Source organism: Umezawaea sp., assembly GCF_036375055.1.
Lineage (GTDB): Bacteria > Actinomycetota > Actinomycetes > Mycobacteriales > Pseudonocardiaceae > Umezawaea.
Genome location: NZ_DASUSQ010000084.1, coordinates 56,299 through 112,257, shown reverse-complemented (window position 1 = coordinate 112,257; position 55,959 = coordinate 56,299). Strand labels below are relative to the sequence as shown.

At 72.0% G+C, this 55,959-nt stretch carries 56 protein-coding genes (2 of these 56 cut by a window edge); 35 read left to right on the top strand and 21 right to left on the bottom strand.

The window, feature by feature from the left end:
* From VFZ92_RS23720 to VFZ92_RS23710, 3 genes are all read right to left on the bottom strand, one after another.
* Positions 1 to 126: the beginning of a carboxypeptidase regulatory-like domain-containing protein gene (locus tag VFZ92_RS23720; RefSeq protein ID WP_414719990.1), read on the bottom strand. 297 nt of this gene lie to the left of the window's left edge; only the first 126 of its 423 coding nucleotides appear in the window; it begins with the start codon at positions 124 to 126; the stop codon falls past the left edge of the window.
* A 59-nt stretch (positions 127 to 185) separates the two neighbouring features.
* Positions 186 to 791: a sigma-70 family RNA polymerase sigma factor gene (locus tag VFZ92_RS23715; protein ID WP_330878211.1), complete on the bottom strand. Its 606-nt coding sequence runs from the start codon at positions 789 to 791 to the stop codon at positions 186 to 188.
* Between the two features lie 160 nt (positions 792 to 951).
* Positions 952 to 1,077: a hypothetical protein gene (locus VFZ92_RS23710; RefSeq protein WP_330878210.1), complete on the bottom strand. Its 126-nt coding sequence runs from the start codon at positions 1,075 to 1,077 to the stop codon at positions 952 to 954.
* Between the two features lie 220 nt (positions 1,078 to 1,297).
* Here VFZ92_RS23710 and VFZ92_RS23705 point away from each other — a divergent pair, with 220 nt between their 5' ends.
* From VFZ92_RS23705 to VFZ92_RS23685, 5 genes are all read left to right on the top strand, one after another.
* Positions 1,298 to 1,957 (top strand): copper homeostasis protein CutC, encoded by a 660-nt coding sequence (locus tag VFZ92_RS23705; protein ID WP_330878209.1) that lies wholly within the window; start codon positions 1,298 to 1,300, stop codon positions 1,955 to 1,957.
* 106 nt (positions 1,958 to 2,063) lie between these two features.
* Positions 2,064 to 3,347, top strand: coding sequence for an extracellular solute-binding protein (locus VFZ92_RS23700; RefSeq protein ID WP_330878208.1), 1,284 nt, complete (start codon positions 2,064 to 2,066; stop codon positions 3,345 to 3,347).
* 8 nt (positions 3,348 to 3,355) lie between these two features.
* A complete protein-coding gene (locus VFZ92_RS23695) occupies positions 3,356 to 4,237 on the top strand; it encodes a sugar ABC transporter permease (RefSeq protein WP_330878251.1) in 882 nt (293 codons plus the stop codon).
* Positions 4,234 to 5,076, top strand: a complete 843-nt coding sequence (locus VFZ92_RS23690) for a carbohydrate ABC transporter permease (RefSeq protein ID WP_330878207.1) — start codon at positions 4,234 to 4,236, stop codon at positions 5,074 to 5,076. The genes VFZ92_RS23695 and VFZ92_RS23690 overlap by 4 nt, the downstream gene beginning before the upstream one ends.
* The gene (locus VFZ92_RS23685) at positions 5,073 to 6,461 is read left to right on the top strand and encodes a beta-N-acetylhexosaminidase (protein ID WP_330878206.1); all 1,389 of its coding nucleotides are present in this window, start codon (positions 5,073 to 5,075) and stop codon (positions 6,459 to 6,461) included. The genes VFZ92_RS23690 and VFZ92_RS23685 overlap by 4 nt, the downstream gene beginning before the upstream one ends.
* Here VFZ92_RS23685 and VFZ92_RS23680 read toward each other — a convergent pair whose 3' ends face one another.
* Positions 6,462 to 6,728, bottom strand: a complete 267-nt coding sequence (locus tag VFZ92_RS23680) for a PspC domain-containing protein (protein ID WP_330878205.1) — start codon at positions 6,726 to 6,728, stop codon at positions 6,462 to 6,464. It abuts the gene before it with no gap.
* A 91-nt stretch (positions 6,729 to 6,819) separates the two neighbouring features.
* Between VFZ92_RS23680 and VFZ92_RS23675 the strand changes: the two genes are divergently transcribed.
* The 11 genes from VFZ92_RS23675 to VFZ92_RS23625 all read left to right on the top strand — a co-directional run bounded on the left by VFZ92_RS23675 (position 6,820) and on the right by VFZ92_RS23625 (position 18,316).
* Positions 6,820 to 7,677, top strand: coding sequence for a MoxR family ATPase (locus VFZ92_RS23675; protein ID WP_330878204.1), 858 nt, complete (start codon positions 6,820 to 6,822; stop codon positions 7,675 to 7,677).
* 48 nt (positions 7,678 to 7,725) lie between these two features.
* Positions 7,726 to 7,980 (top strand): DUF1778 domain-containing protein, encoded by a 255-nt coding sequence (locus VFZ92_RS23670; RefSeq protein ID WP_330878203.1) that lies wholly within the window; start codon positions 7,726 to 7,728, stop codon positions 7,978 to 7,980.
* Positions 7,981 to 8,205: 225 nt separating this feature from the next.
* Positions 8,206 to 9,282, top strand: a complete 1,077-nt coding sequence (locus tag VFZ92_RS23665; protein WP_330878202.1) for a vWA domain-containing protein — start codon at positions 8,206 to 8,208, stop codon at positions 9,280 to 9,282.
* The gene (locus VFZ92_RS23660; protein WP_330878201.1) at positions 9,275 to 10,387 is read left to right on the top strand and encodes an XdhC/CoxI family protein; all 1,113 of its coding nucleotides are present in this window, start codon (positions 9,275 to 9,277) and stop codon (positions 10,385 to 10,387) included. The genes VFZ92_RS23665 and VFZ92_RS23660 overlap by 8 nt, the downstream gene beginning before the upstream one ends.
* A gap of 52 nt (positions 10,388 to 10,439) precedes the next feature.
* Positions 10,440 to 10,973, top strand: a complete 534-nt coding sequence (locus VFZ92_RS23655; RefSeq protein WP_330878200.1) for a (2Fe-2S)-binding protein — start codon at positions 10,440 to 10,442, stop codon at positions 10,971 to 10,973.
* Positions 10,970 to 13,405, top strand: a complete 2,436-nt coding sequence (locus VFZ92_RS23650; RefSeq protein WP_330878199.1) for a xanthine dehydrogenase family protein molybdopterin-binding subunit — start codon at positions 10,970 to 10,972, stop codon at positions 13,403 to 13,405. Before VFZ92_RS23655 ends, VFZ92_RS23650 begins: the two co-directional genes overlap by 4 nt.
* Complete coding sequence (locus tag VFZ92_RS23645; protein ID WP_330878198.1) at positions 13,402 to 14,256, top strand: xanthine dehydrogenase family protein subunit M; 855 nt, start codon at positions 13,402 to 13,404, stop codon at positions 14,254 to 14,256. Before VFZ92_RS23650 ends, VFZ92_RS23645 begins: the two co-directional genes overlap by 4 nt.
* The gene (locus VFZ92_RS23640; protein ID WP_330878197.1) at positions 14,253 to 14,912 is read left to right on the top strand and encodes an SRPBCC family protein; all 660 of its coding nucleotides are present in this window, start codon (positions 14,253 to 14,255) and stop codon (positions 14,910 to 14,912) included. The genes VFZ92_RS23645 and VFZ92_RS23640 overlap by 4 nt, the downstream gene beginning before the upstream one ends.
* Positions 14,913 to 14,941: 29 nt before the next feature.
* Positions 14,942 to 16,045 carry a CapA family protein gene (locus VFZ92_RS23635; RefSeq protein WP_330878196.1) on the top strand — a complete coding sequence of 368 codons (1,104 nt, stop codon included), beginning with the start codon at positions 14,942 to 14,944 and terminating at the stop codon, positions 16,043 to 16,045.
* A 113-nt stretch (positions 16,046 to 16,158) separates the two neighbouring features.
* Positions 16,159 to 17,805, top strand: a complete 1,647-nt coding sequence (locus VFZ92_RS23630; RefSeq protein ID WP_330878195.1) for a hypothetical protein — start codon at positions 16,159 to 16,161, stop codon at positions 17,803 to 17,805.
* Between the two features lie 25 nt (positions 17,806 to 17,830).
* Positions 17,831 to 18,316: a GNAT family N-acetyltransferase gene (locus tag VFZ92_RS23625; RefSeq protein WP_330878194.1), complete on the top strand. Its 486-nt coding sequence runs from the start codon at positions 17,831 to 17,833 to the stop codon at positions 18,314 to 18,316.
* Here VFZ92_RS23625 and VFZ92_RS23620 read toward each other — a convergent pair.
* Entirely contained in the window at positions 18,300 to 19,235 is a 936-nt protein-coding gene (locus tag VFZ92_RS23620; protein ID WP_330878250.1) for an o-succinylbenzoate synthase, read from the bottom strand. The two genes, VFZ92_RS23625 and VFZ92_RS23620, sit on opposite strands and share 17 nt — an antisense overlap.
* 73 nt (positions 19,236 to 19,308) lie before the next feature.
* A complete protein-coding gene (locus VFZ92_RS23615) occupies positions 19,309 to 20,970 on the bottom strand; it encodes a DNA repair helicase XPB (RefSeq protein ID WP_330878193.1) in 1,662 nt (553 codons plus the stop codon).
* 197 nt (positions 20,971 to 21,167) lie between these two features.
* Here VFZ92_RS23615 and VFZ92_RS23610 point away from each other — a divergent pair, with 197 nt between their 5' ends.
* The 3 genes from VFZ92_RS23610 to VFZ92_RS23600 all read left to right on the top strand — a co-directional run bounded on the left by VFZ92_RS23610 (position 21,168) and on the right by VFZ92_RS23600 (position 24,468).
* Positions 21,168 to 22,970: an LppU/SCO3897 family protein gene (locus tag VFZ92_RS23610; protein WP_330878192.1), complete on the top strand. Its 1,803-nt coding sequence runs from the start codon at positions 21,168 to 21,170 to the stop codon at positions 22,968 to 22,970.
* Positions 22,971 to 23,097: 127 nt separating this feature from the next.
* A complete protein-coding gene (locus tag VFZ92_RS23605) occupies positions 23,098 to 23,571 on the top strand; it encodes an LppU/SCO3897 family protein (RefSeq protein WP_330878191.1) in 474 nt (157 codons plus the stop codon).
* 78 nt (positions 23,572 to 23,649) lie between these two features.
* Positions 23,650 to 24,468, top strand: coding sequence for an LppU/SCO3897 family protein (locus tag VFZ92_RS23600; RefSeq protein WP_330878190.1), 819 nt, complete (start codon positions 23,650 to 23,652; stop codon positions 24,466 to 24,468).
* A 211-nt stretch (positions 24,469 to 24,679) separates the two neighbouring features.
* Here VFZ92_RS23600 and VFZ92_RS23595 read toward each other — a convergent pair whose 3' ends face one another.
* The gene (locus VFZ92_RS23595; protein WP_330878189.1) at positions 24,680 to 25,669 is read right to left on the bottom strand and encodes an ABC transporter substrate-binding protein; all 990 of its coding nucleotides are present in this window, start codon (positions 25,667 to 25,669) and stop codon (positions 24,680 to 24,682) included.
* Positions 25,670 to 26,187: 518 nt separating this feature from the next.
* On the opposite strand from VFZ92_RS23595, the gene VFZ92_RS23590 reads away from it, so the two are divergent.
* The 4 genes from VFZ92_RS23590 to VFZ92_RS23575 are packed head-to-tail and all read left to right on the top strand — an operon-like array spanning position 26,188 to position 31,262.
* Positions 26,188 to 29,448, top strand: coding sequence for a nitrate- and nitrite sensing domain-containing protein (locus VFZ92_RS23590; protein ID WP_330878188.1), 3,261 nt, complete (start codon positions 26,188 to 26,190; stop codon positions 29,446 to 29,448).
* Positions 29,445 to 29,864, top strand: a complete 420-nt coding sequence (locus VFZ92_RS23585; RefSeq protein WP_106185427.1) for a roadblock/LC7 domain-containing protein — start codon at positions 29,445 to 29,447, stop codon at positions 29,862 to 29,864. The genes VFZ92_RS23590 and VFZ92_RS23585 overlap by 4 nt, the downstream gene beginning before the upstream one ends.
* A gap of 29 nt (positions 29,865 to 29,893) precedes the next feature.
* Complete coding sequence (locus VFZ92_RS23580; protein ID WP_259624405.1) at positions 29,894 to 30,676, top strand: DUF742 domain-containing protein; 783 nt, start codon at positions 29,894 to 29,896, stop codon at positions 30,674 to 30,676.
* A complete protein-coding gene (locus VFZ92_RS23575) occupies positions 30,657 to 31,262 on the top strand; it encodes a GTP-binding protein (RefSeq protein ID WP_106185428.1) in 606 nt (201 codons plus the stop codon). Before VFZ92_RS23580 ends, VFZ92_RS23575 begins: the two co-directional genes overlap by 20 nt.
* 108 nt (positions 31,263 to 31,370) lie before the next feature.
* On the opposite strand, the gene VFZ92_RS23570 is transcribed toward VFZ92_RS23575, so the two are convergent.
* Positions 31,371 to 31,604, bottom strand: a complete 234-nt coding sequence (locus tag VFZ92_RS23570) for a hypothetical protein (protein WP_330878187.1) — start codon at positions 31,602 to 31,604, stop codon at positions 31,371 to 31,373.
* Positions 31,605 to 31,733: 129 nt separating this feature from the next.
* Positions 31,734 to 33,989 (bottom strand): helicase-associated domain-containing protein, encoded by a 2,256-nt coding sequence (locus VFZ92_RS23565; protein WP_330878186.1) that lies wholly within the window; start codon positions 33,987 to 33,989, stop codon positions 31,734 to 31,736.
* 72 nt (positions 33,990 to 34,061) lie between these two features.
* Here VFZ92_RS23565 and VFZ92_RS23560 point away from each other — a divergent pair, with 72 nt between their 5' ends.
* The 4 genes from VFZ92_RS23560 (at position 34,062) to VFZ92_RS23545 (ending at position 37,180) form a co-directional block, all read left to right on the top strand.
* Positions 34,062 to 34,247, top strand: a complete 186-nt coding sequence (locus VFZ92_RS23560) for a hypothetical protein (protein WP_330878185.1) — start codon at positions 34,062 to 34,064, stop codon at positions 34,245 to 34,247.
* 119 nt (positions 34,248 to 34,366) lie between these two features.
* Positions 34,367 to 35,758, top strand: coding sequence for an NAD-dependent malic enzyme (locus tag VFZ92_RS23555; RefSeq protein WP_330878184.1), 1,392 nt, complete (start codon positions 34,367 to 34,369; stop codon positions 35,756 to 35,758).
* Positions 35,759 to 35,774: 16 nt separating this feature from the next.
* Positions 35,775 to 36,257: a cyclic pyranopterin monophosphate synthase MoaC gene (gene moaC / locus VFZ92_RS23550; RefSeq protein WP_330878183.1), complete on the top strand. Its 483-nt coding sequence runs from the start codon at positions 35,775 to 35,777 to the stop codon at positions 36,255 to 36,257.
* Positions 36,254 to 37,180 carry a molybdenum cofactor biosynthesis protein MoaE gene (locus VFZ92_RS23545; protein WP_330878182.1) on the top strand — a complete coding sequence of 309 codons (927 nt, stop codon included), beginning with the start codon at positions 36,254 to 36,256 and terminating at the stop codon, positions 37,178 to 37,180. Before moaC ends, VFZ92_RS23545 begins: the two co-directional genes overlap by 4 nt.
* Before the next feature lie 649 nt (positions 37,181 to 37,829).
* Here the strand turns inward: VFZ92_RS23545 and VFZ92_RS23540 are convergent.
* Positions 37,830 to 38,498, bottom strand: coding sequence for a transglycosylase family protein (locus VFZ92_RS23540; protein WP_330878249.1), 669 nt, complete (start codon positions 38,496 to 38,498; stop codon positions 37,830 to 37,832).
* Positions 38,499 to 38,913: 415 nt separating this feature from the next.
* Between VFZ92_RS23540 and VFZ92_RS23535 the strand changes: the two genes are divergently transcribed.
* The gene (locus VFZ92_RS23535; protein ID WP_330878181.1) at positions 38,914 to 41,787 is read left to right on the top strand and encodes an ATP-binding protein; all 2,874 of its coding nucleotides are present in this window, start codon (positions 38,914 to 38,916) and stop codon (positions 41,785 to 41,787) included.
* Between the two features lie 15 nt (positions 41,788 to 41,802).
* On the opposite strand, the gene VFZ92_RS23530 is transcribed toward VFZ92_RS23535, so the two are convergent.
* Positions 41,803 to 42,057, bottom strand: a complete 255-nt coding sequence (locus tag VFZ92_RS23530) for a MoaD/ThiS family protein (protein ID WP_330878180.1) — start codon at positions 42,055 to 42,057, stop codon at positions 41,803 to 41,805.
* Between the two features lies 1 nt (position 42,058).
* Complete coding sequence (gene moaA / locus VFZ92_RS23525; RefSeq protein WP_330878179.1) at positions 42,059 to 43,117, bottom strand: GTP 3',8-cyclase MoaA; 1,059 nt, start codon at positions 43,115 to 43,117, stop codon at positions 42,059 to 42,061.
* Between the two features lie 146 nt (positions 43,118 to 43,263).
* Here moaA and VFZ92_RS23520 point away from each other — a divergent pair, with 146 nt between their 5' ends.
* From VFZ92_RS23520 to VFZ92_RS23510, 3 genes are all read left to right on the top strand, one after another.
* Entirely contained in the window at positions 43,264 to 43,719 is a 456-nt protein-coding gene (locus VFZ92_RS23520) for a MarR family transcriptional regulator (protein ID WP_330878178.1), read from the top strand.
* Between the two features lie 37 nt (positions 43,720 to 43,756).
* Positions 43,757 to 44,539: an HAD-IIA family hydrolase gene (locus VFZ92_RS23515; RefSeq protein WP_330878177.1), complete on the top strand. Its 783-nt coding sequence runs from the start codon at positions 43,757 to 43,759 to the stop codon at positions 44,537 to 44,539.
* A 90-nt stretch (positions 44,540 to 44,629) separates the two neighbouring features.
* Positions 44,630 to 45,430 carry a metallophosphoesterase family protein gene (locus VFZ92_RS23510; RefSeq protein WP_330878176.1) on the top strand — a complete coding sequence of 267 codons (801 nt, stop codon included), beginning with the start codon at positions 44,630 to 44,632 and terminating at the stop codon, positions 45,428 to 45,430.
* Positions 45,431 to 45,434: 4 nt separating this feature from the next.
* On the opposite strand, the gene VFZ92_RS23505 is transcribed toward VFZ92_RS23510, so the two are convergent.
* The 3 genes from VFZ92_RS23505 to VFZ92_RS23495 are packed head-to-tail and all read right to left on the bottom strand — an operon-like array spanning position 45,435 to position 47,379.
* Positions 45,435 to 46,145: a hypothetical protein gene (locus VFZ92_RS23505; RefSeq protein ID WP_330878175.1), complete on the bottom strand. Its 711-nt coding sequence runs from the start codon at positions 46,143 to 46,145 to the stop codon at positions 45,435 to 45,437.
* A complete protein-coding gene (locus VFZ92_RS23500; protein WP_330878174.1) occupies positions 46,142 to 47,020 on the bottom strand; it encodes an ABC transporter ATP-binding protein in 879 nt (292 codons plus the stop codon). The genes VFZ92_RS23505 and VFZ92_RS23500 overlap by 4 nt, the downstream gene beginning before the upstream one ends.
* The gene (locus VFZ92_RS23495) at positions 47,017 to 47,379 is read right to left on the bottom strand and encodes a GntR family transcriptional regulator (protein ID WP_330878173.1); all 363 of its coding nucleotides are present in this window, start codon (positions 47,377 to 47,379) and stop codon (positions 47,017 to 47,019) included. Before VFZ92_RS23495 ends, VFZ92_RS23500 begins: the two co-directional genes overlap by 4 nt.
* A 115-nt stretch (positions 47,380 to 47,494) precedes the next feature.
* Between VFZ92_RS23495 and VFZ92_RS23490 the strand changes: the two genes are divergently transcribed.
* On the top strand, positions 47,495 to 49,096 hold the full coding sequence (locus VFZ92_RS23490; RefSeq protein ID WP_330878172.1) for an AMP-binding protein: 1,602 nt from the start codon (positions 47,495 to 47,497) through the stop codon (positions 49,094 to 49,096).
* 58 nt (positions 49,097 to 49,154) lie between these two features.
* Here VFZ92_RS23490 and VFZ92_RS23485 read toward each other — a convergent pair whose 3' ends face one another.
* Positions 49,155 to 49,529: a YccF domain-containing protein gene (locus VFZ92_RS23485; protein WP_330878171.1), complete on the bottom strand. Its 375-nt coding sequence runs from the start codon at positions 49,527 to 49,529 to the stop codon at positions 49,155 to 49,157.
* A gap of 32 nt (positions 49,530 to 49,561) precedes the next feature.
* Here VFZ92_RS23485 and VFZ92_RS23480 point away from each other — a divergent pair, with 32 nt between their 5' ends.
* Complete coding sequence (locus tag VFZ92_RS23480) at positions 49,562 to 50,533, top strand: Gfo/Idh/MocA family oxidoreductase (RefSeq protein WP_330878170.1); 972 nt, start codon at positions 49,562 to 49,564, stop codon at positions 50,531 to 50,533.
* Here VFZ92_RS23480 and VFZ92_RS23475 read toward each other — a convergent pair.
* Positions 50,515 to 51,744, bottom strand: a complete 1,230-nt coding sequence (locus VFZ92_RS23475) for an Nramp family divalent metal transporter (RefSeq protein WP_330878169.1) — start codon at positions 51,742 to 51,744, stop codon at positions 50,515 to 50,517. The genes VFZ92_RS23480 and VFZ92_RS23475 overlap by 19 nt on opposite strands.
* 49 nt (positions 51,745 to 51,793) lie before the next feature.
* The gene (locus tag VFZ92_RS23470; protein WP_330878168.1) at positions 51,794 to 52,360 is read right to left on the bottom strand and encodes a TetR family transcriptional regulator; all 567 of its coding nucleotides are present in this window, start codon (positions 52,358 to 52,360) and stop codon (positions 51,794 to 51,796) included.
* A gap of 82 nt (positions 52,361 to 52,442) precedes the next feature.
* On the opposite strand from VFZ92_RS23470, the gene VFZ92_RS23465 reads away from it, so the two are divergent.
* On the top strand, positions 52,443 to 53,066 hold the full coding sequence (locus VFZ92_RS23465; RefSeq protein ID WP_330878167.1) for an HAD family hydrolase: 624 nt from the start codon (positions 52,443 to 52,445) through the stop codon (positions 53,064 to 53,066).
* On the opposite strand, the gene VFZ92_RS23460 is transcribed toward VFZ92_RS23465, so the two are convergent.
* Entirely contained in the window at positions 53,053 to 53,256 is a 204-nt protein-coding gene (locus tag VFZ92_RS23460; RefSeq protein WP_330878166.1) for a hypothetical protein, read from the bottom strand. The two genes, VFZ92_RS23465 and VFZ92_RS23460, sit on opposite strands and share 14 nt — an antisense overlap.
* A 123-nt stretch (positions 53,257 to 53,379) precedes the next feature.
* Between VFZ92_RS23460 and VFZ92_RS23455 the strand changes: the two genes are divergently transcribed.
* Complete coding sequence (locus tag VFZ92_RS23455) at positions 53,380 to 53,766, top strand: cold-shock protein (protein ID WP_330878165.1); 387 nt, start codon at positions 53,380 to 53,382, stop codon at positions 53,764 to 53,766.
* Positions 53,767 to 54,041: 275 nt separating this feature from the next.
* Here VFZ92_RS23455 and VFZ92_RS23450 read toward each other — a convergent pair whose 3' ends face one another.
* Positions 54,042 to 54,527 (bottom strand): DUF2771 family protein, encoded by a 486-nt coding sequence (locus VFZ92_RS23450; RefSeq protein WP_330878164.1) that lies wholly within the window; start codon positions 54,525 to 54,527, stop codon positions 54,042 to 54,044.
* 21 nt (positions 54,528 to 54,548) lie between these two features.
* Positions 54,549 to 55,959: the 3' portion of an MFS transporter gene (locus VFZ92_RS23445; RefSeq protein WP_414719984.1), read on the bottom strand. 332 nt of this gene lie beyond the right edge of the window; 1,411 of the gene's 1,743 nt are visible here — the last part of the coding sequence; its start codon lies beyond the right edge, outside the window — the gene reads right to left on this strand; the stop codon is at positions 54,549 to 54,551.

The window sequence follows — 55,959 nt, the reverse complement described above, 5'->3', positions numbered from 1 at the left end:
CGCGAGCGAGCCCGCACGCTCCCACCTGGCCACCTCGACGTCGAGGTCCTCCAAGGCGATGGCGAACTGGACGCGCTCCACGAGATCCGCGGGCGGCGGGTCGAGCTCGTAGACCAGTCGGGTCAGCTCCGAGAGGACGGCGGTGTCCTCGAAGCCCCTGGGGTCATCGCGCGGGTCGATGTCGTTCACCGCGATCCTCCTTCCGCATCGAGATGTGTGCGCAGCGTCGTCAGGCACCGCCCCCTGGTGGGGCCGATGCTGCCGCGCGGGATGGCCAGCGCCTCGGCGACCGTGCGGTACTCGGCCCGTCCCGCCAGGACGGTGAGCCGCAGCAGCTCCTGGCACCTTTGCGACAAACGCCCGAACGCCCGCCACAACCGGATGTCCCGGTCGTCGACGAGCGCGGCGTCCTCAGGCAGCCCGTGGGTGCTCTCCAGGTGGTCGGCGAGCTCGTCGGTGAGCCCGGTCTCCCGCTTGGCGGGCGTCCACGTGCGCCGCGCCTCCCGGCGGGTGGCGACGACGAGCCACCCCACCAGTGCGCGCGGTTCGTGCAGGCGGTCGATGTGGCGCAGGAACGCCAGCCACACCGTCTGCACCACGTCCTCGGCCGTCGCGCGGTCGAGTCCGTGCCCCCTGGCGACGTGCCACACCAGCGGGGTGAGCTCGGCGACGAGGACGTCCAGCGCCCTCCGATCGCCCGTGCGGGCGGCGATCACGCAGGCGGCGTGTCTGTCCGTGCCCGCCAAACCTTCCCACGGCGGGTGTTCGCCGGTCGTGCGCAGCTCACCCACGTCCTCACCTCCCGGTGTAGTCGGTCTACCCGCTCCGATGATCGCCGAAGCGGCCCGCGGCGCCTCCCCCGAAACGCCGCGGGCCGCTCCTCTGCGGCGGTCTCCCCGATCGACACCCCTCGAAGTCGACCGACTCACCACCCGTTCCCCCCGTGGTTCGTCAGTCGGTCGGCACCGGGTCGTCGTGCGTCTGGTGCTGGCCGTTCGGGTTCACCGGCGTCGAGGGGGCCGGTGACAACTGGTTCTCGGGCTTCTCGGGCGTGTCGCCAGGCGGATTGGCGGTCATCCGAGTCCTCCTCGCTCAGGTCGTTGAGGGTCTGTCACCAGCACAAGAGCGTGGTCGGCCTGAGTAGATACACCCATCCGGAATTGATTTGGCTCACTCCCCGCACCGAATCGGTTCCGCTGCGCACACGGCCGACGGTCGGTGCCGCCGGGCGGGTGACGGGCCGGAGCGCACGGGTGATCGAGGTGGGAAGGGGCTTCGAGGCCTTATGGTCCAGACCATGCTGGAAGTCATCGCTCTGGACGCGGCGGACGCCGAAGCCGCGCAAGCCGGTGGAGCACACCGGTTGGAACTGGTAGCCGACATGGCATCGGACGGGCTCACCCCACCCCCGTCGGTGCTCACGAGCGTGCTCGCCGCGACGGACCTGCCGGTCCGGGTCATGCTCCGCGACGCAGGGGGCTTCGGGCCCGGCAGCGTCGACGGGCTGCGCCGGGACGCGGCGGCGCTGCGGGAACTGGGTGCGACCGAGTTCGTGCTCGGGTTCCTCACCGACGCGGGGGAGGTCGACGTGCGGACGTGCGAGGCCGTGCTCGCGGAGCTGGACGGGTGCCGGTGGACGTTCCACCGCGCCCTGGACAACTCGGCCGACCCGCTGGCCGCGTGGTCGGTCGTCGCCGGGCTCGGCTGCGACACCGTGCTCGCGAGCGGCAGCCCCGAGGGCGTCGAGGACGGCCTGCCGGTGCTGCACGAGCTGATCGCGCGGCAGGGGACCGGCGGGCCGCGGGTGCTGGTGGGCGGTGGTCTGCGGGCCGAGCAGGTGGCGCCGCTCAAGGCGGCGGGGGCCACCGGGTTCCACGTCGGCAGCGCCGTCCGGCCGTCCGGCTGGGGCGGTCCGGTGTCGGCCGAGGCGGTGCGCACCTGGGCGGATCTGGTCTAGACCCTTGCCGAAACGGACACGCCGCTCCTAACATCGCCGAATCGCGTTGCTCACCGCGAAATGATCGTTGCACATGGTGCAATAAGTCTCGCTGAGGGGATCTGAGATGCGGTTCGTGTTGTTGGCTGCGGCGTGTTCCGTGGTGCTGGCCGGGTGCGCGCCGGTGACGTCGTCGGGACCGACCACCCAGAGCGGTGACCAGCAGACCGGCCAGCTCCGGGTGTGGCTGTTCGACGAGGTGAACCGCGGCCCCAAGGAGGAGGTCGTGAAGCAGGCGGTCAGCGAGTTCCAGGCCGCCAACTCCGGCGTCACCGTGGACGTGCAGTACATCCAGGTGTCCACCCGCGCCGAGCGCTTCAAGGCCGCCTTCAGCGACCCGAAGAGCGCGCCGGACGTCGCCGAGTTCGGCAACACCGACCTCGCGGGCTACGTCGCCTCCGGCGGGTTCGCCGACATCAGCGCTGAGATGTCGGCCTGGGCTGACGGCAAGGACTTCCTGCCCGCCGTCCTCGACACCGCCAAGGTCGAGGGCAAGACCTACGGGCTGCCCTGGTACGTCGGCGTCCGCGCCCTCTACTACCGCACGGACGTGTTCACCGAGCTGGGGATCCAGCCGCCGAAGACCCTCGACGAGATCGCGCCCCTGGCCCGCAGGATCCGCGCCGCCAAGCCCGACATGCTCGGCATCTCCGCGGGCGGCAAGTACACGTTCGGGATGCTGCCCTTCGTCTGGGCCAACGGGGGCGACATCGCCACCGTGAACGGCGCCAAGTACACGGCGAAGATCGACAGCGCCGAGGCGAAGAAGGGCGTCGCCAAGTACACCGAGCTGCTCGCCGACGACATCTGCCCGCCGTCGCAGTGCGCGGCCAACGGCGGCGACGCGAGCGTCGAGGCGTTCCGGGCAGGCAAGGCCGCGATGGTCATCGGCGGTGACTTCAACCGCAAGTCCGTCGACGCCAGCACCGCCGCGGGCAAGTACGCGGTCGTCCCGCTGCCCGGCACCACCGAGGGCTCCATCGCCCCCGCGTTCGCGGGCGGCAACCTGCTCGGCGTCATGAAGGGCACCGAGCGCAGGACCCTCGCGACCAAGTTCCTCCAGCTCCTCGGCGGCAAGCAGTACCAGCAGAAGATGTTCCAGGCCATGGGCAACCTGCCCACGTTCGCCGACGTGCAGGCCGAGGTCGCGAAGAACGACGCCTTCGAGCAGCCGTTCATCAAGACCCTCGAAGCGGGCACCAGGTTCGTGCCGGTCACGCCGACGTGGGCCAAGATCGACGCGCAGGCCGTCCTGCCGACGATGCTCCAGCAGATCGCGGCCGAGGGCCAGGACGTCGACACCGCCACCAAGACGGCCGCCGAGTCCATGAACGCGGCCTTCACCTCGTGACGCAGCGCATGGCCAGGGGTGACGGGCGGACCGCGTTCGCCTACCTCACCCCGGCACTGCTGGTCCTCGGCGGCCTGATGGCCTACCCGATCTACCAGCTGGTGCTCATCTCGCTGTTCGACTACGGCCAGGAGCAGGTCAGCGGCGGCGCGCCGCTGGAGTTCCTCGGGCTCGGCAACTACACGAGGCTGCTGGGGGACCAGCAGTTCTGGACCGTGCTGTGGCAGACCGTCGGCTTCGCCGCGACCTGCGTCATCGGCACCCTGGTGGTCGGGGCGGCGCTCGCCGTCCTGGCCACCAGGGTCCGGCCGTGGGCCAGGATGCTGCTGTTCCTCGCCGCGCTCGGCGCCTGGGCGACCCCGGCCGTCGCGGGCTCGACGATCTGGCTGTTCCTGTTCGACGCCAACTTCGGCCTGGTCAACGAGGTGCTGGGCAGCACCGGCTTCTCGTGGACGTTCGACCGCTGGATCGCCTTCGGCCTCGTCGCCGCCCAGGTGGTCTGGTGCTCGTTCCCGTTCGTCATGGTGACCCTCTACGCGGGCATCAAGGCCATCCCGCAGGAGGTCATCGAGGCCGCGGCGCTCGACGGCGCGTCCACCGCCCGCACCGCGCGCAGCGTCATGCTGCCCCTGCTGCGCCCGCTGATCCTCGTCGTCACGATCCAGTCGATCATCTGGGACTTCAAGGTGTTCACCCAGATCTACGTGATGACCGGGGGCGGCGGCATCGCGGGCCGCAACCTCGTGCTCAACGTCTACGCCTACCAGCAGGCGTTCGCCGCGTCCGAGTACGGCCTCGGCGCCACCATCGGCGTCGTCATGACCGCCCTGCTCCTGCTGATCACCATCGGCTACCTGCGGGCGCTGCGGAAGTCGGGAGAAGAGCTGTGAAACACCCCGGCCGCCTGGTCGCCGAACTCGCCACCGTCGTCATCGCCGCGGTGGTCGCGTTCCCGCTGTACTGGATGGTCCTCACCGCGCTGAAGCCCGCCGACGAGGTCATCTCGGCCGACCCCCGGCCGTGGACCCTCGCTCCCACGCTGGACAACTTCACCCGCGCGCTGACCGTGCAGAGCTTCGGCCGGTACTTCGTGAACAGCCTGGTCGTCGCGCTGGTCGTGGTGGTGCTGAGCCTGCTGATGTCGTTCCTCGCCGCGACGGCGCTGACGCGCTTCCGGTTCCGGGGCCGCACGACGATGCTGGTCATGCTGCTGGTGGTGCAGATGGTGCCGGTGGAGGCGCTGACCGTGCCGCTGTTCTTCATGATGCGCTCGCTCGGCGACACGGTGCCCGCGTTCGGGTTGAACCACCTCGGGTCGCTGGTGCTGGTGCACCTCGCGTTCAGCATGCCGTTCGCCATCTGGATGCTGCGCGGGTTCGTCGCCGCCGTGCCGGTGGAGCTGGAGGAGGCCGCGACGCTGGACGGCGCCAGCCGGTTCCGGTTCCTGTGGCAGGTGCTGTTCCCGCTGGTGGCGCCCGGTCTGGTGGCGACGAGCGTGCTCGCGTTCATCCACGCCTGGAACGACTTCCTGTTCGCCAAGACGTTCATCATCTCGGCCGCGGAGAACCAGACGCTGCCGCTGGCGCTCCAGGTGTTCATCAAACCCGACCAGAACGACTGGGGAGCGATCATGGCCGGTTCGACGCTGATGACCATTCCGGTGCTGGTGTTCTTCGTGCTGGTGCAGCGCAGGCTCGTGTCCGGTCTCGCCGGGGCGGTGAAGGGGTGACGCTCCTGCCTCGCCCGGTCCGGGTCACGCCCGGCACCGGCACCACCCAGCGCGTCGTGCCCGTGGTGTCGTTCGTCGACGGGCCACCGGAGTCCTACCGGATCGCGATCACCACCGAGGGCGTCGCGGTCGAGGCGGCGGACGCGGCAGGCGCGTTCTACGCGTCGCAGACCCTCCGCCAGCTCCTCGGGCCGGAGGCGTTCCGGGCCGCCCGGATCCACGACGACCCGCCGGTGCTGCCGGTGTGCGTGGTGGAGGACCGGCCCCGGTTCCCGTGGCGCGGCTGCATGATCGACGTGGCCCGGCACTTCCTGCCGAAGCACGACCTGCTGCGGTACGTGGACCTGATCGCGGCGCACAAGCTGAACGTGCTGCACCTGCACCTGACCGACGACCAGGGCTGGCGCTTCGAGGTGAAGCGGTACCCGAGGCTGACCGAGGTGGGGTCGTGGCGGCCGGAGTCGCGCTACGGCGACCGGCGGGCGAAGCTGTCGACGGGCAGGCCGCACGGCGGCTTCTACACCCAGGACGACCTGCGCGAGGTCGTGGCGTACGCGGCGGAGCGGCACGTGACCGTGGTGCCGGAGGTCGACGTGCCCGGTCACAGCCAGGCGGCCGTCGCGGCGTACCCGGAGCTGGGCGTCGGCCCGGTGCCTGGCGTGTGGACGGACTGGGGGATCAACGAGAACGTGCTGAACCTGGAGGAGTCCACCGCGGACTTCTACCGGGGGGTGTTCGACGAGCTGGTGGACGTCTTCCCCAGCGAGGTGATCGGGCTGGGCGGCGACGAGGTGCCGGGCGCGACGCGGGCGCACGGCGGGTTCATCCGGGCCATCGCCGAGCACCTGGCGACGCACGGGCGGCGCGCGTTCGGCTGGGACGAGATCGCCGAGGTCGGGCCGCTGCCGGACGGCGCGGTGCTGGCGTCGTGGCGCGGCGAGGACGCGGGCGTGGCCGCGGTGCGCGGTGGCCACGACGTGGTGATGTGCCCCGAGCGGCACGTGTACCTGGACTACCGGCAGTCCGACTCGCCGGACGAGCCGATCCCGGTCGGCACGGTGCTGTCGCTGGAGGACGTGTACCGGTACGAGCCGGTGCCGTCGGTGCTCACCGGCGAGGAGCCCGGCCGGGTCCTGGGCGCGCAGGCGAACCTGTGGACCGAGCACCTGGACTCGTCCCGGCGGCTGGACTACGCGGCCTTCCCGAGGCTGGCCGCGTTCGCCGAGGTCGTGTGGAGCGGGGGCGAGCGCGACGAGGCGGAGTTCCTCGACCGGCTCGCCACCCACCACCTGCCCCGGCTGGACGCGCTGGGGGTGGAGTACCGGCCCCTGTCCGGTCCCCACCCGTGGCAGACGATGCCGGGCGTCCCTGGCTTCCCACGGTGATCAGAAGGTCTGCGGGGTGTCCTGCGGCTGGTAGAGGTCGGGGGTACTGGTCTCCTCCGGGATGAGCACCCAGCAGGCGACGTAGAGGACGGCCCCGGTGCCGAAGCCGAGGAGGGTGGCGGCGACGAGGCCGATGCGCAGCAGGGCCGCGTCGACGCCGAGCGCCTTCGCCGCGCCGCCGCACACCCCGCCGAGCATCCTGTCGCCGCGGCTGCGGCGGAGCTTCTTGACCCGGTCGGTGGTCCCGTTGAGCACGTTGTTCGTCATGGGAACCACGATGCCGCCCCGGAGCTGCGGAAACATCGGGGGCGGACCCTGACGTCCCCCGGATCCCGACCCCCGGCCTTACCCTCAGGCGATGACGCCCGAGGAGCTCGCCGCCGACCTGGACCGCGTCGGCTACCTGCCGGACGCGGGGGTGGCGACGGCCGCGTTCCTCGCGCTGCGGATGCACCGGCCGCTGTTCTGCGAGGGCGAGCCGGGCACCGGGAAGACGTCGTTGGCCCTCGCGCTCGCCCAGGCCCTGTCGCTGCCGCTGATCAGGCTCCAGTGCCACGAGGGCATCGACGCGTCGCAGGCGCTCTACGACTGGGACTTCCCCCGGCAGCTGCTCCACCTGCGCGCGCTGGAGGCGGCGTCCGACGGCGCCCTCGACCCCGACGCCGCCGAGGCCTCGCTGTACACCCGCCGGTTCCTGCTGGCCAGGCCCCTGCTGCGGGCGTTGGAGGAGGCTCCGTGCGTGCTGCTGGTCGACGAGGTCGACCGCGCCGACGACGAGTTCGAGGCCTTCCTGCTGGAGGTGCTCGACACCAGCGCCGTCACCATCCCCGAGCTGGGCGAGATCCGCGCCCTCGTGCCGCCGCTCGTCGTCCTCACGTCCAACCGCACCCGCGAGGTCCACGACGCGCTCAAGCGCCGCTGCCTCTACCACTGGGTCGAACACCCCGACCTGGCCCGCGAGGTGGCGATCATCCGGCGCCGCCTGCCGGGGGTGTCCGAGCGGCTGGCCGAACAGGTCGCCGCGGCCGTCGGGAAGCTGCGCGAGCTGGACCTGCTCAAGCCGCCGGGGGTCGCCGAGTCGCTGGACTGGGCACGGGCGTTGCAGGCGCTGGGCCGGACCGAACTGGACGCCGAGACGGCCGCCGTGACGCTCGGCGCGGTGCTCAAGTACCGCGAGGACGCGACCCGCGCGGTGGCGTCGGGGGTGCTGGGCTGATCCGCTCCGTACGAACACCGTGCGACGGGCGATGTGTCCGTGGTGGTGATGAGCGGGGGTGGCACGTCGACCGAGGAAGCACGCCTCGACTTCAGGCTCGACCCGGAGGTCAAGGCCCGCATCGAGCGGGCGGCCAAGCTGTCCGGCGAGTCCGTCAGCACGTTCGTCGTGCACGCGGCCACCGCCGCGGCGGACGGCGTCCTGGCGCGCGCGGAAGCCACCGTGATGCCCGCCGAGCAGTTCGACGCACTCAGGACCTGCACGGCCAGGGCGTCGGTGGAGACCTGCCCCGCGACGCCCTGACCAGGCTGGTCCAAGCGGCCGAAGTCGCGTCCGGCGGGCTGATCGTCGTCGACGCGATCGACGACACGGTCGCGAAGTTCGACCGGAGGTACGACTTCCAGCCGGTGAGGGACAACCCGCGCACGCTGGTGATCGAGGTCGCGACGGTGCGGGCCGCCCTCGGCTGACCGGCCAGTTGAGATTCTTCGGATGATCCTCCGACCGCCGGAGGCGCACAATCGAAGGATGACGGTGCTCACCGGGTACGTCGGGTTCGCCCGTGCGTTGCGGCAAGCGGGCGTGGCCTGCGGCCCGGAGCGCGTGCGGGCGTACGTGGCGGCGGTCGAGCACCTGGACCCCGGTAGCCGGGACGACCTGTACTGGGCCGGGCGGTTGACGTTGTGCGGGGAGCCCGACGACCTGCCGCGGTACGACGCGGCGTTCGGCGCGTGGTTCGGTGGCGAGCCGCCTCGCCGGGCCCAGCGGCGGAAGCCGCGGGCGACCCAGTTGGCCTCGCTCAGCGGCGGTGCGGAGCAGGACGGCAGGGGTGGCAGGCTCGCGACCGCCGCCAGTGACGCCGAAGTCCTGCGGCACAAGGACATCGCGGGCCTCACGCCCGCGGAGAAGGCGCACCTGCGTGAGCTGATCGCGACCCTCAAGCCCGTGCCGCCGCGACGACGGGCGGTGCGGGCCAAGAGGGCCCGAACCGGTCGGCTCGACCCGAGCCGGACGCTGCGGGCGATGCTCGCGTCCGGCGGGGAACCGGTGAGGCCGAAGCACCGGCGCAAGGGGACCCGGCCGCGCCGGGTCGTGCTCCTGGTCGACGTGTCCGGGTCGATGTCGCCGTACGCCGACGCGCTGCTGCGGTTCGCGCACGTCGTCGCGCGGGCGATGCCGACCGAGGTGTGCACGCTCGGCACCCGGCTGACCAGGATCAGCCGTCAGCTCGGGCACCGCGACGCCGAGGTGGCGCTCACCAGCGCGACCCGCGCCGTCCCCGACTACGAGGGCGGCACCCGGCTCGGCGAGGTGCTCAAGGTCTTCCTGGACCGCTGGGGGCAGCGCGGCGTCGCGAGGCGCGCCGTCGTCGTGCTCTTCTCCGACGGCTGGGAACGCGGTGACCCGGCCCTGCTGGGCGAGCAGCTCGCACGGCTGCGGCGGCTCGCGCACGCGGTCGTCTGGGTCAACCCGCACGCCGGCAAGGCCGGGTACGCCCCGACCCAGTCCGGCATCATCGCGGCCCTGCCGCACGTGGACCGCCTGCTGGCGGGCCACAGCCTCGACGCCCTGCGCCACCTGCTCAAGGAGATCAACCGTGCGTGATGTGCTCGACGAACTGGCCCGCCGCGTGGCCGACGGGGAGACCGTGGGGGTCGGCACGGTCGTCGCCACCTTCAGCTCCGCGCCGCGGTCGCCGGGTGCGGCGATGCTGGTCGGCCCGGACGGCGAGGTCACCGGCAGCGTGTCCGGCGGCTGCGTCGAAGGGGCGGTGTACGACCTCGCCCAGCAGGTCGTCGCCGAGGACCTGCCGGTGCTCCAGCGCTACGGCGTGAGCGACGACGACGCGTTCGCGGTGGGTCTGACCTGCGGCGGGATCATCGACGTGTACGTGGAGCCGATCAGCGCCGAGACGTTCCCGGAGCTGGCGGAGATCCACGAGGCCGTGCGCGCCGAGGTGCCGGTGGCCATCGCGACGGTCATCGAGCACCCCGACGCCGACCGGCTGGGCCGTCGCGTGGTGATCTGGCCGGACCGCGTGTCCGGCACGCTCGGGTCGTCGCGCGCGACGGACGCGGTCGTGGACGACGCGCGGGGGATGCTGGCGACCGGCCGCAGCGGGTCGCTGCACTACGGGCCGGACGGCCAGCGGCGCGGCGAGGGCATGACGGTGTTCGTGAACTCGTTCGAGCCGCCGCCGCGGATGCTGGTGTTCGGCGCGATCGACTTCGCCTCCGCGATGGCCAGGCTCGGCTCGTTCCTCGGCTACCGGGTCACGGTGTGCGACGCGCGGCCGGTGTTCGCGACCGCGAGCCGGTTCCCGGAGGCCGACGAGGTCGTCGTGGACTGGCCCCACCGGTACCTCGTGGCGCAGGCCGAGGCCGGGCGGGTGGACGAGCGGACCGTGGTCGCGGTGCTGACGCACGACCCGAAGTTCGACGTGCCGCTGCTGGAGGTCGCGCTGAGGCTGAAGCTCGCCTACGTCGGAGCGATGGGGTCGCGGCGCACCCACGACGACCGGGTGCGGCGGCTGCGGGAGGCGGGCATGACCGAGGGCGAGCTGGCCGGGATGGCGTCGCCGATCGGGCTCGACCTGGGCGCGCGCACGCCGGAGGAGACCGCGGTGTCGATCGCGGCCGAGATCATCGCGCTGCGGTGGGGCGGCCGGGGGGAGAGGTTGACGATTCTCGACGGCGCGATCCACAGGTAGCGGCGTTAGGGTGATGTGACAACGGTCACCCACCACTGACCTGGAGGGTTTCATGCGCATCACCGTCAACGTCGACGGCGTGAGCTACACCGACGAGGTGGAGCCGCGAACGCTGCTGGTCCACCACCTCCGAGAACGACTGGGCAAAACCGGAACCGTCGTCGGCTGCGACACGAGCAACTGCGGCGCCTGCACCGTCCACCTCGACGGCCACAGCGTGAAGTCGTGCTCCGTGCTCGCGGTGCAGGCGAACGGCCGCGAGGTCACCACCATCGAGGGCCTGGCGCGGGACGGGCGGCTGCACCCCGTGCAGCGGGCGTTCCACGAGAACCACGCGCTCCAGTGCGGGTTCTGCACGCCCGGCATGATCATGCAGTCGCTCGACCTGCTCGCGGACCACCCCGACCCGGACGAGGAGGCGGTCCGCAAGGGGCTGGAGGGCAACCTCTGCCGGTGCACCGGCTACCAGAACATCGTGAAGGCCGTGCGGGACGCGGCCCACCACATGCGTCCGGGCGCGGGCCCGGAGGCCGAGCAGGTCACCGAGGAGACCCGGTCGCCGTCGCACGCCGGAGGCGGGGAATGACCGCGACCGCCGAACCGGAGATCGGGAGGGCCAGGCTGCGCAAGGAGGACGCGCGGCTGATCACCGGCGACACCCGCTGGACCGACAACATCCAGATGGCCGGGATGCTGCACATGGCCGTGCTCCGCAGCCCCATGGCCCACGCGAAGATCACCAGCATCGACGTCAGCGCCGCCGCGGCGATGCCCGGTGTGCTGCTGGTGCTGACCGGCGACGACGTGGCCGAGGAGCAGGGCAGCCTGCCGTGCGCGTGGCCCATCACCGAGGACATGCTGGCCCCGCCTGCCCCGTCGCTGGCCGTGGGCGAGGTCAACTTCGCCGGTGAGGGCGTCGCCGTCGTCATCGCCCGCAGCGACCACGAGGCGCACGACGCGCTGGCCGCGATCGACGTCGAGTACGACGAGCTGCCGGTGGTGCTGGACATGAAGGCCGCCCTCGCCGACGGCGCGGACCTCGTGCACCCGGACCTCGGCACCAACAAGAGCGCGACGTGGGTGTTCGACTCCGCCGAGGCGGGGACGGGCTCCGACGTCGACCGGGCCATCGCCGACGCGGAGGTGGTGGTCACCAGGACGTTCCGCCAGCAGCGGCTCATCCCCGCGTTCATGGAACCCCGGTCGGTCGTGGTCGACCCCGGCGGCGGGTCCATCACCATGTGGTCGGCGACCCAGGTCCCGCACATCCTGCGGTGGATGCTCTCCGCCGTGCTCGGCATCCCCGAGCACAAGGTGCGGGTCATCGCCCCGGACGTCGGCGGCGGGTTCGGCGGCAAGCTCCAGGTCACGCCCGAGGAGGTGCTGACCCTGCTCGTCGCCCGCCGCCTCGGCAAGCCGGTCAAGTGGACCGAGTCGCGCACCGAGTCGATGCTGTCCGCCCACCACGGCCGCGACCAGGTGCAGGAGCTGACGATCACCGCGCGCCGCGACGGCACGGTCACCGGCCTCAAGGTCGACCTGCTCGCCGACATGGGCGCGTACCTGCGGCTGGTCACGCCGGGCGTGCCGATCCTGGGCGCGTTCATGTTCAACGCCATCTACAAGTTCCCGGCGTACCGGTTCACCTGCGTCAACGTGTTCACCAACAAGGTCCCGACGGACGCCTACCGCGGCGCCGGGAGGCCAGAGGCCACGTTCGCGATCGAGCGGATGATGGACGAGCTTGCCGTCGAACTGGGCATGGAACCGATGGAGCTGCGTCGGAAGAACTGGATCGAGCACGAGGAGTTCCCGTTCACCACGGTCTGCGGGCTCACCTACGACTCGGGCAACTACGAGGCCGCGACCGACCGGGCGATGGAGCTGTTCGGGTACGACGAGCTGCGGCGCGAGCAGGCCGCCCGCCGCGAGAGCGGTGACCCGGTGCAGCTCGGCATCGGCATCTCGACGTTCACCGAGATGTGCGGCCTCGCGCCGTCGCGGGTGCTCGGCTCGCTGCGCTACGGCGCGGGCGGCTGGGAGCACGCTGCGATCCGGATGCTGCCCACCGGCAAGGTCGAGCTGATCACCGGCACCTCGCCGCACGGGCAGGGCCACGAGACGGCGTGGAGCCAGATCGTCGCCGACCGGCTCGGCGTGCCGTTCGAGGACGTCGAGGTGCTGCACGGCGACACGCAGTCCTCGCACAAGGGCATGGACAGCTACGGCTCGCGGTCGCTGGCCGTCGGCGGCACGGCGATCGTGCTGGCGGCGGACAAGGTGCTCGCCAAGGCCCGCACGCTGGCCGCGCACCTGATGGAGTGCTCGGAGTCCGATGTGGACTTCTCGTCCGGGCGGTTCTCGGTGCGGGGCACGGGAACCAGCACCGCGCTGACCGACGTCGTGCTCGCGGCGCACGTGGCGCACAACCTGCCGGACGGCATGGAGCCGGGGATGGACGCCGAGTCCACCTTCGACCCGACGAACTTCTCGTTCCCGCACGGCACCCACCTGTGCGCGACGGAGGTCGACACCGAGACCGGTGCCGTGAAGATCCGCTCGTACGTCTGCGTCGACGACATCGGCGAGGTGGTGAACCCGCTGATCGTCGAGGGCCAGGTGCACGGCGGGCTGGCGCAGGGCATCGCGCAGGCGCTGTTCGAGGAGGCCGTGCACGACGAGTCGGGCACCCTCACGACGGCGACGCTGGCCGACTACCTGGTGCCGACGGCGGCCGACCTGCCGCACTTCACCACCGACCGGACCGTGACGCCCGCTGACTCGAACCCGTTGGGGGTCAAGGGGGTCGGTGAGGCGGGCACGATCGCGTCGACCCCGGCCGTGGTGAACGCGGTGATCGACGCCGTGCGCCACCTGGGCGTCGAGGACATCGAGATGCCGTGCACGCCGATGCGCGTGTGGAAAGCGGTGCACCGGGGCAGGGAACGGGGAGTGCCGACGACACCGGTCGCCGCGGGCGGCCTCGGCTCCATCGACGCGCAGGGAGGTGCGGAGTGATCCCCGCGGAGTTCGAGTACGTGGCGCCGACCAGCGTGGAGGAGGCCGTCAGGGCGCTCACCGAGGCCGGTGAGGACGCCAAGGTCCTGGCGGGCGGCCAGAGCCTGATCCCGGTGCTGCGCATGAGGTTGGCCGCGCCGAACGTGGTCGTGGACCTGTCCAACCTGAGCGAGCTGACCGGCGTCCGCGACGACGGCGACTCGCTGCTCATCGGGGCGATGACCACGCACTACGAGGTCCAGCGCGACCACCTGGTGCACGACCACGCCCGGCTGCTCGCGCTGGCGACCGACGAGGTCGCGGACCCGCAGGTGCGGCACCGCGGCACGTTCGGCGGCGCGCTGGCGCACGCGGACCCGGCGGGCGACCTGCCCGCCCCCGCGCTGGCGATGGACGCGACGATGGTCATCGTCGGGCCGGGCGGCCGTCGGGAGGTGCCGGCGTCGGAGTTCTTCGTCGACTACTTCACCACCGTGCTGGAGCCGAACGACGTCCTCGTCGACATCCGCGTGCCGAAGCTGACCGGCTGGAGCGCGCACTACGAGAAGTTCAACCGGGTCGCGCAGGCGTGGTCGATCGTGGCCGTGGCCGCGGCGGTCCGGGTGGTCGACGGGACCATCGCCGAGGCCAGGGTGGCGCTCACCAACATGGGGCCGACCCCGGTGCGCGCCCACGGCGTGGAGGAGGCCCTGGTCGGGCAGCCCGCCACCGCCGGGTCGATCACCGCGGCGGCCGCCCGCGCGGCGGAGGGCACGAACCCGACGACCGACGGCAACGCCGACGCCGAGTTCCGCTCGCACCTCGCGCGGGTGCTGACCGGACGGGCCCTCACCACCGCGGTGGGCGCATGAGGCTGGAGCACGAGTTCGCGGTCCCGGCCCCGGTCGAGACCGTGTGGGCCGCGCTCCTCGACCCGGAGAGGGTGGCGCCGTGCATGCCCGGCGCCACCCTGACCGAGGTCGACGGGCCGGGGTTCACCGGCACCGTGAAGGTGAAACTGGGCCCGATCACCCTGATGTACAAGGGATCGGGCGAATTCCTGGAGACCGACGAGGAGACCCGCACGGCCGTGATCAAGGCGTCCGGCAAGGACGTCCGGGGCAACGGCACGGCGGCGGCCGCGGTCACGGCGACGCTGGTCGAGGCCGATGGCGGCACGCGGGCGCACGTCGTGACGGACCTCAGCATCACCGGCAGGCCCGCGCAGTTCGGCAGGGGCCTGATCGCCGAGGTCGGCGGCAAGATCATCGACCAGTTCGCGACTTGCCTGGCGAGTAGGCTCGGATCGGAGGAGGCTGGCGGGGACGACACCCCCACCACCGACGCCCCCGAGGGACCCGCCGTGACCCAGCAGCACCTCAGAGCCGTTCCTGACCAGGCCGAGGAAGCAGAGGCGATCGACCTGATCGGCACCGCGGGCGTACCCGTGGTCAAGCGGGTCCTCCCGCTGGCGCTCGGGCTCGCCGTGCTCGTCCTGGTGATCTCCCGGCTCCGGCGGCACCGCTGAGGAACCGGCCGGGGAGGGCACCGGCGGCGGTGGCCGCCCTCGCCGTCCTGGCCGCGGTCACCGCCTGCACGGCCACCGGGGGCGACCCGGTGGCCGTGCGGGCGCCCGCCCCGACCACCGGGTCCTCCGCCGCACGGCCTGCCCCCACCCCGCCGCCGCGGTCGTTCACGCTGGCCGCGGGCGGCGACATCCTCATCCACCCCGCGCTCACCGACCAGGCCAGGGCCGACGGCGGCGGCACCCCCGACTTCCGGCCGCTGCTGGAGGGGATGCGCGAGGCCGTGGCCGCCGACCTGTCGATCTGCCACCTCGAAACGCCGCTGTCCGCGCCGGGAGCCCCGACGTTCGGCTACCCGGCGTTCAGCGCACCCCCGGAGATCGCGGCGGCGCTGGTGGACCTCGGGTACGACAGCTGCTCGACCGCGTCCAACCACACGCTGGACCGCGACGTGCCGGGCGTGCGGACCACGCTGGACGTCCTGGACTCGGTCGGCCTCAAGCACACCGGGTCGGCGCGCAGCCCCGAGGAGGCCGCGACCCCGCTGATCCTGGACGCGAACGGCGTGAAGGTCGCCCAGGTGTCCTTCACCTACGGCTACAACGGGATCCCGCTCCCCGAGCCGTGGATCGCGAACACGCTCGACCCGCGGCGGGTCGTCGACGCCGCCCGCGCCGCGAAGGCCGCGGGCGCCGAGGTCGTGGTCGCCAGCCTGCACTGGGGAGCCGAGTACGAGGCCGACCCGACGCCGGAGCAGCGCGCGGCGGCCACGACGATCCTGGCCGACCCGGCGGTCGACCTGATCATCGGCACGCACGTGCACACCGTGCAGCCGATCGAGCGGATCGGCGAGAAGTGGGTCGTGTACGGCATGGGCAACGAGGTCGCGAAGCACGAGGAGCCCCGCGGCACCACGGAGGAGGGCCTGATCGCCCGCTTCCGGTTCGTCGAGGGGCCGCAGGGCTGGCGGGTCGACGAGGCGAGGTACCGCCCCACCCTGGTCGAGCTGGGACCGCCGATCCGGGTCGTCGACCTGTCGTCGGCCCCGCCGTCACCCCGCCGCGCGGAGGCCCTGGCGCGCACCGACGAGGTCGTCGGCCGCCTCGGTGCCGCCGCCGCGGGGCTCGGCAGGTAGTTCCCCCGCCGTTGAAGGGGCTCGGGAGGTAGTTCCCCCGCCGTTGAACCGGAACGGCCGCGCGTCCGTGCCCCTGCTGCACACCGGAACCACGCACCGGAGGTCGGCCGCTCATGACCGGGAACGACGCGAACCTCTTCGCCGCCAGGACGACGCTGCTCCGCCTGCCGTCGCGGAGCACGACCGCGGGCGGTGTGCCCGTCGTGGGCTCCACGCCGGAGCGGGCCCTCGCCGCCGTCATGCCGCTGCCCCGGCGGTCCTCCGACCGCCCGCTGCGCGTGGACGTCGTCGGCGGCGGCCCGGTCGGTCTCACGTTCGCGTGCACGCTGCGCGCGATGATGGGCGACCAGGTCGTGATCCGCGTCCACGACCCCCGCTGGCGCACCCGCAACGGCCGCGTCCTGTGGCGCGAGCGCGCGGAGGGCAACACCCGCCGCGAGCAGGTCGTGACGCTCCAGAGCAACGTGTGGTCCAACCTCCCGGAGAAGGTGAAGAGGCGCCTGTTCACCGAGGGCCGCTTCGGCGAGATGTGGCCGCTGGGCCCGGACTCCCCGGCCGAGCGCGGCCGTCCCCGCAACCTCAAGATCCGCTGGATCGAGGACTGCCTGCTGGACGTGGCGCAGGACGTGTACGGCGTCGAGCTGCGCGCCGAGGCCTACGAGGTCCCCGAGAAGTGGGACGGCACGCACGTCGTGGCGATCTGCGACGGCGCCAGGTCCAGGACCCGCGAGAGCCTCGAGGACCACTTCGGCACGCCCGACCGCGACTTCTACTCGATCAACGGCACCCCGCTGGAGGAGACCGTCCTCGGCATCCGGGTCAGCTCCCACCTGCCCGACGAGTACACGGTCCCGCTGACGGTCAGCCAGAACCGCTTCCTCTTCAACTCCCTCGGCGGCGGCTTCATCAACATGCGCCTCACCGCCGAGGAGGCCTCCGAGATCGTCGCGATCGGCGAGAACGGCCCGGTCGAGTGCATCGAGCGCTACTCGTGCACCATGCGCCCGCTGGGCGACCGGTTCGTCTGCGACCGCCACCGGGCCACGTTCAAGCCCTCGATCGACCCCCTGTCCTTCCTGTGGCCCCGCATCCAGGACGGCATCCGCTTCTTCGGCGCCTCACCCTCGGACTTCCTCAGCCTGACGTCGTTCACGCTGGGGATGCGGCAGCAGTCCCGCTTCACCGCCCAGCTCGCCCCGAACACCTGGGGCTTCCTGCTCGGCGACGCCGCGAACTCGCTGCACTTCTGGCCGGGCCGCGGCCTGAACACCGGCGTCAAGAGCGCCCAGTCGCTCGCCGCCACCCTCCGGCGGCGCTGGCAGGGCCGCGACTTCCGCTCGTCCGACTTCTCGTCGCACGAGGGCACCATGCAGCAGCTCCAGTACCGCGAGAAGTCCCGCGCGTGGACCACGATGGTCATGCCGGACGAGAACGGGGTGCCGCGCGGCATCGAGGACCGCGTCCGAGCGGGTCTGGAGGGCCCGTTCGACCGCCAGGCCCTGGTCCACGAGCTGTTCACCCGCGTCCGCGACGTCAAGGACCGCCTCGCTCCGCGCATGGGCCACCTGCCGAACGACCAGTGGTACCTCGACAGGATCAACGGCCTGCACGTCAAGACGCTCAAGGTGATGGTCGAGACCGGCCAGTGGATCACCCGCGAGATCGGCGGGGACGAGGTCTCGGTGAACGTCGAGTTCCCCGAACCGTCCCGCCGCGACCTCCCGCTCACCCACCTCCGCGCCTCCTCCCTGGCGGGGTAGGGCCATCGGTCCCCGCGGTGGCGCGATGAGCCTCCAGCCCGAACCGATCACCACGCAGCGGCTCGTGCTGGAGCCGCTGCGGGTGGAGCACGCCGAGGAGGTGGCGGCCCTGCTGGACGACGTGCGCCTGCACGAGTTCACCGGCGGCGAGCCGCCGACCCCGGACCAGCTGCGGGACAGGTACGCCCGGCAGGTCGCGGGGATCGGGCGGGGGTGGTTCAACTGGATCGTGCGGCACGACGGCGTGGTCGTGGGGACGGTGCAGGCGACGCTGGAGGCCGGGGTCGCCGAGGTGGCCTGGGTGGTCGGGACCGCGCACCAGGGTCGCGGGTACGCGGGCGAGGCGGCCGTCGGGATGGCCCGGTGGCTGCTGGCCCACGGGGTGCGAGGGCTGGTGGCGCACGTGCACCCGGAGCACCGCGCGTCCGCCGCGGTGGCGCGGCGGGTGGGGCTGGTCGCGTCCGACGTCGTGGTCGACGGCGAGGTGCGGTGGGTCAGCGCAGGGCGGTGACGCGGGCCAGGCGGTCGAGCCAGCGGGCCGTGGTGGGGGCGTCGGCGGCGCAGCGCTCGTGGACGTCGGGCAGCGGGGCCCTCGTCGGGACCGGCAGGTGGCCGTCCACCGGGCGCAGGGGGCTGGAGGTGACGTCGCCCTCCATGAGCGACAGGGTCGCGAGGCCGCACGCGTGGTCGAGGGACGGCAGGGCCGCCGCCAGGGCCAGGCCGGCCGCCAGACCGACGGAGGTCTCGACGGCCGAGGAGACGACGCACGGCAGGCCGGACGCCTCGGCGACCTTCAACGCCCGCCGCACGCCGCCCAGCGGCGCCACCTTGATCACGGCGATGTCGGCCGCGCCCGCCACGGCCACCTTCAGCGGGTCCTCGGCGCGGCGGATCGACTCGTCCGCGGCGATCGGCACGTCCACCCGGCGGCGGACCAGCGCCAGCTCCTCGATGGTGCGGCACGGCTGCTCGACGTACTCCAGGCCGCCCGCGGCCCGCTCCAGCGCCGAGATCGCCGCCACGGCCGCGTCCACGTCCCACGCCGCGTTCGCGTCGACCCTGATCCTGCCGCCGGGACCGAGCGCGTCGCGGACGGCGGCCACCCGGTCCAGGTCGGACGACAGCACCGCCCCCGGATCGGCCACCTTCACCTTCGCCGTGGTGCAGCCCGACGCCGCCACGATCTCGTGCGCGCGCTCCGGGGACACGACGGGAACCGTGCAGTTGACCGGGATCGACGTGCGCAGCGGCGCGGGCCAGTGCAGGCCCGCCGCCTCCTCCGCGCACTCCAGCCACGGCACGCACTCGGCGTCGGAGTAGTCGAGGAACGGGCAGAACTCGCCCCACCCGGCGGGCCCCTCGAACAGCACGCCCTCGCGCACGGTGATGCCCCGGAAGCGGTTGCGCATCGGGATCGCGTACACCCGGATCGAGGAGACGTCCACGACCCCATCCTGTCAAACCCGCCGCCGGCCGGCCCGGTGGCCGGACGGCGGCGGCGCGTCAGCCGACCTCGGGCAGCTTCGGGCCCAGCAGGTCGTCGGCGTCGACGATCTTGTACGCGTAGCCCTGCTCCGCGAGGAAGCGCTGGCGGTGGGCGGCGTAGTCGGTGTCCAGGGTGTCCCGCGAGACCACCGAGTAGAAGTGCGCCTGGCGGCCGTCACCCTTGGGGCGCAACAACCTCCCGAGCCGCTGGGCCTCCTCCTGCCGCGACCCGAAGGTGCCCGACACCTGCACGGCCACCGACGCCTCCGGCAGGTCGATGGAGAAGTTCGCGACCTTCGACACGACCAGGACGCGGATCTCGCCCTTGCGGAACGCGTCGAACAGCTCCTCGCGCTCCTTGTTCTTCGTGGACCCCTGGATGATCGGCGCGTCGAGCGCGGCGCCCAGGTCGTCGAGCTGGTCCAGGTACGCGCCGATGACGAGCGTCGGCTCGTCGGGGTGCTTGTCCAGGATCGCCTGGACGACGGGCATCTTCGTGTGGGCCGTGGAGCAGAGCTTGTACCGCTCCTCCGGTTCCGCCGTCGCGTACAGGAGCCGCTCGTTGTCGGTCAGCGTGACCCGCACCTCGGTGCACTCCGCGGGCGCGATCCAGCCCTGCGCCTCGATGTCGCGCCACGGCACGTCGTACCGCTTCGGACCGATGAGCGAGAACACGTCGCCCTCCTGGCCGTCCTCGCGCACCAGCGTCGCCGTCAGACCGAGGCGGCGCCGGGACTGGAGGTCCGCCGTCATGCGGAAGACGGGCGCGGGCAGCAGGTGCACCTCGTCGTAGACGATGAGGCCCCAGTCGCGCGAGTCGAACAGCTCCAGGTGCTTGTACTCGCCCTTGGACTTGCGGGTGACCACCTGGTAGGTGGCGATGGTGACCGGGCGGATCTCCTTGCGCTCGCCCGAGTACTCGCCGATCTCCTCCTCGGTCAACGACGTGCGCGCGATCAGCTCGCGCTTCCACTGCCTGCCCGCGACGGTGTTCGTCACGAGGATCAGCGTGGTCGCCTGCGCCTCGGCCATCGCCGCGGCACCGACCAGCGTCTTGCCCGCGCCGCAGGGCAGGACGACGACGCCGGAGCCGCCGGCCCAGAACGCCTGCGCGGCCAGCCGCTGGTAGTCGCGCAGCTTCCAGCCGTCCTCGGCCAGCGCGATCGGGTGCGCCTCGCCGTCGACGTAACCGGCCAGGTCCTCCGCGGGCCAGCCGATCTTCAGCAGCGCCTGCTTCAGCCTCCCGCGCTCGCTCGGGTGCACGACGATCGTGTCCTGGTCGATGCGCTCCCCGAGCATCGGCGCTATCTTCTTGTGCCGCAGCACTTCTTCGAGGACCGCTCGGTCCACCGTGCTGAGCACCAGGCCGTGGACCGGGTTGTTCGCGAGTTGCAGCCTGCCGAACCTGCTCATCGTGTCGACCACGTCGACGAGCAGCGGTTGGGGCACGGGGTAGCGCGAGAACCGCACCAGCGCGTCGACGACCTGCTCCGCGTCGTGTCCGGCGGCGCGGGCGTTCCACAGTGCGAGGGGGGTGACCCGGTAGGTGTGCACGTGCTCGGGCGCGCGCTCCAACTCCGCGAACGGGGCGATGGAGGTGCGAGCCTCGTCAGCGAGCGGGTGGTCGACCTCCAGCAGCAAGGTCTTGTCTGACTGGACGATCAACGGTCCGTCGGTCACGGGTGCCTGCTCCTGTCGATTGGCGTTCTGCCATTGTCACAACAACGCGCAAGTCGCAGGCAGTCCCGTGGCTCGTCGTGGCCGTGAGGCGACGCCCCGCACTCGGCGACGGTTTGGTAAAACTCTCCAAAACCAGCAATCGGGTGCCTACGTTCTGCTAGGTCCGGACACCCAAGGGACCTCCAGCAAAGGTGATCATGAGCAACGAGTCGACTCCCGACCCCAAGGCCGACGACGCGCCGAAGACCGCGCAACCGGCATCGGAAGCCGCCGCCACGCCCGCGCCCGCTCCGGACGAGGCGCCCGCTGCCAAGCCCGCCGCGAAGCGCGCACCCCGGCCCAGGAAGACCCCCGCCAAGCCCGCGACCGCGAGCACCGACGCCGCCGCCCCTGAGGCCGCGGCGGACGCGGCCCCGGCCAAGACCCCCGTCAAACGCGCCCCGAGGCCCAGGAAGACCGCGGTGAAGCCCGCCGTCGACCCGACCCCGGACGCCGCCGTCGACCCGACGGCGGCCCCCGCGGCCCCGATCGCCCCGGTGATCTCGGCCACCTCCGAGCCGGTGACCGAACCGGTCCCCGCTGCCGCCAAGCCCAAGCGGGCTCCTCGCAAGAAGGCCCCCACCGCGGCGGCGGCAGCGGCCGCCGCTCCGGTCACGGCGGCGGTGCCCGAGCCGGTCACCGAGCCCGTGCCGGTCCCCACGGCCGCCGAGACCGCCCCACCGGCCACGACCGAGGCCCCGACCCCGGTCGAGCCCGTCACGGCCGACGCCCCCGCTCAGGCCGAAGCCCTCCAGGCCGAGGCCCCCAAGGCCGGGGCCCCCGCCCCGGTCGAGCCCGTCAAGGCCGACGCCCCCGCCCCGGCCGAGCCTGCCAAGGCCGAGGCCCCCGCCCCGGCCGAGCCTGCCAAGGCCGAGGCCCCCGCCCCGGTCGAGCCCGCTCAGGCCGAGCCCGTCACGGCCGCGGCCCCCGCCCCGGTCGAGCCCGAGGAGCCGGTGACCGAGGCGCTGCCGGTCCTCACCCCCGAGCCCGCCGCGGCCTCGGAGCCCGCGAAGGCGGAGCCCGCGAAGGCGCAGCCGGACGAGCCGGTGACCGACGCGCTGCCGATCCTCACCCCGGAGCCCCCGGCCGCGGCCGAGGCGAAGGTCGAGGAGCCGGTCACCGAGGCCCTGCCGGTCCTCACGCCGCCGGACGCCGAGCCCGCCGCACCCGCCGGAGCGCCGAAGGCCGGAGCACCGGCCGCCGACGCCGTCGCGACGCCCGCCACCACCCCCCAGGCGGAGGCCCCCGGTCCGGTCAAGGCCACCGACCTGCCCGCGGAACCCGCGAAGGCCGAGGGCGAGCCGGAGCCCGCGGCGGCGGCCGTCCCCGCGGCACAGCCGCCGCAGACGGCCCCCGAGGCCCCGCCCGCCGCCGCGGACGGCACGGGCAACGTCCTCTACCGCAAGCCCAAGCCCGACGACGAGGAGGAGGACGGCGGCGGTCCCCTGCGCGGCAAGGGCCGCCTCATCGCGATCGTCGTCGTGGCGCTCCTCGTGGTCGCGGGCATCGTCTACGCGGTCACGGCGCTCAGCGGCGGCAGCGACCCGAAAGACGCGTCCGCCGGTGACTGCGTGTCCCTCTCGGCCCCCTCGCTGGAGGAGTCGGAGAAGGTCGAGACGGTCGGCTGCGACGCCGACAACGCGCTGCTCCTGGTCGGCAAGGTGATCGGCAACGACACCGACTCGTGCCCGGAGGCGAGCTTCTACCAGCAGTACCCGGTCGAGGGGAAGCCCGCGCTGGGCTACCGCCTGTGCCTGCTGCCGAACCTGGCCGAGGGCGCCTGCTACAAGCTCGACGACCTGAGCGCCAACTACGTCAAGTCGGAGTGCAAGGGCGTCGAGGCGCTCAAGGTCACCAAGGTCATCCAGGGCACCGACGACACCGGCCAGTGCCCGGACGGGGCGGGCGAGTCCTACCCGGAGCCGAAGCTGACGTACTGCTTCGCCCCCGCCGAGAGCTGATCGAGGCCGAATTTCCTACCACCATGTGGGCAATTCTGCCCACATGGTGGTAGGAGTCCACCGAGTTTTTGCCACTTTTCGGTGAATACTGTCAACCCGCCGGGCGTCCGTGCCGATGCCCAGCATCATGCGCAAGATCGTCACCGGCCTCGGTGTGGCCGCCCTCGTCCTGCTCGGCGCCTACGCCCTCGGCCTGTTCGACACCGAGGAGCCGCCGGTGTCGCCGGTGGCGGTCGGCCAGTGCGCCAGCGTCTCCCGCGCGGCGAACGAGCCCCGCTTCACGGCCCTGGACTGCGGTTCCGACCAGGCGAACGTCAAGGTCGCGAAGGTCGTGGCCCAGACCGGTGAGGGCTGCCCGACCGGCGGCGCCACCTACTCGACGTTCACCTCCACCGTCACCCTCTGCCTCGTGCCGAACCTCGTCGAGGGCTCCTGCTACGGCCAGGACCGCGCCTCCGGGCTGCTCAAGGTGCCGTGCGGCACGGCCCAGTCGGTCAAGGTCGCGAAGGTCCTCGGCGGCGGCGCGAACTGCGGGGAGCAGCGCGCCGTGGTCTACCCGGAACCCGCTGTGACCTTCTGCCTCGCCGAGGGCGGCGCCTGACAACGATGTGGTCACTTCGCTGCGCCCACCGGGGCCGCCGGCTACGTTTCGGCCTCCCGCGAAGCGAGAGGACCACCCGTGAGCACGCCCGACTACCCGCCGCCCGCAGGCCCGAACGGCCCGCCGCCGGGCGGCCCGGTCCCGCCTCCGTACGGGGCACCGCAGCCGCCGCACGGCCGGCAGGGCCCGCAGCAGGGGTGGCCGCAGCAGCAGCCGACCCCGCAGGGCTGGGCGCAGCAGCAGCCGACCCCGCAGGGCTGGGCGCCGCCGCAGCCCCCTCCTGGCCAGCCCCACGGCGCCCAGCCCGTTCCGGGCCAGCTCCACGGCGCCCAGCCCGCGTTCGGCTGGCAGCCGCCCCCGGTGAAGAAGGGCAGCGGCAAGGTCAAGCTGGTCCTGACCCTGGTCGTGGTGGCGGCGCTGGCCGTCGGCGGCTACTTCCTGAACAAGAGCGCCCCCGCCAGCGCGAAGCCCGGCGACTGCATCAACATCGTCTCGGCCAGCATCACCGACCCGAAGATCGAGAAGGTCGAGTGCGGCGCGCCGAACGCCTCGTACAAGGTCGCGAAGAACCTGGACAGCGCCTCGGACGACTGCCCGGCGGGCGACTACGGCTCGTACTCCGAGAGCGGACGGCGCGGCAGCGGCTTCACCCTCTGCCTGATGCTGAACGCCGCCGAGGGCGACTGCTTCAAGACCGAGGGCAGCTTCGTGGCCGGCAAGACCACCAAGGTCACCTGCGACGCGTCGGCCGACTTCACGGTCTCGAAGGTCGTGACCGGCAGCACCGACAAGGCGGCCTGCGGGTCGGACGGCAACGAGCTGGTCTACTCCGAGCCCGCGACCACGCTGTGCCGGGTGGCGGCCGACGGGTCGGGCACCGGCGCCGCGGGCGGCTGACGGCGGCCGGAGGGCCGTCGGGTCTGGACCACTGGACGTCGCGGTGGCCGGAAATGTGGGTTTCCACCCCAGCGCCAGGGAGCGGGTACCGCCGATCGGGCGGAGTTGGCGCTGGGCCGATCCAGCGACGGGCCTTGACGTCACCAGGCGAAAGGGAAACGGGGCGGTCACCCAAGGTGACCGCCCCGTTCCGTCTGGCTGGCTGGCTCGCCTAGCTCGTGGTGCCCGGTGGCAGCAGCTGCTGCACGTCGAGCCTGCCCGGCAGCACGTCCTCGGTGTCCATCATGTCCGCGACCCGTTGGAGGCGGATCGGGTTGAGCGACAGAGGGAAGGTGCCGACCGAGACCAGCGCCGCGGTCTGCTGGTCGACGTCGACGTAGCTGCTCAGGACGTCCTGGACGGTCAGCTTGTTGTTCGACGCGGCCTGCTGCGCGTCGCGCAGGACCGAGCGGAACAGGGCCAGCGTCTTGGGGTTGCCGTCCGCGAACTTCTTGCTGGAGGCGTACCCGGACATCGGGAAGTCCTTGGTCGGACCGATCGCGGTGTCGGTCACGACCCTGGCGCCGATGTCGCGCTGGGCCTTCGTGATGAACGGCTCGGTCATCCACGCCGCGTCGACGGTCTTCGACTGCATGGCCGTGACCATCTGGTCGAACGGGAACTCGCGGAACGCGATGCCCTGCTTCTCGACACCCGCGGTGTCCAGCACGGCCCTGGTGGTCAGGGCGCCGATGTCGTCGTCGTTGACCACGGCGATCCGCGGCTTGGCGATCTTCGCGGGACCGTCGTAGGCCGGGTCCGTCGTGACCAGCGCCATCGAGTTGGCGCCCGCCTGGTAGGCCTCGCCCTGGAGCTGGAGCTGGGTGCCCTCGGCGACCTTGCGGAACAGGGTCACGTGGCTCGCCCAGGTGATGTCCAGCGTGGTGTCGAGCTGCTTGATGCCCTCGTCCTCGCTGGTCTGGGGCACGAGCTGGACCTGGAGCCCCGCCTTGTCGAACAGCTTCTCGTTGATCGCGATGCGGAGCGGGGCGACGTCCACGACCGGCATGACGCCGATGCGGAGCGTGTTGCGCTCGATGTCGGTGGCGCCGTCGTCGCCGCCGCCGGGCAGCAGGCTGCACCCGGCCGTGGTGGAGACGACGGTCAGGGCACACGCGACCAGCGCTGCCGCACGTCGCAGAACATGCGCTCGGGTAGGCATGGCACCTCTCGCCTGTTGACTCGATGAGTCGAGTGATCAGTGTTCGTCGTCACGCGCCGGTACGGACCATCAGCTCACCGGGGATGGTGGCGCAGAGGCAGCTAGGTATCGACGTTCGGGGATGTTAACCACCCGGACGTATGAAGCGACAGCCCAACTCGATACGGTGCGTGCACCTAGAGGCTTCCATGAAGTAGGGGCAGACCATTACGCTGCCGGCCGGGTGGTACAGGTTCTGGCGGGCCGTCGGGTTCCTGGAGCACAATGGTGCGCTTGGTCGGCGCTAGGGTTCCTGTACTGCATTTTGCCCGATTTTGCGAGTCCATACTTCGGTCCTGGGGAGAGGCCGGGGACACTGCTGCCGGAAGAGGAAGCCCAGGGTGGCCCGACGAGAGAGAGGTCCCAGCCAGTCCGGCGCGGGGACCGCACCGCACTCCGGTAGGCCCGAAACGGGTGACGGACTGGCTGCGCTACGAGATGCAACTGTGACCGAATCGACGGGATCTGGAAAAACCGACGTGCCGCAGAACAGCGCAACAGATGCGCAGAGCGCTCGTACGTCGAGCCTGAGGCTGCGCAACTGGCGCCTCCGCACCAAGCTGTTCGCCGTCCTGCTCATCCCGACCATCTGCGCGCTCGCGCTGGGTGGCCTCCGGGTGCAGGCGGACCTTCAGAGCGCGACCGAGTTCAACCAGCTGGCCAACGAGGTCCAGCTCGAGAGCTCCGTCGCGGACCTCGTGCAGCAGCTCCAGCGCGAGCGCGACCTGAGCGTGAGCCACGTGGCGTCTGGCAAGCAGATCGACCGCGTGGTGCTCGACCGGCAGCTGCGCCGGGTGAACGACAACTCGGACGCGCTCCAGACCAAGATCACTGAACTGAGCGGCGACCTCGAGCCCGCCGTGGCGGACCGCTTCCGCCGCGCGGCCGAGCAGCTCAAGCGCCTCAACAGCCTCCGCAACGCCGTGCGCGACACCGCGTACCCCTCGGAGGCCGTCCTGCGCACCTACTCCGAGTCGGTGGAGAGCCTCCTCGACCTCGGCGAACAGGCCATCGCGGGCATCAACGACCCCGACCTGGTGCGGTTGCACCTGGCGACCAACGCCATCGCGCGCATCAAGGAGCAGGAGTCCCGCAAGCGCGGCATCCTGCTCGACACCTTCCAGCGCGGCGACTTCCCCGCGAGCCAGCAGCGGCTGCTCCTGGCGGCGAACGCGGAGCTCGAAGCCGCTCGCAACGACTTCCGCAAGTCCGCCTCCGCCGACCAGGCGAAGATCTACGACGACACGGTCACGGGTCTGATCGTCGACACGGCGAACGACATGCAGGAGTCGGCGCTGAACCTGGCGGCGGCCAACCAGAGCCTCCAGTCGCTGAGCCCGGAGCGGTGGGACATCGCGTCCACCCTGACGGTCAACCTGACCCGCGACGTGGAGAACCTGCTCCTCGAACAGCTCCAGAACCGCACGGACGAGCTGACCGGCTCGGCCCGCGCCGACGCGTTCCGCGACTCGGGCCTCGTGCTCGCCGCACTGCTGCTCGCGCTGGCCATGGCCCTCTTCGTCGCCCGCTCGATCCTCAACCCGCTGCGCATCCTGCGCCGCACCGCCCTCGCGGTGGCCGACCACGGTCTGCCCGAGGCGGTCGAGAGGATCCTCGCCGACCCGAACCCGCAGCTCGCGGCGCAGAACGCCATCGCGCCCGTGCCGATCGCGACGCGGGAGGAGGTCGGCCAGGTGGCGCGCGCCTTCGACGCGGTGCACGGCGAGGCGGTCCGCCTGGCGGCCCAGCAGGCCCTGCTGCGCGACAACGTCAACGCGATGTTCGTCAACCTGTCCCGCCGCTCGCAGGCGCTGGTCGAACGCCAGCTGAACCTGATCGACCGGCTGGAGCAGGACGAGCAGGACCCGGACCAGCTCGCCAGCCTGTTCGAGCTCGACCACCTCGCGACCCGCATGCGCCGCAACTCGGAGAACCTCCTGGTCCTCTCCGGCACGGACCTCTCGCGCCGCCTCACCCGGCCCGTCCCCGCGGCCGAGGTGCTGGGCGCGGCGGTGTCCGAGGTCGAGCAGTACGCGAGGGTCCAGGTCGGGCAGACCCCGGAGCTCACGGTCCAGGGCCGCGCGGTCAACGACCTCGTGCACCTGATCGCCGAGCTGCTGGACAACGCCACCGCGTTCTCCGATCCTGTGACAAAGGTTACGGTCCGGACCGCCCGCACCCGCAAGGGTGAACTGGCGATCGAGATCCAGGACCGCGGCGTGGGCATGGCCGAGCAGGACATCATCGACGCCAACGAGCGCCTGGCCGACCCGCCGGACGTCGACGTCGCCGTGTCCCGCCGGATGGGCCTGTACGTGGTCGCCCGGCTGGCCAAGCGCCACGACATCAAGGTCCGCCTGCGGGTCAACGAGGACATCGAGGGCGGCACCACCGCGCTCGTCGTCGTCCCCGGCACGCTCGTCGCGCAGCCCGGCCAGTCGCCCGCCCCGATGGGCGGACCGACCGAGTCCCTCACGGACTTCAACCCGGCCCAGCGCGCCAGCGGCATCGCCGGTGCGTTCAGCGGCTCGCCCCGCTTCGACGACGACGGTGGCGGCTTCCCGTCGCAGGGCGGCGCGGGCGAGACCGGGTACCACTCGTCCGGCAGCCTCACGAACACCGGCGACTTCCCGTCGCAGGAGTTCGGCTCGACCGGCGGCTTCGCGCAGCCGGACGTGAACGTGCCGGTCAGCTTCGTGCGGGGCGAGTCCGTCCCCGAGCCCAACGCGGTGCCCGCGTTCGGCGTCACGAGGCCGGAGGAGGACTCCAACGTCTGGCTGCCCCTGTCGGGCGACCGGACGCCCGCGGAGAAGGTGTGGCCCGAGCACGCCAACGCCCACGACCCCGGTCCCTCCACCGGTGAGCTGACCCTGTTCACCGCCTACGAGGACCGCCACGAGGACGCCTCGGCGCCCATCCAGGCGGGCTTCGAGACGACCCGCTTCGAGCCCGTGGTGCCCCGCGCCGCGGTGGCGGAGCCCGAGCCGGAGCGGCGCAACGGCAACACGCCCGCGCGCAAGGAGGTCGACCACGACCTCGACGCCCCGACCGAGCGCCTGCCGATCTACGAGGCGGTCCTGTCGCAGTGGTTCCAGGCTGTCGGCAGCGAGACCTCGGCGGCCAAGGCGCAAGCCGTGCCCGCCGTGGAGCACGAACCGGTGAGGACCCCGGAGCCCGAGCCCGCGGTCGTGGAGCGCGAGGAAGTGGCGCTGCCGACCCGCAAGCCGAAACCCGTTCCCGCGGTGGCTCCCACCACCACCGAGGTTTCCGTACCCTCAAGGCTCGACGGTTTGTCGGCTTCGGGTCTTCCGAAGCGGGCGCCGCGAACCGAAGCCGCACCCGTCCCCGAACCGGAGCCGGTGGCCGAGGTCGAGGTCGAGCAGGCAGAGGAGCAGGAGGCCCCACGGATGCAGGCGGAACCGACCGCCGAAAGCGCCTGGCAGTCCCCGGCCGATGAAGGCTGGACCGCTGCCCAGGCACTGCTCAGCAAGACGCCAGACGCCAAGACACAAGCGGGGTTGCCCAAGCGGGTGCCCAAGGCTCAGCTTGTGCCGGGGTCAGCCGCGCCGAAGATCCCCTCGGCGCAGCAATCGCAGCGACCCCCGCTGCCACCACGGTCGCCTGACGCGATCCGTGGACGGATGTCGAGTCTTCAGCAGGGCGTCCGACGAGGGCGACACGCGTTGATCGACGCTTACGCTGGTGACCAGTCGAGCCGGCAAGACGAGGAGCAGGAGTGACGACCGCAGCTCAGCCAGGCAGCTTTGGTTGGCTAATCACCGACTTCGTGCGCCGGGTACCCGGTGTTGCGCACGCCGTTGTCGTGTCGGCGGACGGGCTTCTGCTCGCCGGCTCGCAGGGCTTGCCACGGGACAGGGCCGAACAGCTTTCGGCGGTGGCATCCGGTCTGGTCAGCCTCACCGCAGGTGCGGCTCGCTGCTTCGAGGCCGGTGGCGTGAACCAGACCGTGGTCGAGATGGAACGGGGTTACCTGTTCCTGATGTCCATCAGCGACGGGTCGTGCCTCGCCGTACTCGCCGCGCCCAACTGCGACATCGGTCTCGTCGCGTACGAGATGACCCTGCTGGTCGAGAGAGTCGGCCAGCAACTCACCCCGGAGCTGCGCGCTCAGCTCCAGGGCGTGGTAAGGCGGTAGACCTCATGAGAGTGTGGGGGTGAGCGGAGATGGCTGAGAGATCGGGCGCCCACGGTCGTCGCTTCGGTAGCGGTTTCAACTACCAGGAGTGGGCGGTCGGGGGCTTCCAGTTCTCGGATCCGGACGCCGCCGACCCCGCGCCGGATGATGAGGAAGCCGATGGAGTGGTTGCACCGAGCGTCAAGCCGGTCGTCCGCCGCAAGCGCGGCCGACCGAAACGCGAGAGCGCGGAGATCGATGGCACAGGGCAGGGGCTAGACGACATGTCTCAGCGTGAGGTTGACGATTCGTCGTACGACTACGACGACGTGCCGAACCGTTTCGACATCGACGGGTACGGAAGTGGTCTGTTCGGAGGACCGGGCGCTGATCTCTTCGGTGCCCACAACCTCCCTGACAGCGTTCCGGAACAACTCCCGTACACGACCGGCCAGCAGCCGATCGTGAGACGGGAGGAGAACCCGGCGGCAGAATCGGGATCACTGGTCCGTCCGTACACCCGGACCGGTGGGCGCACGAGGCCGGACTACGATCTGGCCATCGAGGCACTGGTGTCCACCAGTGACCGCGGGCTGGAACGTGACGCGGCGGTGCTACCGGAACACCGGTCGATTTGCGGGATTTGCACGGACACCCGGTCCGTGGCCGAAGTCGCCGCACACCTCCGACTGCCGTTGGGCGTCGTGCGGGTGCTGATCGGTGACATGGCCAGCATGGGTTTGGTTTTGATTCACCAGGGTGGTCTGGTCGTGGGAGACCGACCTTCCATTGACTTCCTTGAGAGGGTGCTCAGTGGGCTTCGCAGGCTCTAGTCCCCAGGGCGCCGAGGGCGCACGGAAGCCGACGACCTCCGCGAAGATCGTGGTCGCGGGTGGCTTCGGCGTGGGCAAGACGACCTTCGTCGGCTCGGTGTCCGAGATCGTGCCGTTGACCACCGAGGCGGTGATGACCGAAGCCAGCGCGGGTGTGGACGACCTGTCGGCGACGCCGAACAAGGTCACCACCACCGTCGCGATGGACTTCGGCCGCGTCTCCCTGGACAGCGACCTGATCCTGTACCTGTTCGGTACGCCGGGTCAGCACCGGTTCTGGTTCATGTGGGACGACCTGGTCCGTGGTGCCATCGGCGCCATCGTCCTGGTCGACACCCGGAGGTTGGCCGACGCGTTCGCGTCGATCGACTTCTTCGACGACCGGCAGCTGCCGTACGTCGTCGGTGTGAACTGCTTCGACGGGTTGCTGCACCACCGCATCGAAGACGTGCGGGAGGCGCTGACGATCGATCAGTCCGTGCCGATAGTGACTTGCGACGCGCGCAACCGGCAGTCGACCAAGCAGACGTTGATCACGCTGGTCGAGCACGCCATGCGCCAGTGGATGTCCGTCCGCGCAGGCTGATCACGACGCTGTACCGGGCCTGGTCCGGCCTCCCCCCGTCCGGGGAGACCGCACCAGGCCTTCGGCGCACGCGGTGAACGCCGGTGCGGGTCGTGTCGTACCGAGTGGTCAGCGGCCATAGCCCTCCAGGTCGGATCGGGCGGCGTCCACTGCCGCGGGCCCGGCCGGTGGCGGCGGAGGAACGGCCACCTCCGGCACCGGTTGGATGGTGTCGGCCGACCTCGGCGCCCCGTGGGTCCACGCGTCACCCGAGTTCGCCCAGGTGTTCAGCGCGCCCGCCAGGACGACCGCCAGGACCGCGGCCGCGGAGGTGGCCCTCCGCACCCACCCGTGTTCGGTCATGGGCTGCTCCTTCGCCGGTGCGGCGCGGTGGTGCGCGCCGCTCCTCGACGGTAAGCCGCTCCGAAATCCCCATCGGGTGCACCGCTTCCCCGACCGGGTCTCACCCTCCGTGAAGGCGCACCGGCCGGGTCAGTCCTCGACGAGCGCTGCCGACGTGATGCGGTGCAGCGGGAACCGGCGGACCTCGCCGTAGCTGAGGTCGTAGCCCTCCAGGACACCGCCGCCGACGATCTGCGGCTTGATCACGCGGGTTGCCGCCGTGCCGTGCGAGTCGACCAGGTCGACCAGGACGCTGCGGCCCTCCCTCGCGGCCCGCTGGAGCAGGTCCACCGTGGCCGAGGGGCCGTTGCCGTGGTTCGCGGGCACCGTGACGCGCTCGCCCCGCTGGGTCGACCTCGCCCGGTCACCCGCCTTGACCAGGCGCACCAGCTCCACGAGCTGCTCCTCGCTCGGCGTCGGCACGTGGACCGGGCGCCGGGAGGTGCGGGCCTTGCCGGGGATGCGACGTCCGCCCACCCGCAGATCCAGCACCCGCCCGTCGGGGCCCTCGGCGGCGGGGGCGAACCCGGCCCCGCGCAGGCCGTCCAGCACGTCGCCCAGGGGCAGGGGGCTGACGAGGACGGTCGGGGCGATCTTGCGCAGCTCCAGCGCGTCCGCCACGGGGTGCGCCAGGACCTCGGTGAGCAGCACCGGGTCGTCGCAGCGCAGGAACGAGCCCGCGGCACCGCCGCGCAGCCTGCCGTGCTTGCGGGCGGCGTCGTCGATCAGGTAGGTCAGCGACTGCGGGATCGGGGTCCGCGAGCCCCTGCGGAACAGCTCGTGCAGGTCCGACGCGGTCTTGCCCGCGTCGAACGCGCGGCGCACCGAGCTGTCGCCGACCCGGTAGACGGTCGCGCCGCCCGCCGACTCGACGTCGGCCACCAGCGCCAGGTCGTCGGCCAGCTCCGGTTCCAGCCTGCCGGGGGCGATCACGGTCAGGTCGGCCTGCACCAGGAAGTGGTCGACCGGGGTGGGCAGCGAGTCCGTGAGCTGCTTCGACGCCAGCGCCGGGCCCTCGGTGAGCAGCACCCTGCCCGCGCTGGTGATGGCGCCCCGCGACAGCACGGCCAGCGCGGTGCCCTCGGACAGCGTCCAGCGGACCAGTTCGTCGCGCAGCCTGCCGCCGCGGCGCGGCGCCCGCCACGCCAGCACGGCCGCCAGCTCGCCCGCGTCGGCGATCGTCGTGCCGGGGGCCAGCCCGGCCAGCGCCTCCAGGACCCGGCGGCGGTCGCGCGGGGCGCCGGGGCGGTTCAGCTCGGCCGACAGCGGGTTGAGCAGCCGCTCCTTCTCGTCCCGCTGCCCGATGAGGCCGGGCAGCCGGGGGAGGTCGAGCCACGCCTGGGCCAGCGTCGACCAGCGGGCCTCGGGCGTCGCGGTCAGCCACGAGTCCGCCAGCGCCGTCGGCACCCACTCCGGGTCGACGCCCTCGCTGTCGGCGATCAGGCCGGCGGACACGGCCACCTCGATCAGCAGCGCCGCGCGGGTCTCGTCGACCTCCAGGTCCTTGGCGATCCGGCGCATCTCCCGGACCCCGAGGCCACCGGTGCGCAGCACCGACGGCGGGTCCTCCGACCACGCGCCGACCAGGGACTCGGTGTGCCGCAGCAGCTCCATCGCCTCGCCGCCGCCCGTCTCGTCCACGACGGACGCGTCCAGCGCGGTCGTGCGCAGCGGGGGTTCGGTGACCTGGAGCCTGCCGAGCGGCCTGGCGCCGCGCACGGCGAGGCCCACCTCGCGCGGCAGCTCCACGGTCTTGCCGTCGCGGCGGATCAGCAGACCCCTGGCGAGCAGCTTCTGGATCGGCGTCCGGGCCTGGGCCAGCGGCACCACGAGGGCCGCGTCCTTGGTCTGGCCGATCGGCGGGCCGTCGGCCAGCGTCCCGAGCACCCGGCGCTCGTCGTCGCCCAGGTCGGAGAGGTCCGGGTCCGCCAGTTCCGGCACCGACCTGCCGAGCCCGCACGGGAACGCGGCGACCGCGTCCCGGCTGGCGGGCGGCGTCGAGAGGGCGTCGTCGGGCCCCCACAGCAGGGCTCGGGCGCGCAGCAGCGCGACCGTCTGCTTGAGCGGCCGGGCCTTGACCTCCTTGCCCAGGAGCGCCGCCAGCTCGGGCAGTGCGACGGGGTGCTGGTCGGCGTCGAGCACGAGCAGCGCTTCGAGGACGGTCAGCGTGAACGTGTCCAGGTCCTCGCACGCCCGCGACACCGACGCGCGGGTCGCGATCCGGGCGGCCAGCACGGCCGTGTCGGCGGGGACGGGGGTCGCCAGGTCCGGCCGGGCGCGCAGCAGCGCCACGAGCACGGTGTCGTCCTGTGCGCGCAGCCAGTCGGCCAGAGTGGTGCCGGACATCTGCACCACGGTATATGTGCGCCGCTCCATCGGGCACACTTGTCCCGACGTAGGCATCACCGAGGAGGAACCGTGGCGAAGGCCGCACGCCCTGAGCGCATTGACCCGCACTGGCCCGTCGTGCCCGAGGGCGAGCACGTGGTCAGCGAACTCGCCAGCGACAGCCAGGGCGCGCAGTCGCCCTTCGGGCACATGCCCTTCCCCCTGGCGCCCGAGGAGCTGCCGTACCGGCACCCGGTGACCGAGATCAACAGGTAGTCCCGGCGAGGGCCGCCGCTCCGGACGGCGGCGGCCCGTTCGTCGAGTCGCGCGAGTTCCGTAATTGGTTGGCGACTACCCTCGACCCCCGCGTGGGCAGTACTGATGTGGGAGGTTCGATGCCGGTCCCCGGCCCTGGTTACTCGATCACCGTTCGACTGGAGGCACCCCCGTCGGCGAGCGCCGCGGGTGACCTGACCAGCGCGGTTGGCCACGCGGGCGGTGTGATCACCGCGTTCGACGTCGTGGAGTCGCACGGCGACCGCGTCGTCATCGACCTCACGTGCAACGCCCTCTCGGCGAACCACGCGAAGGACATCACCGACACGCTGGAGACGCTGCCCGGCATCGTCGTCCGCAAGGTGTCCGACCGCACGTTCCTGGTGCACCTCGGCGGCAAGATCGAGGTCACGTCGAAGGTGCCGCTGCGCAACCGCGACGACCTCTCCCGCGCCTACACGCCGGGCGTCGCCCGCGTGTGCCAGGCCATCGCGGAGAACCCCGAGGACGCGCGCCGCCTCACCATCAAGCGCAACACCGTGGCCGTCGTCACCGACGGGTCCGCCGTGCTCGGCCTCGGCAACATCGGCCCGGCCGCCGCCCTGCCCGTGATGGAGGGCAAGGCCGCGCTGTTCAAGAAGTTCGCGGGCGTCGACGCCTGGCCGATCTGCCTCGACACGCAGGACACCGAGGAGATCATCCGCACGGTGCAGATCCTCGCGCCGGTCTACGGCGGCATCAACCTGGAGGACATCGCCGCGCCCCGCTGCTTCGAGATCGAGGCCCGGCTGCGCGAGATGCTCGACATCCCGGTGTTCCACGACGACCAGCACGGCACCGCCATCGTGGTCGTCGCCGCGCTGCGCAACGCGCTCCGCGTGGTCGCCAAGGACATCAAGGACTGCAAGATCGTCGTGTGCGGCGCGGGCGCGGCGGGTTCCGCGATCATCCGCCTGCTGCTCCAGCAGACGCCCGGCGACGTGATCGCCGTGGACGTCGACGGCATCGTGCACCGCGACCGCGGGAACATGGACAGCAACCTCAAGTCCATCGCCGAGCGGACGAACAAGAAGAACCTGAAGGGCCGCCTGCACGACGCGCTCGTCGAGGCGGACGTCTTCATCGGCGTCTCGGCGCCCAACCTGTTCGGCGCCGAGCAGGTCGCGACGATGAACTCCGACGCCATCGTGTTCGCGCTGGCCAACCCGGATCCGGAGATCGACCCGATGGAGGCGCAGAAGCACGCCGCCGTCGTGGCCACCGGGCGCAGCGACTTCCCGAACCAGATCAACAACGTGCTGGCGTTCCCCGGCGTGTTCCGCGGCCTGCTCGACGCGCACGCCAGGACCATCACCGACGCGATGCTGCTGGCCGCCGCCAACGCCATCGCCGACGTCGTGTCGCCGGACCAGTTGAACGCCTCGTTCATCGTGCCCAGCGTGTTCGACGCCACGGTCGCGGGCGCCGTCGCGGAAGCGGTCCGGAAGGAAGCGGCCGCCGCGAAGGTCTAGGAATAAGGTCGGTGGTATGACCAAGCAGTTCACCCACCTCGATTCCAGCGGCGCGGCGCGCATGGTCGACGTCTCCGGCAAGGAACCCACCACCAGGACGGCGGTGGCGACCGGGGTGGTGCGCACGACGACCGAGGTCGTGGCACTGCTCGCCGGGGACGGTCTGCCGAAGGGCGACGCGCTGGCGACCGCGCGCATCGCGGGCATCATGGCCGCGAAGCGCACGTCCGAACTGGTGCCGCTGTGCCACCCCCTCGCGCTGTCGAGCGTGAAGGTCGACCTCGAACTGGGCGAGGCGGAGGTCCGCATCACCGCCACCGTCCGCACGACCGACCGGACCGGCGTGGAGATGGAAGCGCTCACCGCGGTGTCCGTCGCGGGCCTGACCCTGCACGACATGGTGAAGGCCGTCGACCCGGCCGCGTCGATGGACGCGGTCCGCGTCGAGCGCAAGGACGGCGGCAAGACCGGCACCTGGATCCGCCCGGAGGGCAGATGAGCACCACGGCACGTGTCATCACCGCGTCCAACCGCGCCGCGTCCGGCGTGTACGCCGACCGCGGCGGACCGATCATCGTGGACTGGTTGCGCGACAAGGGGTTCGACGTCCCCGACGCGCTCGTCGTCCCCGACGGCGAACCGGTGGCCGACGCACTGCGGCAGGCCGTGGCGGCCGAGGTGAACGTCGTCGTCACGACCGGCGGCACGGGCGTCAACCCGACCGACCGCACCCCGGAGGCGACCAGGGCGGTCCTCGACTACGAGGTGCCGGGCCTCGCGGACGCGATCCGCCAGTCCGGCTGGCCCACCGTCCCCACCGCCGTGCTGTCGCGCGGCCTGGCGGGGGTGGCGGGCCGCACGCTCGTCGTGAACCTGCCCGGTTCCACCGGCGGCGTCCGCGACGGCTTGGAGGTCCTGGGTCTCGTGCTCGACCACGCGGTCGACCAGCTCCGCGGCGGCGACCACGTCCACACCCACGCCCCGCTGCACACGGGCCCCGCGGCCGTGCTGCGCGCGACCGTCAGCGAATCCCCGCTGTCGGTCGAGGAGCACGCCGCGCTGGTCGAGGACGCGGGCGCGGGTGCCGTGGTCACGTTCGCCGGGGTCGTCCGCGACCACGACGGCGGCCGTTCCGTGCGGGAGCTGGAGTACGTCGGCCACCCCAGCGCGGCCGACGTGGTCGCCGAGGTGGCCGCCGACATCGCGGGCCGCTACGAGGGCGTCCGGGCTCTCGCCGTCTCGCACCGCGTCGGGCCGCTGGCGATCGGCGACGTCGCCCTGGCCGTCGCGGTCGCCGCCGAACACCGCAAGGAGGCGTTCGCGGTGTGCTCGGAGCTGGTGGACGAGGTCAAGCGCAGGCTGCCCGTGTGGAAGCGCCAGGTCTTCACCGACGGCACCGACGAGTGGGTCAACTGCCCCTGACCCTCGGCTCGGCCGACCGCGGGTCAGGCTTGAGGGTGCCTGCCGGCCTGGAGCAGACCACCACGGGCGAGCACCCGGCCAGGACTGGCGACCGCACGCTGACACGGGCGTGCTTCCTCGCAGACCTGATCTGACCTGACCGGCCCGGCGACGCTGCGGTGTCCGGTTCGCCGTGCTCCGCACCAGGACGCACCACCGGCATCCCGAGCCAGCCGCCGCACAACCACACCGGGCAGCCTCAACCGTGGTGGGCGGGGTCGGCTGTGCCACGTCACCGCTCGCGAGCCGCGGCGGGCGGGCCTTGTTGTGCCACGTCACCGCTCGCGAGCCGTGGCGGGCGGGCCCTGTTGTGCCACCTCACCCGCAAATAGCGGCGGGCGGGGTTCGCTGTGCGACCTCACCACCCCCAACAAACGGCGGATGGGTTTGCTGTGCCGTCCCACCCCCCAACAACGGTGGGCGGGGTCGGCTGTGCCACGTCACCGCCCGCGAACCGCGGTGGGCAGGGACCGCTGCGCCGCCTCACCACGCGCGGACCGCGGCGGCCGACCCGCCCGAAGAAGGCGGGCGACCGACGGCAGGGACCCCAGTCCGCGGGGGGAAGCGGATGGGGTCCCTGGTCCGGCACTCGGCACGAGCCGAGCAGGTCCTACTTGGTGGCGATCTTCAGACCGGGCGTGATCAGGTCCGGCGCCGGGATGAAGTCCTTGTTCAGCTCGGCCAGCTTCTGCCAGCCGCCTTCGACCTTCAGCTCGTCGGCGATCTTCGACAGGCTGTCGCCCGGCTTGACCTCGTAGTCGCCAGCCGGGTTGTTCGACGGCAGGGCGAGCACGACCGGCGCGGGCGCCTGCTGGCGCACGGGCGCCTGAGCGGTCCGCTGCTGGGACGGCGCGGGAGCGGCCTTCTGCTGCTGCTGGGCCGGGGCCTGGGCCGGGGCCGCCGCGACGGGGGCACCGCCACCGCCGAGGCCCTTCTGGCCGCAGACCGGCCACGCGTTGATGCCCTGCGAGCGCAGGACGTTCTCGGCGACGCGGATCTGCTCCTCGCGCGACGCGTTGGCGGCCGAACCGGTGCCTCCGTTGGAGGACCACGTGCTCGGCGAGAACTGGAGGCCACCGTAGTAGCCGTTGCCGGTGTTGATGGCCCAGTTGCCACCGCTCTCGCACTGCGCGACGGCGTCCCAGTTCACGTTGCCCTGGGCCTGAGCGGTTCCCGCGGCCATGCTGAGCGGCGCACCGACGATGATGCCTGCCACTGCCACCTTGGCGATGCTGCGAGCGGTACTGGACAGCTGGCGGTGCTTGCCTCGGTTAGAAATCATTTTCCTCACGGTCCACCAGCACCTGCACGGGGAACTCGGGGTCGGGCCCGGTCACGTTCCTCAGCCCCTGTCCGGCGGGATTTCTCGCTCGGGGTTGTGTGCCGGGGGACCGCTGGACAGGGCTCGGTGCTCGGTCTCCCGGTGTAGCTCGTGACTGGTTCGGGGCCAGTCGATTAGCGACCGTACGTAACCAACGACGAGACGCCAAACAGTTCGGCACGTGACTCACGTCACAGTGAGGGGTCGGAATGGCGTAATATCCTGCTATTTATGCAGCTCAACGGGCCGTTATCGGTCCGTTTCCGTTCCGAGATCAATCGAGATGGATCACCCAGAGTGAGGCGTGCCTCACGTCGTTGCTCCACCCGTGGACAAGCTGCGCGGACGTCCGCACCGTGCATACGATCAAGCCGTGCACGTCGAGGTCAAGATCATCGGGAGGCCGGGGATCGTCGTCGACGGCCGCCGCGTCGAGGTCCAGGGCGACCGGCTCGCGGCGTTGGTCACCGCCCTCGCGCTGGACGCCGACCAACCCGTCCCGATGGCCACCCTGATCGAGCGGATGTGGCCCGACGGTCCGCCCGCGGACCCGCGCGGCGCGGTGCGGGCCGCCGTTCTCAGGCTCCGCCACCTCCTCGGCGTGCCGGACCTCGTGACCACCGAACCGAGCGGCTACCGCCTCCGCGTGCCGCGCGAGAACGTCGACGCGCTCGCCGACCCCGCCCCGGCGGGCACGGCCCCCCACGTCCCGGCGTCGCGCGCCACCGCGCCCGCCGACCCCGGTCCGCCCGTCCCGGCCCAGCTCCCGTCCGACCTGCCCGACTTCGTCGGCAGGCAGGAGCAGGTGGCCGAGCTGACCTCCGCCACCTCACCCGTCCTGGTGATCTCCGGCCCGCCGGGCATCGGCAAGACCGCGCTCGCCGTGCGCGCGGCGCACCGGCTGCGGTCCCGCTTCCCCGACGGGGTCCTCTACGGCGACCTGCGCGCGTACGCGCCGGGCGAACCCGTGGCGCCCGAGCGGATGCTGTCGCGGTTCCTGCGCGCGCTGGGCACCCCGCCGGACGCGATCCCGGTGCGGCTGGACGACCAGGTCCGGGCCTACCGGGCGGCGCTGGGGGGCAGGCGCGTCCTCGTGCTCCTCGACAACGCCACCGAGGACGTCCTCCGCCCGCTGCGCCCCGAGGTGCCGGGCTGCGCGGCGCTGGTGACCAGCAGGCACGACCTGTCCACCGCCCCCGGCGTCCACCAGGTCGAGCTGGGCGAGCTGACCGACGCGGACGCCCGCGACCTCCTCGGCGGCATGATCGGCCACGAGCTGGTCGACGAGGTGCCCGCCGCGGTCGACGAGCTGGTGCGGCTGTGCGGGCGGTTGCCGCTCGCCCTGCGCATCGCGGGCGCGAACCTCGCGGGCCGCTACCCGGACGACGTGGCGGACTACGCCGCCGAACTCCGCGACACCGACCGGCTCGCGGCGCTGTCGGTCGACGGGGACGTCGCCGTGCGGCGCGCGTTCGACCTCTCCTACCGGGCGCTGACCCCGGACGCCCAGCGCCTGTTCCGCAGGCTCGGCCACGTGCCCGGCCCGGACTTCGGCACGGCGACCGCGACCGCCGTGCTGGGGTCGGACGCGCGGGACCTGCTCGACGTGCTCGTCGGCGCGAGCCTCGTGCAGCAGTCGGCACCCGACCGCTACCTCATGCACGACCTGCTGCGCCTCTACGCCGCGGGCATGGCCGAGCCCGACCCGCTCGGCGGCTTCCTCGACCACCTGCTCGGCGCGACCCTGGCCGCCGGGCGCGCGCTCAACCCGGAGTTCCACCGCGTCGACCTCCCCGACGGCATCCCGGTCGTGGAGGAGCCGGAGGACGCGCTGGCGTGGTTCGACGCCGAGCGCGCCACGCTCGTCGCGACCGCCGTCCGCGCGGCCCGCTTCGGCCGTCCCGAGGTGGCCTGGCTGCTCACCGACCTCTCCCGCGGCTACTTCTACTTCCACGGCCACCTGTCCGACTGGCTCACCGCCTCGGAGGCCGCGCTGGAGGCCGCCGCGGCCGACCGCTTCGGCGAGTTCGTCGCCCGCCGCGGCCTCGCGCTGGCCCACTGGCGCGGCGGCGGGCTCGCCCTCGCCGTCGACGAGTTCACCAAGGCCCTGCACCTGGCCCGCGAGGTCGGCACCCCGCTGGACGTGAGCGCCGTGCTGTCCAACCAGGCCATCGTCAACTGGGACCTGGGCAGGCTCGACGCGGCCGCCGCGGCCCTCCGCGAGTCACTGGTGCTCAAGCGGTCGGAGCCGCCCGTCCAGCAGGCGCCCACCCTGTTCAACCTCGCGGGCGTCCACATCGACCTCGGCCCGCTGGACCGCAGCATGGAGCACGTCCTGGAGGTCCTGCGGATCTCGCGGGAGAACGACCTGGCGTACGGCGTCGCGTTCTCGACCGCCCACATCGGCGACACCTACTACCTGATGGGCCACCTCCCGCAGGCCGAGGAGCACCTCCGCGTCGCGCTGGCGTCGCACGAGACCGTCGACGTCGGCCTGGTCTTCCGCGCGGGCGGCGTCGACAGCATGGCCAACGTCGAACTCGACCTCGGCCGCCCGGAGGCCGCGCTCGCCCGCGCCCTGCACGGCCTCGACCTGGCGAAGCAGGCGGCGGACAGCAAGGGCGAGGTCGACTCCAGCAACACGCTCGGCCGCGTGCACGCGGCGCTCGGCGACCTGCTCGGCTCGGTGCGGCACCACCGCTCGGCCCTGACGACCAGCGCGGGCACGGGCTACCTGCGCGGACTGGTGGACGCCCACCTCGGCCTCGCCACCAGCCACCGCCTGCTCGGCGACCTGGACACGGCGCTGCGGCACGTGCGCGACTCGGACGAGGCCGCGCGGAACGGTCAGCTGCACGTCCGCCGCACACGCGTCCTCGCCGAGGCGGCGGCCGTCCACCTGGCGCTCGGGGACCTGGCCGAGGCGCTGCGGCAGGGCGGGGCGGCGCTGGACCTCAGCCGCCGGACGGGTCGCCGGATCGGCGAGGCGCACGCCCTCGTGGTGCTCGGTCGGGTGCGGCGGGAACTGGGCGACGAGCGCGCCGCCGCCGAGTGCTGGCGCGCCGCGCTGGAGGTGTTCGAGGAACTCGACGCCCCGAACGCGGCCGAGGTGCGCGAGCTGCTGGACCAGCCGCCCGGAGACCAGCGGGCGGGAGACCAGCGGGCGGGAGACCAGCGGCCCGGAGACCAGCGGCCCGGAGACCAGGGGCCGGGCGACCAGCCGCCCGGAGACCAGCCGCCCGGATGACCTCCGCCGGGCCCGTCAGCCGCCCGCGAACGGCGGCAGCACGTCCAGCAGCGCCCCGGACCGCACGGCGACCCCGCGGTCGCGCACGGCGACGCCGTCGAGCAGGAAGCTCGCCGCCGCGAGCACGCGGGTCAGCGGCTCGCCGTGCCGCTCGCGCACCGCGGTGAGCACGTCGGCGACCGTGGGGGCGCCGTGCAGCTCGATGTTCTCGTCCGGCACCCCGGCCGCGGCCCGTGCTCCCGCGAAGTACCGCACCGTCAGTTCGGGCACCTCATCCTCCGATCGCGCTCATCGGCCGGTCCGGCTGGCTGAACCCGGCGTCGTTGATGCCGTGCCCGGCGGCCTTGGCCCACATCGTCGCGCGCCACAGGTCGGCGATCTCGTCGTCGGTGGCGCCCGCGCGCAGCGGGGCGCGCAGGTCGGTCTCGGACTGGCTGAACAGGCAGTTGCGCAGCTGCCCGTCGGCGGTCAGGCGGGTCCGGTCGCAGGCGGCGCAGAACGGCCTGGTGACCGACGCGATGACGCCGACCACGGCGGGGCCGCCGTCGACGAGCCAGCGCTCGGCCGGGGCGCCGCCGCGGGCGACGGGTTCGGGGGTGAGGTCGAACTCGGCGCTCAGCGAGGCGAGGATCTCGGCGGCGGTGACCATGCTGGTGCGGTCCCAGCCGTGCTGCGGGTCGAGCGGCATCTGCTCGATGAACCGCAGCTGGTAGCCGTGCTCGACGGCGTACCGCAGCAGCGGCACGGCCTCGTCCTCGTTCACGCCGCGCAGCAGCACCGAGTTGATCTTGACGGGGTCGAGGCCCGCGGCGCGGGCCGCGGCCATGCCCTCGAACACGTCGTCGAGCCGGTCGCGCCGGGTCAGCTCGTGGAACCGTGCCCGGTCGAGGGTGTCCAGCGAGACGTTCACGCGGTTCAGGCCCGCCTCGACCAGTCCGGAGGCGCGCTTGGCCAGCGAGAGGCCGTTGGTGGTCATGGAGATCTTCGGCCGGGGCGCCAGCGCGGCCGTGGCGGAGATCACGTCCTCCAGGCCGCGGCGGAGAAGCGGCTCACCGCCGGTGAAGCGGACGTCCGTCACCCCGAGCTTCGTCACGGCGACGGCGAGCAGGCGGACCAGTTCCTCGTCGCTGAGCACCTGCGACGTCGGCAGCCAGTCCAGGCCCTCGGCGGGCATGCAGTAGGTGCACCGGAGGTTGCAGCGGTCGGTCAGCGACACCCGGAGGTCCGTCGCCACCCGACCGAAGCGGTCGACCAGTTCCGGCCTGTCCGGTCGCGTGGAAGCGTCCGGCGTGCCGCGCACGACTGGCAACCCGAGTTCGACTGCTGTCACCTCCGCCAGGGTAGTGCGGAAACCCATGTGGGTGGCGTCACAGAGCCCGCTGTGACGGACGAGGCAGTCGTGGTCACCCACAAGGTCGAAGATGGCCACCCTGTCTTAGTCGCTAAGATGTTGAACAAGCCAAGAGGAGCGTGGTCATGGCCGAGGTGCCGTCCGACGTGCTGGAGCGGTTCGCCTGGTACGCCCGCGAGATGAGTGCGCTGACGGTGATGTTCCACAGCCGCGTCGCCGAGCACATGGGGCTGTCGGCCACCGACGAGAAGTGCCTCGACCTGGCCGTGCGCGCCGACGGAGCCCTCACGGCGGGCCGCATCGCGGAGCTGTCCGGGCTGTCCACCGGCGCCGTCACGGGCGTGATCGACCGGCTCGAACGCGCCGGGTACGTCCGCCGCGTGCGCGACCCGCACGACCGCCGCAAGGTGCTGGTCGAGGTGACCCAGCAGAACGCCGACAAGTTCGCCCACCTCTTCGAGGGCGCGCTCGCCACCGTCGAGGAGGTGCTCTCCGGGTTCACCCCCGCCGAGATCGAGGTGCTGGAGCGCTACAACAAGGCGTCCATCGACGTGTTCCGCGCGCGCGTGGTCAAGGGCTGACTAGCCCGTTTCCACGCTCGGGTGAATCATGTGCCGCATGCCGGAGCGCTGGAACTACCTCATGGACATGGATGGCGTCTTGGTGCACGAGGAGCACCCGATCCCCGGCGCCAGCGAGTTCGTCGCGGAGCTGACCGGGAACGACATCAAGTTCCTCGTGCTGACCAACAACTCGATCTACACGCCGCGCGACCTGCGGGCGCGCCTGGCGCGGACGGGGCTCGACATGCCCGAGACCGCGATCTGGACGTCGGCGCTGGCCACGGCCAAGTTCCTGGACTCGCAGCGCCCGAACGGCTCCGCGTTCGTCATCGGCGAGGCGGGCCTGACCACCGCGCTGCACGAGATCGGCTACGTCCTCACCGACCGCGACCCGGACTACGTGGTGCTCGGCGAGACCCGCACCTACAGCTTCACCGCCATCACCAAGGCCATCCGCCTGGTCGAGGAGGGCGCGAAGTTCATCGCCACCAACCCGGACGCCACCGGCCCGAGCCGCGAGGGCTCCCTCCCGGCGACCGGCGCCGTGGCCGCCCTGATCGCCCGCGCCACCGGCCGCGAGCCCTACTTCGTGGGCAAGCCCAACCCGCTGATGATGCGGTCGGCGCTGCGCGCGCTGGGCACCCACTCCGCCAACACCCTGATGATCGGCGACCGCATGGACACCGACATCCGCGCGGGTCTGGAAGCGGGCCTCCAGACCATCCTCGTGCTCTCCGGCATCTCCGCCGACTCGACGGCCGAGATGTACCCCTTCCGCCCGACCAGGGTGATCAGCTCCATCGCGGAGCTGGTGGGCAACTCCGCCGACCCCTTCTGAACCGCTCCCCGACCGGAGAACAGGGGCTCGACGTGCCGAATTGTGACGGCCGAGCCGGGGTCCGCGGAGCGGCGACCATAAAGTAGGTCCGTGGACACCGACCAGCGCAAGCTCTTCGTGGTCGGCGACGTGCACGGGCACCTCGCGGAACTCGCTCGTTCCCTGCACCTCGCCGACCTCCTCGACTCCGACGGAGACTGGTGCGGTGGTGAGTCCGAGCTGTGGTTCCTCGGTGACTTCGTCGATCGCGGACCGGACGGGATCGGCGTGATCGAGCTGGTCATGCGGCTCTCGGAGGAGGCGGCCGAGGCGGGGGGCAGCGTGAACGCCCTGCTGGGCAACCACGAGGTGCTGCTGCTCGGCATGCACCGCTTCGGCAACGCGAACGTGCCCGGTGCGCCCAGCCCCCGCAGCTTCGAGCGGAGCTGGCTGATGAACGGCGGTCTGCGCAGCGACCAGGACCGCCTCACCGACGAGCACATCCGGTGGCTCACCAGCAGGCCGGTGCTGACGCTCGTCGACGACCACCTGCTGATGCACTCCGACACGCTGGCGTACCTGGAGTACGGCGACACGATCGACGAGGTCAACGACGCCGTCCGCGAGGTGGTCGCCGACGACGACCTGACCGACTGGTGGGAGTGCTGGCGCAAGATGACCACGCGCTACGCGTTCCGCGGCACGAACGGCGCCGAGGTCGCCGACCAGATGCTCGACCAGCTCGGCGGCAAGGTCGTCGTGCACGGCCACAGCGTCATCGCCGACCAGCTCGGGGTGCCGCCCGCGCAGATCGACGGTCCCCTCCAGTACGCCGAGGACCGGGTGCTGGCCATCGACGCGGGCCTGTACAGCGGTGGTCCGTGCCTGGTCGTCGAGCTGCCCTACGGCTGACCGGTCACACGGCCGCCCTGGCCTTGACCGGCACGTCGCGGAGCAGGCCCCACGTGAGCAGGAGGCCGAGGGCCCAGCTCCCGGCGCACAGGGCGAGCGCGAGCGGGAGCGACGCCGTCGCGGTGAGGTCCAGGTCGCGGAAGAACGGCAGCGAGCCGGACCGGCCGACGGTGACGACGGCGGGCAGGATCAGCGCGACACCGAGCAGCAGGGTGAGCACGCCGCCCGTCTGGAGGCGGTCGAAGCCGCTGACGACGAGCATCCCCACGGCCGTCCACACCCCGAACACCCCCCAGTGGGCGAGGAAGACCGCGGGCACGTCCGTCGCGCTGTCGAAGTGCGGCTGCTCCAGCCCCTGCCGCCACCCCGCGGCCCGGTAGACGAGGGATTCGAGCACGTAGCCGAGCGCCACGCAGGCCGCGGCCACGGCCGTCAGCGCGACGGTGAAGGCGCTCGCCTGCGCGACGTACTCGCGGCGCGTGCGGCCGTGCACGACGGCGACCTGGAGGAGCTTCCTGGCCAGGTGCAGGCCGAGGCCGAACATGAACCAGCGGGCGACCTGGGCGGAGGCCATGTCCCAGCCGCTGACGCCGATGTCCTTGACCAGGGAGACGCCGAGCACCAGCAGCAGGACGGCCACCCAGCCCGCGGCGAACACGAGCGCGGTGAACGGCAGCAGCGTGGAGGAGAGGAGTCGGGCGACGGGCCACTTCATCGGGGTTCTCCCGCCGGTTCGGTGAGGTGGACGAACAGGTCCTGGAGGGGGACCGGGCCCAGGTCGAGGCCCTCGGTGCGGGCGGTGGCGTGGTGGGCCTGGTCCAGCGCCCCGTAGACCATCGCGGACTTGGTGGGGCCGAGCTGCTTCTGGTTGAGCACGGTGAGGCCCTCGACGAAGCGGTCGACGGCGCCGATCGGGCCGGTGACGGACGTGCCGCGCGAGCGGACCGCCTCGGTCTCCTCGTGCAGGACGAGCCTGCCGGAGTCGATGATCACGACCTCCTCCAGCAGGGAGGCGAGTTCCTCGATGAGGTGCGTGGAGAGGACCACCGTGCGCGGCGAGGTCATGAAGTCCGACAGCAGCGCGTCGTAGAACGCGTAGCGGGTCGGGGTGTCCATGCCGATGTGGGACTCGTCGAACATGGTCAGCGGCGCCCGGCTGGCGAGGCCGACGACGACGCCGAACGCGGACCGCTGGCCGAGCGAGAGCTGGCCGAGCTTCGTGCCGTGCGGCAGGCCGAACAGCTCCATCAGCCGCTCGGCGTACTCGGCGTCCCAGTTCTCGCGCAGCGCGGCCGCGAGGGACAGCGCGTCCTTCAGCCTGTCGCCCTTGTCGGCGGGGTCGACGCCGTGCTGGACGAGGCAGATCCGGCTGGTCGCGCGGCGGTTCTCGAACACTGGCTCGCCGTCGACCAGCACGGTGCCCGAGGTGGGCCTGCGGAACGCCGCGAGCACCGACATCAGCGACGACTTGCCCGCCCCGTTGCGGCCGAGCAGGCCGTAGACCTTGTTCTCCGCCAACGAGAACGACAGGTCGTCGACCGCCGTCACGTCGCCGTGGCGGACGACGAGGTTCTGGACGTCGACCTTCATCGGCCGTCCTCCAGCTGCTCGATCCGCTTGATCACGTCGGTCAGCGGGACCCCGATGGACCTGGCCTCCGCCACCATCGGGTCGACCACCTGCCCGAAGAACGTCTCCCGTCCCCGCGCTCGGAGCGCGTCGCGCGCCGTCGGGCTCACGAACATCCCGATCCCCCTCCTCTTGTAGAGCACGTCCTCGTCGACCAGTTGCTGGAACGCCTTCGCCGCCGTCGCCGGGTTGATCCGGTAGAAGGCCGCGTACTGGTTGGTGGACATGACCTGCTGGTCCGCCTCCAACGCCCCGGACAGCACGTCGGCCTTGATCCGGTCGGCGATCTGCCGGTAGATCGGGCTCCGGTCGTCGAACATCAGCACTTCCCTGGTTCGTTACTTGAGTAACGAACCGTAGCACCAGAGAGGCTGCTTTCGTCAAGCCGCCGTGCGAAGGTGGGTGGGCGCTCCAACGTCGTCGCGGGAGGTCGTCGTGTCCACGGTCAGCTACTCGTCCGGTACCTCGACGGTTCCCCTGCTCGGGGACACGATCGGCGCGAACTTCGACCGCGCCGTCGCCCGGTTCGGCGACCGGGAGGCGCTGGTCGAGTGCGAGACCGGCCGCCGCTGGACCTACGCCGAACTCGCCGCCGAGGTCGACGCGCTCGCCGCCGGGCTGCTCGCGTCCGGCGTGCGGGTCGGCGACCGGGTCGGGATCTGGGCGCCCAACCGCGCCGAGTGGGTGTTCGTCCAGTACGCCACCGCCAAGATCGGCGCGATCATGGTCAACGTGAACCCGGCCTACCGGGCTCACGAGCTGGAGCACGTGCTCAACCAGTCCGGCGTGCGCACGCTGATCGCCGCGCGCGAGTTCAAGACGTCGGACTACGCGGGGATGGTCGAGCAGGTGCGGCCGAAGTGCTCCGGGCTCCAGCAGGTCGTGCTGCTCGGGAGTCCGGAGTGGACGGAGCTGCTGGCCGCGCGGGAACGGCCGGGGTTCCCCGAGCTGTCGGCCGACGACCCGATCAACGTGCAGTACACCTCGGGGACCACCGGCTTCCCGAAGGGCGCGACCCTGTCGCACCACAACATCCTCAACAACGGGTACTTCGTCGGTGAGCTGTGCGGGTACTCCGAGGTGGACCGGATCTGCGTCCCGGTGCCGTTCTACCACTGCTTCGGGATGGTCATGGGCAACCTGGCGGCCACCTCGCACGGCGCGTGCGTGGTCGTTCCGGCGCAGGGCTTCTCGCCCGCCGCCACGCTGCGCGCGGTCGCGGAGGAGCGCTGCACCTCGCTGTACGGCGTGCCGACGATGTTCATCGCCGAGCTGGCCGAGCCGGACTTCGACACCTACGACCTGTCGTCGCTGCGCACCGGGATCATGGCCGGGTCGCCGTGCCCCGTCGAGGTGATGAAGCAGGTCATCGACCGCATGGGGATGCGCGAGGTGTCGATCTGCTACGGCATGACCGAGACGTCACCGGTCTCCACGCAGACCCGTGCCGACGACTCGCTGGACCGCCGGGTGTCGACCGTCGGCCGGGTCGGGCCGCACCTGGAGGTCAAGGTCGTCGACCCGGTCACCGGGAGGCCCGTGCCGCGCGGCGAGCCCGGCGAGCTGTGCACCCGCGGGTACTCGGTGATGCTCGGCTACTGGGACCAGCCGGACAAGACGGCCGAGGCGATCGACTCCGCGCGGTGGATGCACACCGGGGACCTCGCCGTCATGGACGCCGACGACTACGTGAGCATCACCGGCCGCATCAAGGACATGGTGATCCGCGGCGGCGAGAACGTGTACCCGCGGGAGGTCGAGGAGTTCCTGCACACCCACCCGGACGTCCTCGACGCGCAGGTCATCGGCGTGCCGGACGCCCGCTACGGCGAGGAGCTGATGGCGTGGGTCCGGCTCCGGCCCGGCGCGCCCACCCTCACCGCCGAGGCGGTGCGGGAGTTCTGCACCGGCGAGCTGGCGCACTACAAGATCCCGCGGTACGTGCACGTCGTGGACGAGTTCCCGATGACGGTGACCGGGAAGGTGCGCAAGGTGCAGATGCGCGCGGAGGCCGTGGAGCTGCTCGGGCCGGGGTGAGCCGGAACGGGGCTGGTGGTGATTTTCCGCGGTCCACCACCTGGCCTCGCCCCGGTGGTCACGGTACGTCGACGATGACCTTGCCCAGCGGCATCAGGGAGACCGGGATCAGCTTGAAGTTCGCGATGCCCAGCGGGATGCCGATGATCGTGACGCACAGCGCGATGCCGGTGACCACGTGGCCGATGGCCAGCCAGATGCCCGCCACGACGATCCAGATGATGTTGCCGATCAGCGAGGCCGCGCCCGCGTCCGGGCGGTCCACCACCGTGCGGCCGAACGGCCACAGCGCGTAGTTCGCGATCCGGAACGACGCCAGGCCCCAGGGGATGGTGATGATCAGGACGCAGCAGATGATCCCGGCGATCGCGTAGCCCACCGCCAGCCAGAACCCGGAGAGGACGAACCAGATCAGATTGAGGACTAGGCGCATGCCCCGATCTTGCCTGATTAGGCTGCCGTGCTGTGACCAATCCCGTGCGTTGGGGCGTTGTCGCCCCTGGTGGTATCGCTGACGTCGTCACCGCCGACCTGCTTCTGGTGCGTGGTGCCGAAGTGCTGGCCGTCTCGTCGCGCGCCCTGCCGCGCGCGCAGGAGTTCGCCGCGAAGCACGGCATCCCGCGCGCCTACGGCAGCACCGCCGACCTGCTGGCCGACCCGGACGTCGACGTGGTCTACGTGGCCACTCCCCACGCCCAGCACCACGAGGTGGCGCGGGCGGCCCTGCTGGCGGGCAAGCACGTGCTGTGCGAGAAGGCGTTCACGCTGACGCTGGCCGACGCGCAGGACCTCGTCGACCTGGCCCGCGAGCGGAACCTGTTCCTGATGGAGGCGATGTGGACGCGGTTCAACCCGCTCGTCCGCCGGATCAAGTCGCTGGTGGCCGAGGGCGCCATCGGTGACGTGCGGGCGGTGCACGCGGACTTCGGCTTCACCGCCGACTACGACCCGTCGCACCGGCTGTGGAACCCGGCGCTCGGCGGCGGCGCGCTGCTCGACCTCGGCGTCTACCCGGTGTCGTTCGCGCACATGGTGCTGGGCGAGCCCGAGTCGATCACCGTGCACGGGTCGCTCGCGCCGACCGGCGTGGACGCCGACGTGGCCCTGCTGCTCGCCTACGGCAGCGGGGCGCACGCGCTGCTCACGTGCTCGCTGACCAGCACGCCGGAGGTGAGCGCCACGATCGTCGGCAGCGGCGGCCGGATCGACGTCCCGGAGCCGTTCTTCAACCCGGCGGCGATCGTCGTCAACGGCGTCGAGGAGCGGGTCGAGCTGGAGGGCACCGGCTACACCTACCAGATGACCGAGGTCACGCAGCGGGTCGCCGCCGGGTACACCGAGAGCCCCGAGATGACGCTGGACGACACCCTGGCCGTGATGCGCACGCTCACCACGGCCCTCGGCGCGCTGGGCGTGGACTACGCGAACGTGAGGTAGACCAGCACGAGGTTGAGGGCGATCACGGCCACCGACGCGGCACCGGCGGCGACGGTGGTGCCGACGTGGTTGGCGGCCGTGCCCATGACGGACCGGCGTGCCGTCAACCACACCAGCGGGACCAGCGCGAACGGGATGCCGAACGACAGGACGACCTGCGACAGCACGAGCGCCTGCGTCGGGTCGACGCCGACGGCGAGCACGACGAGGGCGGGCACGAGCGTGACGAGCCTGCGGACCAGCAGCGGGATCCGGAACCGCAGCAGGCCGTCCACCACGACCGCGCCCGCGTAGCAGCCGACGGCGGTGGACGCGAAGCCCGACGCGAGCAGGCCGACGGCGAACAGCAGCGCGATCCCGCCGCCGAGCCGCGAGCCGACTGCGGCGTGCACGCCCTCCAGGCCGTCCACGTCCGGCAGGCCGCGCAGGGCGCTCGCGGCGAGCAGCAGCACGGCCAGGTTCACCGCGCCCGCGAACACCATCGCGACCACCACGTCGACCTTGGTCGCGGCCAGCAGCCGTCGGCGCGGCGCACCCCCTTCCGGCCTGCCGTGCCGGTCGCGGGCCAGCGCCGAGTGCAGGTACACGGCGTGCGGCATCACGGTCGCGCCCAGCATCCCGGCCGCGAGCAGCACGCTGTCCGCGCCGTCGAACCGGGGGACCAGGCCGCCGACGGTCCCCGCGACCGACGGCGGGTCGACGAACAGGCCCGCGGCGAACCCGACGGCGACCACGACCAGCAGCGTCGTCACGACCCGCTCGAACGGCCGCTGACCCCGCCGGTCCTGCACGAGCAGCAGGGCGGTCGACACCACACCGGTGATCACGCCACCGACCAGCAGCGGCAGGTCGAACAGCAGGGCGAGCGCGATGGCGCCGCCGAGCACCTCGGCGAGGTCGGTGGCCATCGCCACGACCTCCGCCTGGCCCCAGTAGGCGAGCCGCACCGGCCTCGGCACCCGGTCGCGCACGGCCTCCGGCAGCGACTGACCGGTGACCAGCCCGAGCTTGGCCGACAGGTACTGCACCAGCCCGGCCATCGCAGTGGCCACGACCAGCACCCAGACCAGCAGGTACCCGTACCGCGCGCCCGCCGCGGTGTTCGTGGCGACGTTGCCGGGGTCGACGTAGGCGATGGCCGCCACGAAGGCGGGACCGAGCAGCGCGGCACCCGCTCTGACGCGGGCGGCCTTCGGGCGGAGCGCGACCACCGGTGACCTCCTCGACAGCTTGTCGCCACATCATGGCAACAAGCTCGGGTCACTCCGGCAGCACGGCCCTCGCGACGGTGATCATGGCGTCCACGGCCCGGTCCGGCGGGCCGCTGGGCAGCAGCAGGTGGCTCAGCGCCAGCCGCACGATCGTCTCAGCCGCCTGGTCAGCCCGCTCGCCGGGCAGGTCGGGCCACCGCCGCCGCAGGTGCGCCGCCACCACCGCGCTCGCGGGCACCAGCACCGGCAGCCCCCTGGTGGTCAGGAACGGCAGCAGGTCCTCGGCGTCCGCGCCGGTCACCACCGACGACACCAGCCGGTCCTCCGAGGCCCGAGCCAGCAGGAACGCCAGTGCGTCCCGCATCCCGTCGAACGGGTCCGGTGCCTCCGCCAGCCGCTGCTCGATCCCGGCCAGGTACTCGGCCGTCCGCTGGAGCGCCACGGCCTGCACGAGTCCCACCTTGTTGCGGAACTCGTTGTAGAGCGTCTGCCTGCTCACCCCGACCCGGCTGGCCACGTCGGCCATCCGCAACCCGGCGAAGCCGTTCGCCGCCAGGTCCTCCGCGGCGACGGCGAGCAGGCTCTCGCGCAGCGCGTTCTCAGTGGTTCGGCTCACACCCCGAGCCTTACATATTCGGCCGTACTGCCCATCACCTGGACGGGGGACCGCTTTTCGTCAATCCACGTAGAGTGAGCCCGTGCCGTTGACCGTGGGATTCGACCTCGACATGACCCTCATCGACCCCCGGCCGGGCATGGCGGCCGTGATGAACGCGGTGGCCGCGGAAACCGGCTACCCGCTGGACGGCGACCACTTCGCCGCCCACCTCGGCCCGCCGCTGGACATGGTCTACCGCGACTTCGGCGTCCCCGAGGAGGAGATCCCGCACCTGGTCGACCGCTTCCGCGCCCTCTACCCCGACGTCGTCATCCCGTCCACGATCGCCCTGCCCGGCGCGGCGCAATCGCTTGCGGCCGTGCGCGCACTGGCGGGCACCGTGGTCGTCGTCACCGGCAAGTACCGGCAGAACGCCAAGCTGCACCTCGACGCGTTCGACTGGGAGGTGGACCACCTGATCGGCGGAGTCTGGTCCACGGGAAAGGCGGAGGCGCTGCTCCTGCACGGAGCGTCGGTCTACGTGGGCGACCACCTGGGTGACATCCGCGGCGCCAAGGCCGCGGGCGCGCTGGCCGTGGGCGTGACCACCGGCCCGTGCAGCGAGGCCGAGCTGAAGGAGGAGGGCGCCGACGTGGTGTTGCCCGACCTCACCGGCTTCCCGACCTGGCTGCGCGCGAACGCCGAACGCCTCAGCGCCGCCTAGACCTGGAGTTCCGCACGGCGCTGAGCACCCCGAGGGCCAAGCCGACCGGGGTCAACAGGCACGCGGCGACGTTCAACCAGACCGGCAGGTCGTTCTTCCCCGCCGCGAAGAGCGCGAAAACTGCCACGATGGCCACCAGGCCGAGCGCGAACAACCCCAGTGCCAGCGGCATCAGCTTCGGAGCGGTCATGGCGCGAGGGTAGTCGCGCAATCGGAGGTGCCCGCACGCCGGTCTTCTGGCTACTCTGGGGGAACGCGTCCTGGGTACGCCCGGGGCGCTTCGTCATGTGAAAGCAAGGGAATGGTGAGGGCAGTGCCGACCGGCAAGGTCAAGTGGTACGACACCGAGAAGGGCTTCGGCTTCGTCACCCAGGACGGTGGCGAGGACGTCTACGTGCGGAAGTCCGCGCTCCCTCCGGGCGTCGAGGGCTTGAAGGCCGGACAGCGCATCGAATTCGGCATGGCAGAAGGCCGCCGAGGCCCTCAGGCCCTGTCGGTCCGCCTGGTGGACCCGGCCCCCTCGGTGGCAGAGGCGAGGCGCCGCCCGGCGGAGGAACTGCACGGCCTGGTGGAAGACATGATCAAACTGCTGGAGATGAAGATCCAGCCAGACCTCCGCAGAAACCGCTACCCGGACCGCAAGACCACAAAACTGGTAGCAGAGGTGGTCCGCGCGGTGGCCAGGGAACTGGACCCGTAACCGCGGCGGCAGGCAGGGCGCTCCGGAGAGGCGAGGCGCCCGGCGGAGCGGCAAGGTCGGGGTGGCCCGGCAGGGCGGCGCGGCGGTGCGTCAGTCCTGGTGACCACGGCCAACAGCAAGACGCAGGTCACGGAACGCGGCCGATGTGACTTGGGGTTCTGAGCCTTGAAATTGATGATCGGGCAGGCTTTCGGGACTGCTCTCGTGGCCCGATCAAGGCTCACGAGAGGGGCCCCGAGTCACATCGGCCGCACCACGCTGGAACCGGCGGGTACCTAACGAGCCCCCCGATCATCCACAGACAAGACCCACGTAGCCCGAGCCACGAACTGGATCTGCCCGGTCTCATCGATCTGCACCCGCCGCCCGAACTGCTGAACCTCCACGCTCTCCAGCTGATCCCCCTCCCCAGGCAGGGTCAGCGTGTACGCGTACCGAGGCTCAGCGCTGGTGAACACCTTGCTCCGCAGCGGCTCCTGCTCCACCCCGTCGGCGTTCCGGTAGGTGAACTTCACCGACCACGCCGAATCAGCCACCTCCCCCGGCACCGAGATCTGCACGGGCAGCCCCGGCAGCACCCGCAACACCCCCACGGCCCCGGAGTCCACCACGCAGTTCTCCGACTCCAGGTCGCAGTGCTGCGTCGGGTGGACGTTGATCGTCCGACCCGACGAGTAGAACGTCACCTCGGGCAGCGGGGGTGCCGAGCACCCGGCCAGCAGCAGAACGGCACAGACCAGCGGACTGACGACTCGGCGCACGTCGGCCGACTCTACGCACGCTCACCCGATGGGCTTGGTGGGGTGCACTGCGTTCGGGTGCTCGGGCCGGTCGCCGCCGATGCCGGGGATCAGCGACCCGCCCCGCAGGCACATGACCGTCTGGGTCAGCCCGGCGGCGAGCAGCACCGACAGCACCGTGAACCCGATCCAGTACGTGGCGGGCAGCAGGACGCCGAGCGCACCGCCGAACACCCACGTCAGCTGGAGGATCGTCTCCGACCGCCCGAACGCCGACGCACGGGACTCCTCGGGCAGGTCGTCCTGGATCACGGCGTCGAGGCTGATCTTCGCCAGCCCGCTGGCCGTGGCCCCGACCAGCCCGACGATCGCGGCCGTGGTGAGCCCCGGCAGGACCGCCGCCAGCACCGCCACGGTCAGCGCCGCGCTCAGGCAGGCCACGACGACCTGGTCGGGGTTGCCGAAGTGCAGGCGCGCCCCCACCGCGTTGCCGAGGAAGCTGCCGACGCCCGCCGCGCCCGCGATGACGCCGAGCAGGAGCAGCTGCTTGCCCGCGTCGCCCTCGGTCTGGGCGCGGACGACGAAGGCCGCGAACAGCGTGAGGAAGCCGGTCAGCACGCGGATCGTGCCGTTGCCCCAGAGCGACACGACCACGTGCCTGCCGAGGGGCTGGCGCTTGGCCCTCCTCGCCCCGGTGCGCAGCGACGTCGGCACCTCGCCCTCGGTGACCTCCACCCACGCCGGGATCCTCAGGCACAGCCAGGCGTTGGCCAGGCACAGGGCGGCGGTGAACCAGAGGGCGCCGGGGGAGTCGAAGAGCTGGGCGAAACCGGCCGCGACGGCACCGAGGACACCGCCCGCGGCCAGGCCGAACACGGTCATGCGGGCGTTGGTCTTGGACAGCGTGATGTCCGGCGGCAGCACCCGTGGGGTGATCGCGGACTTGAGCACCGTGAACGACTTGGACAGCACCATGCTGCCCAGCGCCGCCGGGTAGAGGCCCCAGTCGTCGAAGTGCAGCGCCATGACGATCGACAGGAACACGCGCAGCACGCAGGCCGCGGCGAGGGCGATGCGCCTGCCGCGCTGGATGCGGTCCAGCGCGGGACCGATGACGGGGGCGATCAGCGCGAACGGGGCCACGGTGATCAGCAGGTAGAGCGCGACCTTGCCCTGGCTCTCGCCGGTCGCCGCCGAGAAGAAGAGGGTGTTCGCCAGCGCCACGGCCATCGCGGCGTCGGCGGCGTAGTTCAGCATCACCGCGTACGTGAGGGCGGTGAGCCCGGACTTCTCCGCGCCGTCGGCGTGCACGGCCTTCCGGAACGCGGTCACGGCCCGCTGGCCGAGCTGCCTGCCGCGGAACACCGCGACCCTGGTGACGGTCAGCTTCTTCGGCAGCGTCGGGGTGGTGGGCTGCTCCGAGACCGGCACCCGCTCCCGCCGCGACCCCTCC

Coding starts and splice junctions, on each gene's coding strand:
- VFZ92_RS23710 (WP_330878210.1), bottom strand. CDS start 1,077: ATGACCGCCAATCCGCCTGGCGACACGCCCGAGAAGCCCGAGAACCAG.
- VFZ92_RS23705 (WP_330878209.1), top strand. CDS start 1,298: ATGCTGGAAGTCATCGCTCTGGACGCGGCGGACGCCGAAGCCGCGCAA.
- VFZ92_RS23700 (WP_330878208.1), top strand. CDS start 2,064: ATGCGGTTCGTGTTGTTGGCTGCGGCGTGTTCCGTGGTGCTGGCCGGG.
- VFZ92_RS23695 (WP_330878251.1), top strand. CDS start 3,356: ATGGCCAGGGGTGACGGGCGGACCGCGTTCGCCTACCTCACCCCGGCA.
- VFZ92_RS23680 (WP_330878205.1), bottom strand. CDS start 6,728: ATGACGAACAACGTGCTCAACGGGACCACCGACCGGGTCAAGAAGCTC.
- VFZ92_RS23675 (WP_330878204.1), top strand. CDS start 6,820: ATGACGCCCGAGGAGCTCGCCGCCGACCTGGACCGCGTCGGCTACCTG.
- VFZ92_RS23670 (WP_330878203.1), top strand. CDS start 7,726: ATGAGCGGGGGTGGCACGTCGACCGAGGAAGCACGCCTCGACTTCAGG.
- VFZ92_RS23665 (WP_330878202.1), top strand. CDS start 8,206: ATGACGGTGCTCACCGGGTACGTCGGGTTCGCCCGTGCGTTGCGGCAA.
- VFZ92_RS23655 (WP_330878200.1), top strand. CDS start 10,440: ATGCGCATCACCGTCAACGTCGACGGCGTGAGCTACACCGACGAGGTG.
- VFZ92_RS23650 (WP_330878199.1), top strand. CDS start 10,970: ATGACCGCGACCGCCGAACCGGAGATCGGGAGGGCCAGGCTGCGCAAG.
- VFZ92_RS23640 (WP_330878197.1), top strand. CDS start 14,253: ATGAGGCTGGAGCACGAGTTCGCGGTCCCGGCCCCGGTCGAGACCGTG.
- VFZ92_RS23630 (WP_330878195.1), top strand. CDS start 16,159: ATGACCGGGAACGACGCGAACCTCTTCGCCGCCAGGACGACGCTGCTC.
- VFZ92_RS23625 (WP_330878194.1), top strand. CDS start 17,831: ATGAGCCTCCAGCCCGAACCGATCACCACGCAGCGGCTCGTGCTGGAG.
- VFZ92_RS23610 (WP_330878192.1), top strand. CDS start 21,168: ATGAGCAACGAGTCGACTCCCGACCCCAAGGCCGACGACGCGCCGAAG.
- VFZ92_RS23605 (WP_330878191.1), top strand. CDS start 23,098: ATGCGCAAGATCGTCACCGGCCTCGGTGTGGCCGCCCTCGTCCTGCTC.
- VFZ92_RS23595 (WP_330878189.1), bottom strand. CDS start 25,669: ATGCCTACCCGAGCGCATGTTCTGCGACGTGCGGCAGCGCTGGTCGCG.
- VFZ92_RS23580 (WP_259624405.1), top strand. CDS start 29,894: ATGGCTGAGAGATCGGGCGCCCACGGTCGTCGCTTCGGTAGCGGTTTC.
- VFZ92_RS23570 (WP_330878187.1), bottom strand. CDS start 31,604: ATGACCGAACACGGGTGGGTGCGGAGGGCCACCTCCGCGGCCGCGGTC.
- VFZ92_RS23565 (WP_330878186.1), bottom strand. CDS start 33,989: ATGTCCGGCACCACTCTGGCCGACTGGCTGCGCGCACAGGACGACACC.
- VFZ92_RS23555 (WP_330878184.1), top strand. CDS start 34,367: ATGCCGGTCCCCGGCCCTGGTTACTCGATCACCGTTCGACTGGAGGCA.
- moaC (WP_330878183.1), top strand. CDS start 35,775: ATGACCAAGCAGTTCACCCACCTCGATTCCAGCGGCGCGGCGCGCATG.
- VFZ92_RS23545 (WP_330878182.1), top strand. CDS start 36,254: ATGAGCACCACGGCACGTGTCATCACCGCGTCCAACCGCGCCGCGTCC.
- VFZ92_RS23520 (WP_330878178.1), top strand. CDS start 43,264: ATGGCCGAGGTGCCGTCCGACGTGCTGGAGCGGTTCGCCTGGTACGCC.
- VFZ92_RS23515 (WP_330878177.1), top strand. CDS start 43,757: ATGCCGGAGCGCTGGAACTACCTCATGGACATGGATGGCGTCTTGGTG.
- VFZ92_RS23505 (WP_330878175.1), bottom strand. CDS start 46,145: ATGAAGTGGCCCGTCGCCCGACTCCTCTCCTCCACGCTGCTGCCGTTC.
- VFZ92_RS23500 (WP_330878174.1), bottom strand. CDS start 47,020: ATGAAGGTCGACGTCCAGAACCTCGTCGTCCGCCACGGCGACGTGACG.
- VFZ92_RS23495 (WP_330878173.1), bottom strand. CDS start 47,379: ATGTTCGACGACCGGAGCCCGATCTACCGGCAGATCGCCGACCGGATC.
- VFZ92_RS23485 (WP_330878171.1), bottom strand. CDS start 49,529: ATGCGCCTAGTCCTCAATCTGATCTGGTTCGTCCTCTCCGGGTTCTGG.
- VFZ92_RS23460 (WP_330878166.1), bottom strand. CDS start 53,256: ATGACCGCTCCGAAGCTGATGCCGCTGGCACTGGGGTTGTTCGCGCTC.